This window comes from Campylobacter sp. BCW_6873 (assembly GCF_001762365.1).
GTDB lineage: Bacteria > Campylobacterota > Campylobacteria > Campylobacterales > Campylobacteraceae > Campylobacter_D > Campylobacter_D jejuni.
In genome coordinates, this window is record NZ_MJWS01000044.1 from 1 (window position 1) to 45373 (window position 45373).

Consider the following 45373-nt stretch of genomic DNA (forward strand, 5'->3'; position numbering starts at 1 on the left):
TATTTTAGAGTATAAATAGAGTTTTTAAATTCACTTGATATATCATAATTAGGAGAACTTGTCTTACTACTTATACTAAAATTAGTATTATTGCTAGTATTTGTTGTATTAGTAGAATTTAATATTTCACTTCTTGCTAGAGTTTGTGAATTTTTACTTTCTATATCACTTAACTTGCTGGCATTTTGTTTTAAAAAAGCATTAGCAAAACTTATTTTAGAATTTTCTTTACTTTCTTTATTAGCTTTACTTTGTGAAAGTATAGAATTATAGTTCGAGTTATCATTGATGCTAAAGATACTCATATTAATTCCTTAATTTAGATTTTTCTGCCTTCAACCTAAATATATTAAAATAATATAAGCAAGATCTGTTCCACTTTGGAGTGAAAAGAAAATATTTATCACACCAAAGGTAAGGTAAAATAAAAATTCTTAGGATCGCTTTGAAAACTTAACTCTCCCTTATGAGCGTTTATGATTTCTTTAGAAAGAGACAAGCCAAGCCCATTGCCTTTAAGTTTTGTTGTTTTAAAAGCTTCAAAAACCAATTTCTCATCTTTTATTTCACAACCATTATCATACACTCTGATGCATATTTTTTCATTATCACAACTTGCTAAAATTTTAATCATAGGCTTTTCACATTCGCTTTCTTCTATTGCATCAATAGCATTATAAATCAAATTTTGCAAAACCAAACCAAGAAGAGCTTTATCAGCACAAATCTGCTTATTCAAAAAAGATATTTCAAAGTCTATTTGAGAAGTAAAATTATAAGAGTTAATGGCGCTTTCACACTCTTCTTTTAACTCTAAAAGATTAAAATTTAAAGCATTGATGTGCACACCCTTAGTAAAAAGTAAAGTTGAATTTACGATACGCTCTACTCTGGCAATAGCCTTTTGGATTTCAAGAACTATATGCTTATTTTTAAGCTCACTACGAGCAAAAAGGGTTGAAGCAAGTAAAGATATAGATCCAATAGGATTTCTTATCTCATGTGCCAAATGAGCCGCTACACTACCCATGCTTGCAAGCCTTTCATTGCGTTTTTCATCGCTAATATCTGTAGCTGAAACTATAGTTTTTTCATTATGTGCTATGATTTTTACCGCATAAAACCTACCTTCAAATTCAAGCTCATCACGAATTTTATCAAGACTAATGATACTAAGTAATTTTGGATTTTTCAAGGCTTCTTGATTTTGTAAAATAATATTTTTTTCTTTATCTAAAATCCAAAGCGCACTAGGCAATACCTCTATAATCTCATCAACCATTGCACGTAAGGAATTATAGTTTTCATTTAAAGTTTTGTATTCATTTTCTATTACATAAGTTTGTTCTATAAGACTTTCTAAGCCTTTTTGTAGGGTTTCTTTTTCATTTGAGTCTAAACTTTTTAAAATACTTTCATTCATTTATCATTCCTCTAATAAAATCTTAAAATCATTCAAATCAAATAAAAGCAAATTCTGTTCGCATATTTTATCAAATTCCTTGCTAAAACCATTTTTTGAGATTATAATATAATAATTTGGAGCCAAATTTAAAGACTTTGCTTTTGATTTTAAAAGATTTAAAATATTTTTACAAATTTTTTTATTTTTAAATTTAACTTCTCCGACAAAACACAAATTTTCATCTTGATAATAAAGATCAAGTTCTAAATTCTTATCCCAGTAACTTTGCACTCCATTGATATTGAATTTTTTCTCAAGCAATTCTCTAGAAAGCTGTTCAAAACAAAAACTTTGATAAAGTTCAAATTTTTCTTTAATGCATTCTAAAACTTCTTTATAACGATTTTGTAAAATAAGCTTTTCATTGGGCTTTAAAAAATAAAAAAAGAAACGAGTAAAATGATTGCTAAATATAATCTTATCTTGGACAACATAAGATCTTAGTTCTTTTTTGATTTTTTGTCTTTTATCTTTTATTTTTTTAGCTTCCTTACTATACTCAAGTTTTATTATACCTGTTTCTAAAAGATATTTAAGTGTAGATAAAGCTTTAAAATGCTGAATTTTTCTATTGATAGAAAAACGCTTGCGATTGTTTTTAGCTAGTAAAGTAAGAGCGTAAGAACTTGTTTCATCCAAGGCAAAATAACTTTTGATTTTTAGATAATCATCAAGCAAAATTCGCTCTATATTTACAAATACATCGTCTTCAAAATTTAAAATGTTTAATTTTTCAAAACCTTCAAACACACTATAAAAATCAAAAAGCTTACTTAAAGATAAATTCTTATGCAAATCTACAAAGTTCTTAAATTTTATATTTTTCCTTTTATAAAGCATTTTTATAGTATAATTTTAGCAAATTTTTATAAGGATTGTATTTGCAAATTTCAGATTTAAAAAAAGAATTGATCTTAAAAAAAGGTATTTTGCATTTTGACTTCACAGCAAGTGCTTTAGCTCTAAAATGTGTAGAAAAAGAAATTTCAAAAATTCTCCCAACCTATGCAAACACACATTCTGATAGCTCTTTAAATTCTTTTAAAACTCAACAAATTTACGAACAAGCAAGAAAAGATATAAAAAAAAGTTTATCATTAGATGAAAATTTTGCCCTTATAGCCTGCGGAACAGGATCAAGCAGTGCTATTAAAAAATTTCAAGAATTGATCGGCATTTACATTCCCCCTCTTGTAAAAGAAAGATATTTTACGCAAATTGATAAAAATACTTTACCTTTAGTTATCGTAGGGCCTTATGAGCATCATTCTAATGAACTTTCATTTCGAGAAGGCTTGTGCGAATGTATTAGAATTCCCTTGGATAAAAATGGAGAAATTGGTTTTGATTTTCTAGAAAAAACTTTACAAAAAAACAAAAAAAGGAAAATAATCGCTAGCTTTTCTTTAGCTTCAAATGTTACTGGGATATTAAGTGATTACAAACGCATTTCTGAAATGGTTCGTAAATTTAAAGGGATAGTTGCTTTTGATGCATCTAGTTTCATTCCTTATAAAAACATATCTTGTCAATACTATGATGCGTTGTTTATAAGTTCTCATAAATTAATCGGTGGTATTGGCGGTTCTGGACTTTTAGCCATCAAAAAAGATCTTTGCGGAAACAAGCCTAGCTTTGCAGCAGGTGGAACTGTGGGCTATGTTTCTCGCACTTCACAATGCTACCTTTGCAATGAAGAAGCTTTAGAAGAAGGAGGAACACCTGGAATTTTACAACTCATTCGCGCTAGCTTAGCTTTTAAAATCAAAGATTCTATAGGGGTTAAAAATATAGAAAAAAAAGAAGAAATTTTAAAAGATTATTTTTTTGAACAACTAAAAACTATACCTAATTTAATTTTATATGCAAAGAATTTAAAAACTCGATTGCCTATTTTTGCTTTCAATATCAAAGGAATTTCTCCTTTTGATATCGCTTACGAACTTAGTAAAAAATACCACATAGAAACACGCGCTGGATGTGCTTGTGCTGGGCCTTATGGTCATGATTTGCTAGGCTTAAAAGATAATCAAAAACTTAAAACAAAACCAGGTTGGTTAAGAATAAGCTTGCATTATACGCATGAAAAAGAGGATATTGATTATTTTTTTAATGCTTTAAATAAAACTATAGTAAAATTATCGCATTAAAATATTATAGTTTTATTATTATGTATAAAAATTCTATCTTCAAAAACCAAATCAAGTGCTTTTGAAAGAACATCTTTTTCTATATTTCTACCTGCTTGCTGCATATCTTGCCAAGTAAATTCATGGTTTACAGGTAAAACAGCTTGAGTGATAATAGGACCTTCATCAAGATTATTATTTACAAAATGTGCCGTAGCTCCAATTATTTTAACCCCTCTTTCAAAGGCTTGTTTATAAGGATTTGCTCCTATAAATGCAGGTAAGAAAGAATGGTGAATATTTATAATCTTACCTTCAAAATGCTCAACAAAATCAGGAGATAAAATTCGCATATATTTTGCCAAAACCAAATAATCAAATTTATATTGTTCAAGACATTTTAAAATGTGATTTTCTTGCTCTTTACGATCTAAATTTTCAGCGCTGATAAAATGATAAGGAATTTCAAATTTCTCAACTAAATCCTTTAAAGAGTTGTGATTTGAAATCACAGCTTTGATATTTGCTTCAAGTTCGTTACTATAATGCTTTATTAGCAAATCTCCCAAACAATGACTTTCTTTAGTAGCAAAAACAACAATATCTTTTTTTCTCTTCTCGCAAAGCTCTATCAAGGCTTCTTGTCCAAGCATAGCCTCAAGCGTTCCTATAAAAGCTTCTTTATCAAATTCACCTTCTAAAAGAGCACGAAAAAAAAACATTCCTTCGCCTACAAATTCATCGTTTTTTACTATATTGATATGATATTTAAAAATAACATCAGAAATTCTATAGATTAAACCTTTTTGATCTTTGGTGCAAATTTTTAATACAGAAATCATTTAGCTAAACCTTTTATATATTCTTTTAATTCATTCTCTCTTGCTTCTTGAATCTTTAAACCAAGAATTTTACCACAAAATCCAGCATTTATGAAATCTTTTGCTAAAATTTTACTTTCAAACTTATTCTCATAAAGTCTTAATCTTTTAGCTTGCTCAATACGCTTTTTACTCCAAAGTCCAAGCCATTCCTTCAAAGGCATTTCAAAAGCAATTTTTGCTAGTTCAAAATCACTTATATCATCAAGATAAAAAGCTTGATTTGCGTATTTTAGGTATTCTTTTTTAAGTTTGGTTCTTTTAAAAAATATATCTTTTTCTAAATTAAAAAAATTCAAATACAAATACAAGAATAAAGCATCGCTTTTTACAAATTCTCTACTTTGTCTGAGTAAATTTTGAAATTCCAAACTCTTAAAAACACTCTCAAAGCCAAAAATCTGTTTTTCTAAGTCAAGTTCTTGCAAATATCTATAGCCAACATCAAGTCTAGGGCTTTTAAAGAATTTATAAAGCTCCGCATTGATCCTATCTTTGCTAAGATCAGTTATATCCATACTTTGCATCAATTTCAAGCTTTCACTAGTTATCTTAAAGTTAAACCTTGAAGCAAATACTACCGCTCTTAATACTCTTAAACTATCCTCTTGAAAGCTTTGTTTGTCAATATGCCTTAAAAAGCCTGTTCCTAGATCTTTTAATCCTCCATAAAAATCTAAAAACTCATCGTTAAAAAGATTAATCATCATAGAATTTATGGTAAAATCGCGTCTTTTGGCGCCAAGTTTTTCATCATTACAAATTTGAACTTCAAAACCTTTATGTCCATAGCTTATTTTATTTTCGGTTCTAGCAAGAGCTAAATCATAATTTTTAAACTTATGCACAAAAAAACTTTTTCCAAGGCCTTGTGCGCCCAATTTTTGCATAATCTTTTCAAAATCTTTAGGTTTTATATCATAAAGCTCTATATCATAATCACAAATTTTTAAGCCTAAAAACAAATCCCTAACGCTACCTCCAACCAAATACGCTCGTTTAGTATAAGGCTTTAAAAACTCAGCGATAAACTGTAAATCGGGATTATTTTTTAAGCTTATCTTCGATATTTGCAAGCAAAAACTCTAAAAAATTTATGGTCAAGTTTAACCTATTTTCAAGATTATCTTTTTTTATGCTATTTAAACCTTCAAAAAGAACTAAAATTCTCTCTCTAAGATGTTTTAAAAAAATATCCTCATTAAGCGTTTGAACCTCTGTCATAACACTGGGATTTAAAATTTCACTTTGTAAAAAAGGCTCTTCTTTTTTAAACTCTTTATTTTCCTGAGTAGAAATTTCAATATTATTTTGTATTTTTTGCTCTTCTTCAAATTTTGCCATAGAAATTTTATCTTCTAAGTCTTGCGGAGTATCAAATTCTTCGCATACAAACTCCATAGGTGGTAATTCATCTTTTATTTCAGTTTTTCTGCTTAATTCTTGTTCTTTTAAAATTTCATTTTGTCTTCTTTGCTCTTCCATGATAGAGCTAACTTCGCTAATGGTTTTTTTAGCCAAATCTTCCAAATTCATATTTTTATCAACCACCTTTTAAATTCATTAATTTCTTCATCGCTTTTCATATTAATAAAAAAATCCAACATTTGAGTGTTTAAGTCTTTATGCTTGGATCTAAAACCACTAAGACGACGAACCGCATCGATAGCGTTTTGATTATCTGGATCTTCTTTTAAGATATTTTTATAAATTTCTAAAGCTTCGTCTTTTAACCCTTGAGCCTCATAGATAGAAGCTTCAGTGACTGTATTTTTCATCACTGTTTCCTAAAATTTTTCTTTAATTCTAGCAAAAAGCTTTTTAATTTATCTTTAAGAAAATAAGATGTTTTTTAATGTCTATTTTGTTTTAAACAATTTTTCTATATATTCTTTTTTTTCCTTCTCTAAACTAGAATTTAATTCTTTTTGTTCTTTTTTAACTTGCACTTTTAAATCTTGATTTTTAAAATACACATAATCAATTCCAAAAATAACACCAATTATAATAAGCAATGGGATTAAAAATACCATCTTTACACTTTAAGAAAATTGATTAAATACACTACCATAGTAGCGAACATTCTCAGCATTTTCATTTTTTTCTATCGTTTCTATTGCGCCGCTATTGATTGCTTTTTGGATATCATCATTTAAATCTTGATAAGAAAAAACCATATTAATACTGATAATATTTGGCAATTTCTCAAGCATTTTATAAGAGTTTAACTCATCTTCTAAATTTTCACTTTCAATCACAACTATAATCTTTTCATTTTCACAAAGTTCTACAGAACAAAAAGGAATTTCAGATATAGCCTTTTTTAAATCATTTATATATTCTTCTTTTGCTAAAATCAAAACACTAGAAAGATTATTCATCAATACTCCTAAACATTATACTATCACCAAAGCCTGAAACGATAAAATCTTTATTGTTTAAAAAAATAATAAACTCACTCATCAAATTTTCATTATTAAAAGTTTTAACAGGCTTAAAATCACTTGTGCTAAAAACTTCACTAACTCCAGCTTCGTTATCACTATAAACAGCCAATTCTCCATTAGGACTTAAAGCGCAAGTATATATCAAAAAATCTTTTTGCAAAAAATTTTGCTCTTCATTTTTTACAACTCCTATACGCCTATCCGTTCCACAACTTAAAATAATATTATTTTTAAAATCTACTTGATAGATATTATCTTTATGCATTTTATCATAGTTTTTTAACATCTTCCAATTTTTCAAATCAAAAAGTTCTACTTCACCACTCTCAAAACCTGCAACCAGCATACTCTTATCTTCATTTAAAACTGCATCATTAAGACTAGAATGAGAAAAATTAAATTTTTTTATATTTTTTAAACTTTTATCAATCAATTCTATTTCAGAACCAATAGAAATCAAAAGATAAGTGTTTTCATTGATAAAAAATGCTTTTATTATGCTATTTTCTTCGAGCTTTTTGATTTGTAAATTTTCCTTATAAAAACTTAAATTTTTAGCACCAAAATCACCCTCGCTAAGTATTAAAAGTGTATGTTTAAAAATATCAATGTTGTAAATTTTAGCAAAATCATCACCATAATAATTTTTAATCTTTGGCAAAGATAAAAGTTCTTTTAAACTTTTATCTTTAATGTTATATTGTAAAATTTCACCTTTATCAGTGCCTATATATAAGTTTTGCTTATCTAGTTTTAAAGCTGTTATATTGGCATTTAATTTCAGCTCATAAGCATAAGATAAAACACAAAAAAGACTCAAAATAAAAAGAAATTTTTTCATTTATTTACTTTACACCCTCATTAATCACATCAATTAAATTTGAACGACTTTTTAATTGTTCATTTTTAAATTCAGGTTTAAAGCTATTTCCCACTAAAGGTTTTGCATCGCTTTGTGGAACATGACACTGAGTACAATTAAAACGACTATCGCTAATCATATCTCCTGTGGTTTTGTTGTGTCTAAAATCATAATAATGACTAGCAGGAAGTGGAGTTGCACCAGCATCTGCTGCTATAGCCTTATCATGGCAGCTTAAGCACATATTGTTATCTTTAGTTATAGGTAACAAATCTTCAATAGCATGCGGAATTAATGGTGGTGCATTTTCATAAGAACGCTCAAAACGAATAGATTCCCCAGGCTGTAAAGTTGTGAAATTTGCCTCCACTAAATTTACTTTATTTTCATTTTCTAAACTTGCTTTTCTAAGTCCAATGTGTTCTGAACTTACCCCACTATTCATTGCGCAAGCGGCAAAAAATACCACTGCAGCACTTCCTAATAAAACCAATTTCTTCTTCATTATTTATTCCTTAAATCAAAAATATTAAAATTCAAAGCATCATCATTGCAAACTTCTATACATCTTGCACACCTTATACACTCTCCTGATTTCACGCTAGCACTTTCTTTTCCAACCATCCACAAAACCTGTTTTTCAGGACAAATACGGATACATTCATAACATTTAGTGCATTTATCACTATCATGCTTTATTTTAAGCAAAGCAAAACGAGAAATAAAAGCATAAAAAGCTCCTAGTGGACAAAAATGTGAACAAATTGCCCTAGGGCTTAAAAAAGTATCGATACAAAAAAGTATAAAGGCTACAAAAATCCAAGAACTTGTAGCAAAAATAATCCCTCTATGTATCATTCCTATATAAGAAAAACTTTCAAACACAGGTAATGAAAATACAAAAGAAAGGATTAAAACCAAGACTAATACAAAATAGCGTAAATTTTTAGGCAAAATTAAAAATTTATTATTAAGGGTTAATTTATTTCGCACAAAAGCAGCAAAATCTGTGATTAAATTAACAGGACAAACCCAAGAGCAAAAAACCCTTCCTAAAAGCAAACCATAGATAAAAAATATAATCAAAGCTCCTATTAAAGCCATTAAATCTATACTCCAGCTTGCTAAAATGATTTGCAAAACCGCAAAAGGATCGCTTAAAGGTATGGTATTAAAAAGTCTAGAAGAACTTAAATTTCCCTGCAAGATAAAATCTGTAGCTTTAAAACTAAAAAGCGCTAAAATTCCAAGCTGAACGATGCGTCTAGCAATTAAATACTTCATCACAGTTCTCCATCATTTAAATAATTGGTTGCTTTTTTAGCATTAAAATGTTTTGAAGTATCTGCATTTTTTATACGACCTTCATCTTTTTCATCCCAGCCTTTTACATAATGAGATCCTGCTTTTCCCAATACATACTCCCTTGGTAAAACACGAATAGCCGGTTTTTCAGTAATACAAGCAAGTTCACAAAGCCCACAACCTACACACACTTCATGATCCACACTAGGTAGTAAAAAAGCATGTTTGGCGGTGCGTTCATTGCGTTTAAGCTCAAGTTTTAAAGCCCTATCTATCAAAGGACAAGCTCTATAACAAGCATCGCATTGAATTCCCCAGTGTGCCACACAAGAAGCACTATCAACAATAGCAATACCCATTTTCAAGGATTCTATACCCTGCTCTAAATGCTTTTTATCTAAAGCATCAGTTGGACATTCTCTAATGCAAGGAATATCCTTACAAAGATAACAAGGAATTTCTCTTGCTCTAAAAAAAGGCGTGCCATTTTTTGGACTATCTAACAAGCTAGCGAGCTTTAAAGTATTATAAGGACAGGCTTTTACACAAAGCCCACAACGAATACATTTGCTTAAAAATCTAGCTTCATCTTCAGCCCCAGGAGGACGCAAGGCATAATTATCATCGGCTTTTAAAGTCAAATTAACCAAAAATCCACCTCCTGTACATAAACATGCAGCCTTAAAGGCGCTAACGAAAAATTCTCTTCTACCTTTCATTTAATCAAAACCCTAAATTAAGCCTTATAAATTTTTACAGCACATTTTTTAAAGTCAGTTTGTTTTGAAAGCGGACAAGTCGCATCCAAAGTAACTTTATTGATATATACATTCTCATCAAACCACGGCACATACACAAGTCCTACAGGCGGTTTGTTTCTTCCACGCATATCTACTCTTGCTTTTACTTTACCACGACGAGATTCCACCCAAACCAAATCACCTTGATTTAAGCCTAATTTCTCTCCATCTTTCTCACTCATATAGCAAAGCGCTTCAGGGACAGCACGGTAAAGCTCAGGCACACGCATAGTCATAGTTCCACTATGCCAATGCTCTAAAACCCTTCCTGTTGCAAGCCAGAATGGATACTCTTTACTTGGTCTTTCAGGTGCTTTCATAAATGGCCTAAAGAAAATTTTAGCCTTATTTTTAATACTGTGCTCTTTTTCATCTTTAGGAGCTATTAAATCTCCATTTGTAAGCATTTTGTTAAAATCACCATAAAAAGCAAAATCTGAATTTGGAGCCGCTTTTTTAGCATAATAATCAAATTTAGTATTAAATCTCCACTGTGTTTCCTTGCCATTAACCACAGGCCATCTTAAACCCCTTACTTTATGATAGGTATCAAAATCCGCTAAATCATGGCCGTGTCCTAAGCCAAATTTACGATATTCTTCCCAAAGGTATTTTTGAACGAAAAAGCCATAGCCTGTAAATTCTTTTCCATCACTGCCTTGAATTTTTCTCTCATCGCCTTTAACATCAGTATTATCAAAGCCTTTTGCGATAGCATCGTTTGGATTAAAGCTTTTTGCTTCTTTATTGGCAAATAGTACATCAAAAAGTGTATCATCTTCACTATAACCCATAGCTTTTGCCTCTTCTAAAACACTTGGCAAGGTAAGCTTATTATCCACTTTTTGCTCTTTCCAAACTTCTTTAAGCTTAAAGCGTTTTGCAAATTCTAAAATTTGCCAAGTATCACTCATGGCAGCACCTACAGGTAAGACTTGTTGTTTCCAATGTTGAGTTCTTCTTTCAGCATTACCATAAGCACCCCATTTTTCATAAATCATAGCACTTGGTAAAATAAGATCAGCTACTTTTGCTGAAATTCCAGGATAACAATCACTTACAACAATAAAATTATCCATTTCTCTTGCTGCTGCGATCCAGTGATTTGCATTTGCAGTGTTTTGCCATGGATTATTCACTTGCACCCATGCAAATTTAATTTTTCCATCTTCTAAATCTCTCATGATATTAAGATAAGGAGAACCTGGTTTTGGGTTGATGGTCTTTGCAGGAACTTTCCAAATTTTTTCAGAAATTTCTCTGTGTTTTGGATTTGCCACAACCATATCCGCAGGCAAACGATGGGAGAAAGTCCCTACTTCCCTAGCCGTTCCGCAAGCACTTGGCTGTCCTGTTAAAGAAAAGGCTCCACTACCTGGTTTAGCTTGCTTTCCTAGTAAAAAATGCACCATATAAGCTTGTTCATTTACCCAAGAACCTCTTGTATGTTGATTAAAGCCCATAGTCCAAAAACTTACGACTTTGCGATTTTTCTCTATGTAAAGATTAGCTAATTCTTGAAGTTTTTTCTTAAAATCTTCCAAAGACTCATTATCATCACCTTTGGCTACCTTTGCAGTGTATTCCAAAGTATAAGGGGCTAAACCTTTTTTAAATTCTTCAAAAGAAATTTCCCAGTTTTTATCAGCCACACCTTGATGTTTCATTTCAAATTTATCACCCGCTTTAACGCCAAGATAAGATAAAGAAGTAGCCTCTTCATCGTCTAAAGTGATTACATTTTCTTTTTCAACTGTATCTTTTTCACTTTCTTTAAATTTTGGATGATTTGGATTATTTCTCATACCATAACCAATATCAGCATAACCAGTTGCAAATACGCAGTGTTCTTTGATAAATTTCGTATCCATAGCCTCTGGATGATTATAAACAATCTCTCTTGCTATGTAGTTCCAAATAGCCAAATCTGTATTTGGTTTAAAAATAATTTCAATATCAGCAATATTTGAAGTACGGTTAGAAAAAGTGCTTAGATTAACAACTTTGACCTTATCAAGATTACTTAGTTTTCTATCACTTACTCTTGACCAAAGGATTGGGTGCATTTCAGCCATATTAGCTCCCCAAGTGATGATAGTATCTGTAAGTTCTATATCATCATAACAGCCTGATGGCTCATCTACACCAAAAGTTTGCATAAAACCAACCACTGCAGAGGCCATACAATGTCTTGCATTTGGATCGATATTGTTTGTTCTAAAACCCGCTTTTGCAAGTTTTAAAGCAGCATAACCTTCTTGGATAGTGTATTGCCCACTACCAAAAATCCCTATACCTGTAACGCCGAGTTCATTGTAGGCTTTTTTAAATTGTTTTTCCATTTCATCAAAAGCTCTTTGCCAAGAAACCTGTTGAAATTTGCCTTTTTTATCAAATTCGCCTTTTTCATTCATGCGAAGCAAAGGCATAACAAGGCGATCTTCACCATACATGATTTTAGCATTAAAATAACCTTTGATACAATTAAGTCCGCGATTTACGGGTGCTGCAGGATCACCTTTTGTTGCTACGATTTTGCCATCTTTTCTGGCTATCATAATTCCACAGCCAGTTCCACAAAATCTACAAACAGCCTTATCCCATTTCCAATCTTCTTCTTGCGCGCCAAGCATAGAGCTTGGAACACTGAGTCCTGCAACACTAGCAGCACTTGCAATAGCGGTATTTTTAATAAAATCCCTTCTATTCATCCTTATTCCTCCAAAATAAAAAAATCATCTTATTATAAAAAATGGAGTATAAAAATCTCTTGAAATTTTAATAAAAATAATAATTTTAAAGCTCTATTTTATAGGAGTTTTATTGTCCTTTTTATATTATTCTTACACAAAATAAATATTAAAAATAATCAACTTAAAATAATAAAAAAATGAAGATGTAAAAATTAAGCCCTAAGAATGGGCTTAATCAAAATTAATGGCAACCACAACCACCGCAGCAGCTAGAACCACCAAAAAATGCATCAAGTTTTGCAATATCTGGCATTTCTGTGATTTCATTTACAAGTTCTTTATATGCCACTTTACCCTCTTTAATCACAAATACGGCACGAGCTAAAAGCCCTTCTAAAGCACCTTCATTTATCAAAACACCATATTTTTCACCAAATTCTTTTGCCACAAAATCACTTGCAACACTTAAATTTTCAATACCTTCTGTACTGCAAAATCTTCCCATAGCAAAAGGCAAGTCCATACTTACTATAATCACTTCAGCACCATTGTAGCTGGCTACTTTTTTATTAAATTCTCTAGCTTCTGTAGCACAAACTGGTGTATCTAAGCTTGGAACACTTAAAATGATTTGAGTTTTACCCGCTGCACCGATTTCAATCACGCTTAAATCTTTAGCTTTAAGATTTACCTTAGGAGCATCTGCTCCAACTTCTACTGAATTTCCTTTAAGTTTTACAGAATTTCCTTTAAAATTTACTGTACTCATTTAATTTCCTTTTTTGATATTTTAAACATTATTGCAATTAATGTTTTAGGAGCGATTATATCCTATAAACATTAATTATTTTTAATTTCACTGAAAATTATTTTACTTCTTTCCAAGTATATTTTTTCCACACTTTTTGAGCTTCTTTACTCTTAATAAAATCGACAAATTCTAAAGCTTTTTTATTTTCTAAACCTTTTTTTGTAGGAGCTATTTCAGCTGCACGATAAATCACTGCATTTTTATCTTTGATAAATAAAGCTTTATCATCGCCTAAAGCCTTTGCCCAATGAGACCAAATGATTAAAGCATCAATATTTGGATTGTTATTCCACTCATCTACAGCAGCTTTGGAATTTTTAGCATAAATTTTTATATTTTTACGTAATTTTACCAAATTTTCTCTTTTTACACTTTTTAAAGCCATATCTTCATAAAGTCCAACTTGTCCTGCACCATCAACCACCATAACATTTACGCCATCTTTTAAAATGTCTTCAAAATTTTTAATATTTTTTGGATTATTTGGACGCACGATAATGCCTGATGGACGCATATTTAAAACGCTTAAATTTTCTAAACTTAAACTTGGAATTTTTTAGCAAAATCATCCATCATTGAAGTATTGCCTGAAAAAATCAAATCTGCATTTTCTTTTGCTTTATCTATCCAAGCTGGAGTTGGACCTGCGGTTACAATCACCTTTTCTTTTGTTTTTTCTTCAAATTTTAAAGCAAGCTCTTTTAGTACAGGAGCAGGACCACCTGGACCATAAACTAAAATTTCAGCATTTAAAAAACTTGCTGCTACTAAACTTAAAAAATTAATATTTTTTTCATAAAATAAACCTTTCTTTAATAATATAACTTACTTGAAAGAAAATTCTATCAATCTATAGTTAACTCTCCCTTGCAAAGCCCTGCTTCTATAAGAAAACGAGAAGGAGTAAAAGAAGTTTTTTTGTTTTTATCATATTTAGCATAACTTAAATAAAGTATATTTTTTGCCCTAGTTACCGCAACATAAAAAAGTCTTCTTTCTTCTTCTAAGCTTCCACCCATTCCCATAAGCTTTTGATTAGGAAAGCGACCTTGCGCAAGATCAATCACAAAAACAAGATCAAATTCCAAGCCCTTACTTGCATGCACGCTAAGCAAATTAACTCCTTTGCCACTACTCATTTCGCTTGCACCTAAAGTTAGAAAATTATAATACTTGTAAATATCGCTATAATTTTTTGTAAGCTCTTTTAAAACATTGAATTTTGTTTCTATTTTTTCTAAATTTTCACTCTTTCTTAATAAATCCACCTGCCCTGCTTTATTTGTCGCTCTTTTGGTTGCAAGTTCTTCGCAAATTTCTCTATAAAAAGAATTTTCACAAATTAAATTTACCAAAGTCAAAGAATGTTTTATTTCCATAGCTTTTTTTAAAAAAAGATAGATTTTTTCCAAATTTCTAGCGCACAAATCATTGATTTTTGAAAGTCTTAAAATAGGATGTGCATCAAATTCACTCTCAAATTTAAAACGAGTTTCGCTGGCTAATTCTTCCAAATCTGCAAAAAGCCCAAGTTGATAATTTCTTTTTTGATGATTTTGCAAATTTACATTTTTATCAGGATCTAAAAAACCTTTTATTAAATTTCCATGCCCTAATTTTAAAAGTGCGTCAAAAATTTCTTTTGCTAAAACTCCACCCACACCTTTGGTATATTGAACCAAATGAATAAAAGCCATGATATCTTTAGGATTTACCACAAGCGCAAGCATGGAGCTAAAAGCTTTAACTTCCAAACTTTCAAAAAAACTTCCACTTCCCTTTCTCACACTTGCAATGCCCTGCTCCCTTAAAGCTACTTCAACCCCATCAGCACTTGAGTTGTTGCGAAAAATCACGGCAATTTCTTCCAAACTTACTCCGCTTGTAAGTATCATTTTGGCTATATTTTGATACTGATCAAATAATTCTTCAAAAGTAAGCAAAGATGGGGCTTTAAACTCATCATTTCTTGTAACAATAAGTTCTTTTGGATATAATCTTTCGTTATTTAAAATCACTTTATTAGCCAAAGCTAAAATACTTCTTGATGAACGGTAGTTTTTATTTAAAGAAAAAATTTTTGCATCTTTAAAACGATCTTTAAACCCACCTATGATATTAATATCCGCTCCATTAAAAGCATAAATACTTTGATCATAATCCCCTACGCAAAACAAACTTTTACTATGAAAAGCCTCTATTAAGGAACTTTGCAAAGTATTTGTGTCTTGATATTCATCCACTAAAATTTCATCAAATTCATATTTTTCTTCTTTTAAAAGCTCTTTTAGATTGATAAGTAAGTCATTAAAATCTACATAATTAAAACGCTTTTTTTCATTATCATATTCTTTTAAAATATCTTCATAAATTTCAGCATAAATACTTTGTTCTTCATAGTTTTGACAAAACCAAGTATAAAAATCTTGATTGTGTGCTTTGTTTTGAAACAAAGAATAAAGATCATATAAATAACTTGATTGATAAGGTTTTATATCACTTAAATGTCTAAAGGTTCTTTTTTCATAGACACTTTTAAGTAGAGTTTTTAACTCGCTTGCTTGCTTTAAAATTATATTTTTATCCGCATTTCTAAGTAAGGTATAAGCCGTACTATGAAAAGTTCCTGCAAGTATTTTACTGGTAATATTTTTATCAAAAAATTTCCCTAAACGCCCTATCATTTCTTTACTGGCTTTATTTGTGAAAGTCAAAAGCATAATTTTTTGAGGTGCCACTCCCTTGCTTAAAAGATAAGAAATTCTTGCAACAATAGTAGAAGTTTTTCCCGTCCCTGCACTTGCAATAACAAGATTGTGTCCAAAATCAGCAGTAGCAGCAAGATATTGTTCATTATTTAATTTTGAAAGTGGCATTATTTTCCTTATAAAAGTTAAAATTATAAAAAAAAATTACTTAAAAATATAAAAATTTAAAATTACTTTATATTAGATTATAGTACAATGCTAAAATTATTTAACTTTCTGTTTTTAAGGGATAGCAAATGAATTTGAAAATTTTTTCTATTATTGTTGGCATATTAATTGCTATTATTGTGATATTAGGTGGAACCTATTATTATCTTTTTGAATATTCAAAACCAAAGAATTACACCTTAAACACCAACACTTACACCGAGCAAAAATCGTATACTAATAACTACGATAATTCCTATTCGCCCTCGATCCAAACCAACAATAGTTCATCAGATATAAATATTAATAACAATACTATCCAAAAGCAAGAAACAAACCCATTAGATGAAAATCAAAGCTTAAATAACAATACATTTAATACGCCAATAAGCGAAAACAATCAAAGCTTAAATAATGACACCAATACAAGTAATAATATTAATACAAATGAAAATAAGCAAATTTTAGATACGGATAAAGAAAAATTAAAACAAGAAAATAAACAAGCCAAAATAGAAGCTCTTAAAAAAGAAATCAGCAAACAACAAAAGATCTTAGAAAGAGAGAGAGCCGTAAAAAAAGAACTTCAATCAAACAAGTCAAACAAAAATAAATATCTAAATACCGCTAGAGAGTATCTAAGCATAGGAAAAAACAGTCGTTTAGAACCTGAACTTAGTACAGAAAATATGAAAGTTTATATTTTAGATGGAAAATTTTTAAGCCAATATAGAATCAATCTGTTAAAAGATATGCTAAGCGTTATACAAGATAATGCAAAAGATTATTATCTAAGTATTTTTGTTAAAATGCTACCAAAAGGGGAAATGAAATTAACTATCTATAACAAAGAAATTATCTTTTCAGATATGAAAAAAGCTTATAAATATATTAGCTTAGATAGATTAAGCCCATATTTAAACAATCCAAAAGAATTAAATGAACATGTAGCACGTGAAGAAATTTTAGAAAGACTTAAACTTCAAATTAAAAAAGATGGCAAAGGAAGTGATTTTTCTAAACATATCAAAAGTTTGAAAACTGGACTTAATACAGCACAATATTTCTTCCCGTTTTGTGAAATTATAGAAATTAGCTCTATTAAATAAGCTAAAACAATAAAGGCAAATAATGTATGATAAAAATTTAGAAAAAGAGTATTATCAAATTTGCGAAGAACGCGGATATTTTGAGATCGATGGCAATAAAACCATACAAGAAAAAGATAAAAATTTCTGCATTATGATGCCTCCTCCTAATGTCACTGGAGTTTTACACATAGGACATGCTTTAACTTTTACTCTACAAGACATTATGACGCGTTACAAAAGAATGGATGGCTATAAGGTTCTTTATCAACCAGGGCTTGATCACGCAGGTATTGCTACTCAAAATGTTGTAGAAAAACAACTTCTTGCTCAAGGCATTAAAAAAGAAGAACTAGGTAGAGAAAAATTTATAGAAAAAGTCTGGGAGTGGAAAGAGCAAAGCGGTGGAAAAATTTTAGACCAAATGAGAACACTAGGCATCACTCCTGCATGGAGTCGCTTGCGTTTTACTATGGATGAAGGTTTGGTTAATGCCGTAAAAAAAGCCTTTGTAGAACTTTATGATAAAAGACTTATTGTACGTGGAAACTACATGATAAATTGGTGTACTCACGATGGCGCTTTAAGTGATATAGAAGTTGAATACAAAGAAAACAAAGGAAAACTTTATCATATTAAATACTTTTTAAAAGATAGCGATGAATTTTTAGTAGTAGCCACAACGCGTCCTGAAACTTTTTTTGGCGATACTGCAGTTATGGTACATCCTGACGATGAACGCTATACTAAATTTGTGGGCAAAGAAGTGATTTTGCCTATAAGTAAAAAAGCCATTAAAATTATAGCTGATGAGCATGTAGAAAAAGAATTTGGAACAGGAGTTGTAAAAGTTACTCCCGCTCATGACATGAACGATTATGAAGTAGGACTTAGACATAATTTAGAATTTATAAGCGTTTTTAATGAAAAAGGAATTTTAAACGAACATTGTTTAGAGTTTCAAGGTTTAGAACGCTTAGAAGCAAGAGAAAAAATCGTAGCCAAACTTGAAAGTCTTGGCTTTATAGAAAAAATAGAAGAACATAATAATCAGGTAGGATATTGTTATCGTTGCAACAATGTAGTTGAACCTTATATCTCCAAGCAATGGTTTGTAAAAAAAGAAATCGCCCAAGAAAGTATAGAAAAAGTTGCACTTGGCGAAAGCAAATTTTATCCAAATCACTGGATAAATAGCTTTAATGCTTGGATGAAAGATTTAAGAGATTGGTGTATTTCAAGACAACTTTGGTGGGGGCATCAAATTCCTGTGTATTATTGCGAATGCTCTCATGAATGGGCAAGCCAACATACGCCTAAAACTTGTCCAAAATGTCAAAGTCAAAATTTCAAACAAGATGAAGATGTACTTGATACTTGGTTTTCTTCAGGACTTTGGGCTATGAGTACTCTAGGCTGGGGGAATGAAAATTGGGGTAAAGATAAAATTTGGTCTGAAAAGGATTTAAAAGATTTTTATCCCAATTCTTTACTCATTACAGGTTTTGATATTTTATTTTTCTGGGTGGCTAGAATGATGTTTCAAAGCACTAATGCCTTACATCAACTTCCTTTTAAAGATATTTATTTACACGCTCTTGTGAAAGATGAGCAAGGTAGAAAAATGAGTAAAAGTCTTGGAAATGTCATCGATCCAAATGAAAGTATTAAAGAATATAGTGCCGATATTTTACGCTTTACTTTAGCACTTCTTGCTATACAAGGACGCGATATTAAACTTAGCAATGATAAACTTTTACAAGTTAGAAATTTTACAAATAAAATTTATAATGCTACAAATTATCTGCTTTTAAATGAAAGTAAATTTGAAGATTTGGAAAATATCACACTTCATTCAGAATTAGCAAAATATATTTATGCCAAATTTCAAACTTGTGTTAAGGATGTAAGAGAAAATTTAGACAATTATCGCTTTAATGATGCAGCCAATACTCTATATAAATTCTTTTGGGATGATTTTTGCGATTGGGGTATAGAGCTTAGCAAAGCAGAAAAATCGAGTGTTAAAGAACTTGGTAGTATTTTCAAAGAAGCTTTAAAGCTCTTAAATCCTTTTATGCCTTTTATCAGTGAATATTTATATCATAAACTAAGCGATACAGAACTTAAAACAAGCCCTTCTATTATGATAAGCAAATATCCAAAATTTAAAGAACAAGATAAAAATATAGAAAAAATCTTTTCTTTACTCATAGAAAGCATAGTTGGTATCCGCCGTGCTAAAAGTTTAATCGATCTTGGAAATTCTAAAATAGAAAAAGCTTATATCAAATTTAACGATAAAAAAATCAAAGATGAAATCAAAGCTTATATGAATTTTATCATGATGCTCGCAAAGTGCGAGCAAATAGAATTTAGTGAAGAAAAATTACCAAAGGCAATATGTGATGTCAGCGAGAATTTAGAAATTTTTATTACGCTTGAAAATGTTGATTTAAGCGGTATTTTAACAAGACTTGAAAATCAAAAAAATAAGCTTGAAAAAGAAAGTGCTAAGCTTAATTCTATGCTCTGTAATGAAAAATTCATCGCTAACGCACCTAAAGAGGTAGTTGAGCAAAATAAAGAAGCTCTAGAAAATTTAAAAATTCAACTTGAAAAAATATCAGTTGAACTTCAAAATCTAAGAGGTTAAAAATTTGATAAAAATAAAAAATTTAAAAAAATATTATGGCAAGGAACTCGTGATAAACGATGTTTCTTTGGAGATTAAAAAGGGTGAAATTTACGCCATAGTAGGTCATAGTGGAGCTGGAAAATCCACTCTTTTAAGATGTATCAATGGACTTGAGAATTATCAAGAAGGAAGCTTAAAAGTCTTTGATCAAGAAATTAAAGATTTAAGTCAAAAAAAATCAAAAGAGCTGAGAGTGCTTAGAAAAAATATAGGGATGATTTTTCAAAATTTTGCCCTAATGGAGCGCAAAAATGTATTTGAAAATGTTGCTATGCCTTTAAGAACACACTATACTCAGTGTAAATTTCATGCCAAGCTTTTTAATAAAGAATACATGAGCGAAAAAGAAATTGCCCAAAAAGTCAATTCTTTGCTTGAAATCGTAGGACTTGATCATAAAAACAAATCCTATCCAAGAGAACTGAGCGGGGGGCAAAAACAACGCGTTGCTATTGCTAGAGCCTTAGCTTTAAATCCAAAAATTTTACTTAGTGACGAAGCTACTTCGGCTCTTGATCCAAACACTACAAAAAATATTTTAGAGCTTATATCTAAAATCAATGCTGAATTTGGGATTACTGTTGTTTTAGTAACTCACGAAATGGATGTGGTAAAAGACATAGCTCAAAAAGCTTTATTACTTGAACATGGGCAAATCATAGGAAGTGGAGCAATTGATGAGCTTTTTTTAAGGCCTAATGCTAAAATGAAAGAATTTTTAGGAGAAAGTGATTTCTTACCTGAGCACGGACTTAATATCAAACTTTACTTTCCAAAAGAAGTTGCCCAAAATAGCGTCATCACTCATATGGCAAGAACTCTAAATATAGACTTTAACATAGTTTGGGGTAAAATAGAAAAACTTAATGGAAAGGCCTTGGGAAATTTAGTTATAAATATAAATGAAAAGGATAAAGACAAGGTTCTTGATTACATAGAAAAAAGTGGAGTATTATGGGAGGTGGCATCATGAATGAAGAAAACATCTCTATCATCAGTGCTTTTTTTAGTAGAATTTCTCAATTTTTTAATGAATTTTCTTGGCAGGATATTAAAGAAGTTAGTTTAAGTTCTATTACAAGTTTCAGTGAAAATTATGAAAACATTTTAAAACCTGCGCTTAATGAAACAATTTATATGAGTTTAATGGCTGTACTATTCGGATTTTTATTGGCTATCATTCCTGGAATTTTACTTGCTATTTGGGATAAAAACGGAATTAAAGAAAATAAAATCGCTTATAGTATTTTAGATTTTATTACAAATATACTGCGTGCCTTTCCATTTTTAATTCTTATAGTTGTTCTTTTACCGCTTTCTAAAATCATAGTAGGCACAAGCATAGGCACAAATGCTGCCATAGTTCCTTTAGCTATCGGAATAGCTCCTTATTTGGCAAAGATGCTTGAAAGCGCTTTTAAAGAAATAGACAAAGGAATCATAGAAGCAGCAAAAAGTTATGGTGCTAGCAATATTCAAATTATATTCAAGGTTATCTTTAGTGAAGCTCTTCCTGCTATAATTAGCGGAATTACCCTAACTTTAATCTTTACCATTGGTTTTTCTGCTCTTGCTGGAACTGTCGGTGGTGGAGGTTTGGGAGATGTCGCTATTCGCTATGGTTATGAAAGATTTAACAAAGAAGTTATGATTCAAACTGTAGTTATTTTACTTATATTAGTTCAGTTAGTTCAAATTCTAGGTAATTTATTTTATACTTGGGCTAAAAATAGTAAAACTACATATATCATTGCCACTCTATTGATTTTACTTGGAGTTAGCATAGTTATCAATATAAACAATGATGAAAATTTCTTTTGGCAAGTAATTGTTTTTATCTTATTTTTAGGAAGTTTGCTTTATAAAGGTTTCAAAAAATAAGGAGATTATATCTCCTTTTAAGATAAATATAAGTTTTTTTAAGTAAAATTTAAACAAAAAATTAAAGGAATTAAAATGATGTATCAGATGCGTTAATCTGACTATCAACAAGTTTTTATATGCTTCTTCCTGATAGTCAGAGTGAATTTATTAAGATTAAAGCAAGCACAAAATGACTAAAAAGGAAAAAAATGAAAATCAAATCTTTATTTATAGCAAGTATTTTAACATTAAGTCTTAATGCAAATGCATTAGAAACCATCACAGTTGCAGCAACCCCTGTCCCTCATGCTGAAATCCTAGAACAAGCAAAACCTGATCTAGAAAAACAAGGCTATAAACTTGAAATCAAAGAATTTACGGATTATGTTTTGCCTAATCTAGCTGTTGATAATGGAGAAGCCGATGCAAATTTTTTCCAACATACTCCTTATTTGGAAGAATTTAATAAAAACAAAGGTACCAAACTTATCAAAGTAGCTGCCATACACATAGAACCTATGGCTGTTTACTCCAAGAAATATAAAAGTCTAGATGATATTAAAGAAGGGGTTAAAATCGCCATTCCAAATGATCCAACCAATGAAAGTAGAGCTTTAGATATTATTGCAAAAAAAGGTTTGGTAAAATTTAAAGACAAGGCTTTAAAAACACCTCTTGATATTATAGACAATCCTAAAAAAATTAAATTTGTAGAATTAAAGCCCGCACAACTTCCAAGAGCTTTAGATGATGTTGATTTTGCTGTAATTAATTCCAACTACGCTCTCTCTGCAAATCTAAATCCTGCAAAAGATAGCGTATTTATCGAAGATAAAGAAAGTCCATATGCAAACATTCTTGTTGTAAGAGTGGAACATCAAAACGATCCAAAAATCAAAGCCTTAATTCAAGCTCTACAAAGTGATAAAATCAAACAATTTATCATAGAAAAATACAACGGATCTGTTTTACCTGCTTTTTAATTTTGTCCCTTACCTAGGGACTTTTTTCTTAAATGCAAAGGAGTTTTTATGAATTTATTTAAAATTATTATACTCGCTTGCATTCTAAATTTATCTAGCCTATTTGCACAAAACATTACTATAGGAGCCACTCAAAATCCTTTTGGTAGCTTACTAGAACTAATGAAAGATGATTTTAAAAACAAAGGGTATGAGCTTAAAATAGTAGAATTTTCAGACTATATTTTGCCCAATCGTGCATTAGAGGAAAAAGAACTTGATGCAAATTTATATCAACACAAACCTTTTTTAGAAGAATACAACCTAAAAAAAGGTTCAAATTTAATTGCAACAACGCCTGTACTTATAGCTCCAGTAGGAGTTTATAGTAAAAAAATCAAAAATTTAGAAAATCTTAAAGAAGGTGCTAGAGTTGCTATACCTAATGATGCGACCAATGAAAGCAGAGCTTTAGAGCTTTTAGAGAAAGCAAAATTAATAGAGCTTAACAAAAATACTCTAAAAACCCCATTGGACATAAACAAAAATCCAAAAAAACTTAAATTTATAGAACTTAAAGCCGCACAACTTCCAAGAGCTTTAGATGATGTTGATATTGCTATAATTAATTCTAATTTCGCACTTGGAGCCGGTCTGAATCCAAGTAAAGATACTATTTTTAGGGAAGATAAAAATAGCCCTTATGTAAATTATGTTGCGGTACGCTCAGAAGATAAAAATAGCGAAAAAACCAAAGTAATTGATGAAATTTTAAGAAGCGATAAATTTAAAGCCATCATTAATAAACATTATAAAGATATATTAATCCCAGCTTTTTAGGAGTATAGCATGAATATTAAAAAAATATTTTTAAGTGTTTTATTTACAATTAGCCTTAGTTTTGGGGCAGATAAAACCATAATCATAGGTGCAACACCAACGCCTTATGCTGAAATTTTAAATTTCTCTAAACCCTTATTTCAAGAAAAAGGTTGGAAGTTAATAGTTAAGGAATTTAATGACTATAATATACCTAATATCGCTTTAAATGAGAAAGTTTTAGATGCAAATTTATATCAGCATAAACCTTTTTTAGATGATTTTAATACCCACAAAGGAACAAATTTAAGTTCTTTAGGTGCTATTGTTTTAGTTCCTATGGCTATATATTCTAACTCCATAAAAGATATAAAAGACATTCCTAATGGTGCTAAAATCGCTATACCTAATGATGCTACCAATGAAAGCAGAGCCCTTGATTTACTAGCTAAAGCAAATTTAATAGAATTTAAAAGTCAAAACACCCTTAAAACCCCTATTGACATAAGTAAAAATCCAAAAAAACTTAAATTTATAGAGCTTAAAGCCGCACAACTTCCAAGAGCCCTAAATGATACTGATTTGGCTGTTATTACCACAAACTATGCTCTTGGAGCAGGTTTAAACCCTTTAAAAGATGGTATTTTTATAGAAGATAAAGATAGTTTATATGCTATTGTTTTAGCTGCAAGAAAAGGTGAAGAAACAAGTCAAAAAAGTCTTGTTATTAAAGAAATTTTAACAAGCGATAAAATTAAAAATTTTATCATAGAAAAATACAAAGGCTCTGTTATCCCTACTTTTTAACTCTATACAAAGCCTTCTAAAGGCTTTGTTAAACTTATAAAAGCTAAAATACTATTTATTGCATTATAATTCTTAGGATAAAAATGAAAATTATTTTTTTAACTTTTTTTATTGTGATAAATTATATCCAAGCAACTAGTTTAGAAGAAATCAAAACAGCACTAGCTAAAGAATTTAGAAATAATTTTCCTAAAATTATAATTTCTCAAATTGATTTAAAAATAACATCATTGCCTAAAGATTTTGATCAATATGAATTTCTAAGAATCGCTAATGGGCGTTTTAATCAAGCACAAGGCTTTTTAAGGGCTGAATTTAAAACTCCGCAAAATATACAAAAAAATGTATTTTTTAGATATTTCATTCAAGCAAATTTAGAAGTTTTAAAAAGCGAACGCGCTATAAAAAGAGGAGATAAACTTGGAGCTTTTGACTATAAAAGCGTATTGATTGATTTTGATAAAGTTCCTTTAAATGCCTTAACCTTAGATGATGTAGATAATCTTGTAGCTAAAAGCAATATTAACAAAAACGCCATTTTAAGAGCAAATATGTTTAAAACCACAGCTTTAATACGCCGAAATGATCCTATAATCGGAGTTTTAAGTGAAGCAAATGTTGATGTTTTAATCGAACTTGTGGCTTTGCAAAGTGCAAATATGGGCGAAAGGATTCGTGCAAAAAACAAAGAAGGTAAAGTTATGCAAGGCATCGTAGTGGGTAAAAATAGGATGATTATACAATGAAGGTTTTATTAGGAATTTCTGGTTCAAGCAGTGTCAATTTAGGCTTAAAATTATTAAAAAATTTAGAAAATCAATGCGAACTTTATTGTATTTTAACTCAAGGTGCAAAACTTAGTTTCAAAGCTGAAAATGAAGCAAATTTAGAAGAAATTTGTCAAGAAAATTTTAAATACACTCATTTTTTAGATGATAAAAATTTAAGTCTAAGTGTAGCAAGTGGATCTTTTGGAATAGAAAAAACTATCATTGCTCCTTGTTCGATTTCAAGTTTAGCAAAAATTCACGCTGGTTTTGCAGACACTCTTTTAATGCGTGCTGCAGCAGTGGCCTTAAAAGAAAGAAAAAAACTCATCTTAGGCGTACGTGAAATGCCTTTTTCTACTTTAAATTTAGAACATATGTTAAAACTTAGCCAAATGGGAGTTATTATCGCACCTCCTATTATCGCAAGTTATTCTAAAGCAAACAATCTAGAACAAATGGAAAATTTTATCGTAGGTAAATGGCTAGATCTTTTAGAAATAAAACACAATTTATATGAAAAATGGCAAAATTTTTAGTTTAAATTTGTTATATTTTTAAAAAAAATTGGAGCAAAAATGACTTGTTTATATCCTGGGACTTTTGATCCTATTACCAACGGACATTTAGATGTTATCAAACGAGCTTTAAAAATTTTTGATGAAGTCATCGTTGCCATAGCAAAAAGTGAACATAAAAAACCTTGCTATGATTTAGAAAAACGCAAAGAACTAGCCCTGCTTGCAACACAAAATTTAAAAAATGTTAAAATCATTGCTTTTGATAATTTACTTGTAGATTTAGCCAAAGAATTAAAAGTTAATACTATAATCCGTGGACTTAGAGCGGTGAGTGATTTTGAATACGAATTGCAAATTGGCTATGCAAATCACGCACTTTGGGAAGATATGGAAACCATTTATCTTATGCCGAGTCTAAAACATGCTTTTATTTCAAGTTCTATTGTTCGCTCTATAGTAGCACATGGGGGCGATGTAAGTTCTCTTGTTCCAAAAGAAATTCTACCTTTTTTAAAGGATCAATCTTGTATGTAGTTTTTGAAGGTATTGACTGCGTAGGAAAAAGTACGCAAATTTCACTTTTAAAAGAAATTTACAAAGACGCCATTTTTACACTCGAACCTGGCGGAACAGAACTTGGAAAACATTTAAGAGAAATTTTACTTAATAAAACTCATCCTATTAGTAAAAGAGCTGAACTCTTGCTTTTTTTAGCTGATCGTGCTCAACATTTTGAAGAAATCTTAAAAACCAATCAAAACAAACTCATTATTAGCGATAGAAGTTTTATTTCAGGCATGGCTTATGCCAAAGATTTTAAAAACGATTTGCTTTTTGCTTTAAATAGTTTTGCTTTAGAAAATTTTTTTCCACAAAAAATTATCTTTTTAAAAGGAGATGCAAACCTTATTCAAGAACGCCTCAATCAAAAAGAACTAGATAGCATAGAAAAACGTGGCATTGAGTATTTTTTAAGCGTGCAAGATAAACTCGAAAAAGTGCTTCATTTTTTAAAAGAAAAAATTTCTGTAGAAATTTTAACACTTGAGGCAAAAGAAAGTAAAGAAAAATTACACCAACAAATAAAGGAATTTTTAAATGATTAACGCTTTAAAAGGAATGAAAGATTTATTAGATAAAGATGCATATTATTATGAAAAAGTGATTAAAACCTGTGAAGAAGTAGCTAAAAACTATGACTTTACTTTTATCAATACACCGCATTTAGAACTTTGCACCCTTTTTAAAAGAAGCGTAGGAGAAAGTTCTGATATAGTAGGCAAAGAAATGTATGAATTTATTGATAAAGGCGAAAATCATGTTTGCATGCGTCCTGAAGGAACTGCTGGGGTGGTGCGTGCCTATATAGAAAAAAAACTCGATAAAAACACTAGCGTGAAAAGATGGTTTTATCATGGCTCCATGTTTCGCTATGAAAGACCCCAAAAGGGACGCTTAAGAGAATTTCATCAATTTGGTGTTGAAAGTTTTGGAAACGCAAGCGTTTATGAAGATGCAAGTATTATTTTAATGTTAGTAGAAATTTTTTCACGCTTAGATATTAAATTTAAACTACTGATTAACTCTTTAGGTTGTTTAGAATGTATGCCAAAATATCGTGAAAATTTGATACATTTTTTAGATAGCAAAAAAGGTTTTTGCGAGGATTGCTTGCGTAGAAAAAACTTAAATCCCATTCGTGTTTTAGACTGTAAAAATGAGCATTGTCAAAGCTTACTTAATGATGTTCCGCTTTTAAATCAAAATTTATGCTCATCTTGCCAAAAAGACTTTGAAATTTTACAAAGCGTTTTAAAAGAAAACGGAGTGGATTTTGAAGTGGATTCTAAACTTGTTAGAGGGCTTGATTACTACTCTAAAACGGCTTTTGAATTCATTAGCGATGAAATTGGTGCAAAAGCTGCTATTGCTGGGGGCGGAAGATATGATAGACTTATTGAATACCTTGATGGAAAAAGTGGTTTTGGTGTAGGTTTTGCCATGGGTATAGAAAGAATTATAGCTATTTTAGAACAAAAAGAAGAAAAGGTTCAAAGAGAAGGAATTTATCTTTGTGCTATGGATGAAATTTATATCCAAAAACTTTTGCATATCGCTACAAATTTAAGAAAAGAACATAAAGTGCTTTTAAGCTATGAAGCAAGAAAACTAGCTAAACATCTTGAAAACGCGGATAAAAATAATGCTGAAATTTTTCTTTGTATGGGAGAAAATGAAGCACAAAATGAAAGTTTGTTTTATAAAAATTTAGCAAAAAAAGAAGAAAAAATGATTAAAATTTCAGACTTAAAGAAGGTTTTATGATGGATTATGGTATTGATATTTGGGGAAATGAAAATTTTATTATCAAAAATGGTAAAGTTTGTATCAATCACGAGAAAAAACCTGCCATCATTGATATAGTTAAAGAATTAAGAGATGATGGATATAAGGGGCCTTTACTTTTAAGATTTCCTCATCTTATCCAAAAACAAATTGAAAATATTTACGGAAATTTCAATAAAGCAAGAAAGGAATTCGGCTATAAAGGAGGATTTAACGCTGTTTATCCTTTAAAGGTAAATCAATACCCTGGTTTTGTAAAAAATCTTGTAAAGCTTGGAAAAGACTATAACTACGGACTTGAAGCAGGTTCTAAAGCAGAGCTTTTACTCGCTATGGCTTATAATAACGAAGGTGCGCCTATTACAGTAAATGGTTTTAAAGATAGAGAACTTATCAATATAGGCTTTATCGCAGCTGAAATGGGACATAATATCACTTTAACCATAGAAGGACTTAATGAACTTGAAGCTATCATAGACATAGCCAAAGAACGCTTTAAACCTAAACCAAATATAGGCTTACGCGTGCGTTTGCATTCTGCTGGAGTTGGAATTTGGGCAAAAAGTGGTGGGATTAATTCTAAATTTGGACTTACATCCACTGAACTCATAGAAGCGGTAAATTTACTCAAAGAAAACAAACTTTTAGAACAATTTACCATGATTCACTTTCATCTAGGCTCACAAATTACCGAAATTCATCCTTTAAAAAAAGCCTTAAACGAAGCAGGAAATATTTACACAGAACTTAGAAAAATGGGAGCTAAAAATCTAAAAGCTATCAATCTTGGTGGCGGTTTAGCTGTGGAATACTCACAATTTAAAAATGAAAAAAGTAGAAATTATACCTTAAGGGAGTACGCTAACGATGTAGTTTTTATCCTAAAAAACATAGCCGAACAAAAAAAAGATTTAGAACCTGATATTTTCATAGAAAGTGGGCGTTTTGTAGCAGCTAATCATGCTGTTTTAATCGCTCCTGTATTGGAACTTTTTTCTCAAGAATATGCAGAAAACAAACTCATACTTAAAAAACAAAATCCAAAACTTATCGATGAGCTTTATGATCTTTATAAAAGCATAAAACCTTCCAATGCTTTAGAATACTTGCACGATAGTATAGATCATTTAGAGAGTATTCTAACTCTTTTTGATTTGGGCTATGTGGATTTACAAGATCGTTCCAATGCTGAAATTTTAACTCATTTGATTACGAAAAAAGCCATCTTGCTTTTAGGCGATAAACAAAATCCTGCGGATTTACTTGCCATACAAGATGAAGTGCAAGAAAGGTATTTGGTAAATTTTTCACTCTTTCAAAGCATACCCGATTTTTGGGGCTTAGAACAGAATTTCCCCATCATGCCCCTTGATCGCTTAGATGAAGAACCGACTCGAAGTGCAAGTATTTGGGATATAACCTGCGATAGCGATGGAGAAATTTCATATTCTAAAGATAAACCTTTATTTTTACACGATGTAGATGTAGAAAAAGAAAATTATTTTCTAGGGTTTTTTCTTGTAGGTGCCTATCAAGAAGTACTTGGAATGAAACACAATCTTTTTACTCATCCCACTGAAGCTATTATAAGTATCAATGAAAAAGGCTATGAAGTTGAGGGGATTATAGAAGCACAATCCATACTTGATGCCTTAGAAGATTTAGACTATGATATACACGCTATCATGGATATACTTAATGAACGCATAAGTAATTCTAAGCTTGTCAATGACAAGCAAAAAAAGCATATTTTAGGTGAACTTTATCTTTTCTTAAATGATAATGGTTATTTAAAAAGCATAGGAGTTTAGATGAATTTTTGGGGTATTATAAAAGAAGATTTTTCTCAACCAAAGGTGCAAGATCCAGCTTTTAATTCTTCTATAGAACTTTTTTTTAATTACCCTGGAGTATGGGCTGTAGTAAATTACCGCTTTGCACATTTTTTTTACATAAGAAATTTTAAACGCATTGCTAGAATGATTAGCGGAATTTCCCAATTTTTAACTGGAGTAGATTTACACCCTGGTGCAGAACTTGGAAGGCGTGTTTTTATAGATCATGCCAATGGAGTGGTTATAGGCCAAACAGCAATCATAGAAGATGATGTTTTGATTTATCAAGGCGTTACTTTAGGCGGAACAAGTCTTGAAAAAGGCACTAAACGTCATCCAACCATAAAAAAAGGAGTGATCATAGGTTCAGGCGCAAAAATACTTGGCAATATCACCATAGGAGAAAATGCCAAAATAGGCTCAAATGCTGTAGTGGTTAAAGATGTAGGTGCAAATTTAACTGCCGTTGGAATTCCTGCTTATATTATCGAAGAGCGTAAAAATAAAAACATTAGAGCCATAGATGCAAATTGCGATGATAAATTAGAAAAGCTAGAAAATAAAATTTTAGAACTTGAAAATCTTATATTAAAACGACCTGAATCACAAAAATAATAATTTTTATAATACATAAAATTATATGTATTATTATGCGTATTAATTTTTCCTAAAAATTAATACAAATTTTCACATTTATTGAATTTTATAACTCATTTTTAAATTAAATTTATTACAAAAATGCAATTTTCTGCTAAAATTAAACAAAAATTATTAAGGATTGAAAAATGCTTACAAAAAGATCTCAAGTTTTAGAAGAATCTATCACTTTAGCTATCACCGCACTTGCCAATGAACTTAAAGCTAAAGGCGAGGATATCATTAGTTTTTCAGCAGGCGAACCTGATTTTGACACACCGCAAACCATCAAAAATGCCGCTATAAGTGCTATTGAAAAAGGATGTGGAAAATACACTGCTGTTGCGGGAATTCCTGAAGTATTAAAAGCTATTCAAATCAAATTTAAAAAAGATAATAATCTTGATTACGAAACAAATGAAATCATCACCAATGTAGGTGCAAAACACTCTCTTTTTGAATGTATAGAATGTTTAGTAGAAAAAGATGATGAAGTCATTATCCCTAGTCCTTACTGGGTAAGCTATCCCGAAATGGTAAAATTTTCAGGTGGAAAACCTGTATTTATAGAAGGCTTGGAAGAAAATGGCTTTAAAATTACCGCTGAACAACTAAAAAAAGCTATCACAGCTAAAACCAAGGTTTTGATGCTAAATTCTCCTTCAAATCCTGTAGGATCGATTTATTCTAAAGAAGAATTAACTCAAATTGCTAAAGTTTTAGAAGGAACTCAAATTACTGTTTTGAGTGATGAAATGTATGAAAAACTTCGCTATGATAGTTTTGATTTTGTAGCTTTTGCAAGTGTAAGCGAAGATGCTTTAAAACGCACTGTGACTATTAACGGACTTAGCAAATGTGGAGCTATGCCAGGATGGCGTTTTGGCTATATGGCAAGCAAAAATAAAGCCCTAATTTCAGCCGTTAAAAGACTTCAAGGACAAAGCACTTCGAATATTTGCTCCATCACTCAACATGCAGCCATTCCTGCTTTAAATGGAGAATGTGATGAAGATATAGAAAAAATGCGTCAAGCCTTTGAAAAACGCCGTAACTTAGCCTTAGATATGCTTAAACAAATCCCAAATATCCGTGTTTATAAACCAGAAGGTGCTTTTTATCTTTTTGTAAATATACAAAAAATAGAAAAAGATTCTATGAAATTTTGCCAAAAATTACTTGAACAAGAAAAAGTTGCCGTTGTTCCAGGTATAGGTTTTGGCATGGACGGATACTTTAGACTTTCTTATGCCACAAGCGATGAGCTTATCCAAAAAGGCCTAGAAAGAATAAGTCATTTTATTGCAAATTATAAGTAGTTTCCATGAAAAGACCTTTACCTTTTATACTTGCAGCTACAAATAATGGCTCTATGATTATTAATCATCTTGATAGACATGATACATCTCAAGGAAGTTATGGAGTTGGTTTTCAGTTTTTAAATTACGGCAGTTTTGATCCAGAGGAAATTGATCTTTGTATTAATCTTTTAAAATTACGCAGAGAATACTACAAAGATAATGTCTTTGCGATAGATTGCGGTGCAAATATTGGAGCTCACACTATTAAGTGGGCTATAGAAATGCATAACTGGGGGGGGGTATTAGCCTTTGAAGCACAAGAAAGACTTTTTTATGCTTTAGCAGGAAATATAGCAATTAATAATTGTTTTAATGCTAAGGCAATACATGCAGCCATTGGAAACCCTGAAAAAAATCAAAATGAACTTGAAATTTTAACTCCTGATTATACTCAAAAAGCTTCTTTTGGAAGCTTAGAATTAAAATCTCAAAACAATAATGAATTTATAGGACAAATACCTCAAAAAAAAGAAAAAGTTCCTTATTTAAAACTTGATAATTTAAATTTTAAAAGATTAGATCTTATTAAAATAGACGTAGAAGGCATGGAACAAGAAGTTATATTAGGATGTTTAAATCATATTAAAACTTTTAAACCTATTTTACAAATTGAAATTATTAAATCAAACACTCAAGATATTATCAATATATTAGAAAATTTAGAATATGAAATTTTTCAATCCGGAATTAATATCTTGGCTATTTATAAGGCAGATCCTGTAATTAACCATTTAAGATCCTCAAACCCATAAACCTTAAAATAAAAGGCTTATGGCTAAGGTTTTTTAAGCACAGTATTTACCCTTTGAATACTATCTGATTTATTTAAACTCAATCTTATTATAGAATTTTCCAATCCACCTAAAGAATGTGCTACATTTGCCTCTAGGCTTATCATATCTAAAGCATTTAATTCAAATTTTTCCTTTTCCACTTCAAACCAAATTTTACCGCTTAAAACTTGAATATGTATAGCAAAAGGAGCTTTATGCTCTTTCATAACACTATCTTTAGCTAATAAAATTTGAATTTCTTTACCTTTTTCATTGTCAATTAAAACATTGATTTTCACTTCTTTTGGGCTAAATTCCGCCCTATTCCATTGAATGATTTTCACAAAATCTCCTTTTTTAGTTTTATAAAACTATAGCAAAAACCAAAATATAGATTATAAACTTGTGTTAATTTATCCTTCTTTCCACCAAAAATCCTATTTAAATTTAGCCCCTATTTCATAAGCCTCACCCATTTTTGGTGTGATAAGGGGTAAATCTAAATTTTCATAAAAAAATTTTACTACCTCATTCCATGCATGAGTTCCCGCTAAAAATCTCCCCCAATGTATAGGCATGACAGCCTTTGCATTAAGATCTTTCGCTTCTTTTAAAATTTGACCAGGAAAAGAGTGTGAATATGACCAAGCGATATTAAACTGTCCGCTTTCAAGACAAGCTAGATCAAAACTTCCAAAATATTCACCTATTTTTTAAAATGTGTAAAATATCCTCCATCTGCACTAAAAAACACTCTCTTATCTACACTTAAAAATTCCATCACAAAAGAAGCCCAAAGGGTTTTGTTTTTACCATCTCCTCTACTTGAACTGTGCTGTGCAGGTGTTGCAATGATTTTTAAATCATCAAATTCTATTCCACTCCACCAATCAAGCTCTATGATTTTTTTCTCACTCACCCCATAGCTTTTTAGATAATTTCCCATTTTTAAAGGTGTAATAAAAAATTTAGCCTTATCTTTTAAAGCTTTTACACTCTTAGCATCTAAATGATCAAAATGCGAATGCGTGATAATCACAGCAAAAATTTCATTAAAATCATTTACATTATAAACAGGAGCATTTTTAAAAGCCTTATTGATAAAAGAAATAGGCGAAGCATGAGTGTTAAAAACAGGATCAATCAAAATTTTATATTCTTTAAAACTTATAAAAAGCGAAGAATGTCCAAGCCAAGTAATATGCGGGATGCTAAAACCACTCAAATTAGGCTTGAAAAAAGGTAATTTAAAAGAAGGAATGGCATTTTTTGGATAAAGATAATAATACCTCAAAATTTCTTTAAAAGACACTTTAGGAGTTATAAGACTTTGCTCATTTTCATTAAGAAAAATTTCATATTTTTTACCCTGTATTTTTTTAGCTTTTAATCTTTCATTATTTGAAATATCAAAGGTTTTAAATGATAAATTCAAATTTTTCCTTTTATGTTTATCAAGATTATATCTAAAAAGTTTTTAGACTAATTTTATTTTATTGCTAAGTTTTTAGTTTGCTACACTAAAATGACTTGGATGAAATTAAATTTTCTTTAGAAGATTTTACAAAAATTTCACCTACATTATTCAAACCATTTTAGCAAAAGAAATACAAGAAAATGAATTGTCTGATTTTAAACTAGAACTTCAAAAAGAATTGCTTAAAAAATCAATGAAAAATTAGGTAGTAAGCTAATAAAAGGATTATATTTTAAAGATTTTGTCATTTTCTAAAAATTTTTAAAAAATTTTCAAGCCTTTTAAAAAGGCTTGAATGAAGATTTTGAAAGATTACTCAACTTCAGCGTCGATTACATCGTCATCTTTTTTCTTTTTATCGTTCGCTGCATTTGGCTCATCTTTTTTATACATATTTTCAGCTAACTTATGAGAAACTTCACTTAAAGCTTTCATTTTGCTTTCAATCTCTTCTTTGCTTGCATTTTGATTTTTCAAAGTCTCGCGCAAATCATCAAGAGCCTTTTGGATATTTTCTTTATCAGCAGTGGCAACTTTTTCACCCAACTCACTTAAAGATTTTTCTACTTGATGAGCCAAGCTATCAGCTGCATTTCTAGCATCTACAGCTTCTTTGCGTTTTTTATCTTCTTCTTTGTGAAGTTCAGCATCTTTTACCATGTTGTTAATTTCTTCTTCGCTAAGTCCGCTTGAACCTGTGATTTTGATCTCTTGAGCCTTACCTGTTGCTTTATCTTTTGCACTAACAGTTAAAATACCATTTGCATCGATATCAAAAGTAACTTCGATTTGTGGCATACCGCGTGGTGCTGGTGGAATTCCTTCAAGATTAAAATTTCCTAAAGATTTATTATCACGACTAAATTCTCTTTCCCCTTGTAAAACATTGATAGTTACAGCACTTTGATTATCTTCAGCGGTTGAGAAAACTTGCTCTTTTTTAGTTGGAATAGTTGTACCTTTTTCGATAATCTTAGTCATTACCCCGCCTAGAGTTTCTATACCCAAAGAGAGCGGAGTAACATCAAGTAAAAGCACATCTTTAACATCGCCTTTTATAACCGCACCTTGAATCGCCGCACCAATAGCTACAACTTCATCAGGATTTACAGACTTGTTAAGATCTTTATTAAAGGCTTTTTTCACTTCTTCTTGCACTAAAGGAACACGAGTAGAGCCTCCTACCATAACAATTTCTTTAATCTCATCTTTTTTAAGCCCTGCGTCACTTACTACTTCATTGATTTTAGTGATGGTTTCAGCCACTAAAGAATCAATCATACCTTCAAATTTAGCTCTAGTAAGTTTTTTAACCAAATGTTTTGGCCCACTTGCATCTGCTGTGATAAATGGTAAATTAATTTCAGTTTCATTAGCTGAGCTTAATTCTTTTTTAGCATTTTCCGCTGCTTCTTTCAAGCGTTGTAAAGCCATAACATCATTTTTAAGATCTATGCCTGTTTCATCTTTAAATTCATTAGCTAGAAAATCTATAAGTTTATTATCAAAATCATCGCCACCTAAGAAAGCATTACCACCCGTTGCTAAAACTTCTACTACATTATCGCCAGTTTCAAGCACGGTAACGTCAAAAGTTCCCCCACCTAGATCATAAACCACGATTTTTTCACTATCTTTTTTATCAAGTCCATAAGCTAGAGCTGCTGAAGTAGGCTCGTTGATAATTCTTAATACATTAAGTCCTGCTATTGTTCCTGCTTCTTTTGTCGCTTTTCTTTGCGCATCGTTAAAATATGCAGGCACAGTAATAACCGCATCTACAACACTCTCGCCTAAGAAAGCTTCAGCATCTTCTTTTAGTTTCATTAAAACTTTTGCTGAAATTTCTTGCGGAGTATAAATTTTACCTGCGATCTCAATCGCACAAGCACCATTTCTTTCAGTGATATGATAAGGAAGTCTTGTTTTAGCTTCTTTAGCCGCGTCTTCATTGATCATCAAACCCATAATTCTTTTAATAGAATAAATAGTTTTTTCAGGGTTAGTCACCGCTTGGCGTTTTGCACTATCTCCTACTAAAACCTCGCCTTTATCTGTAAAAGCTACCACAGAAGGAGTTGTATTTTTACCTTCTTTATTTGGGATTACTTTACTCTCACCACGTTCATACACAGCAACACAAGAATTGGTTGTTCCTAAATCTATACCTATAACTTTACTCATTTTTTATCCTTTTTATTAAAATTTATTTTGCTACACTAACTTTAGTTGGGCGGATTACGCGATCGGCTATTTTATAGCCTTTTTGAAGCACGGTAACCACTTCACCACTTTGATGATTTTCACTATCTACATGAAACATTGCCTCATGTAAATTTGGATCGAACTCTTTTTCTTCTTTAATAAGAGCCACTCCATGCTTTTCAAGTTTTTTAAGAAACAAATCTAAAGTGTTTTGCACTCCTTCTTTGATTTTTAAGCTAATTTCATCATGGCATTCGACATTGATAGCTGCTTCTAAAGCATCTAAAACATCAAGCAAATCCTTTGCAAAACTTTCATTTGCATAAGCCATAGCGCTTAGCTTTTCTTTTTCCATTCTTTTTTTAATATTTTCAAATTCAGCGTTTGCACGCATATATTTGTCTTTTAATTCATCATAGTCTTTTTGCAATTTGTTTTGCTCAACATCTTCGATATTTTGCAAATTCTCATCTTGCAAATGTTCAGAATTTTCTGCGTTTTCGTTTTCAAATTCTTGCTTTTGCTCGCTCACGCCGCCTCCTTTATGTATTGTAATATTTTTTTATAATCCGTATAAACACTACCTGCTAAGATAATATTTACATCTTCGCCCAAAAACTGCGCATCCACCTTAAGCCCCATAAAACCTTCTTTAAATAAAGGTTCAAATTCAAGACTTTCTTTAAAATAACGATGAACTCCGCAATCTAAGAGCTTAACAAATTCATCATTTTGATAAATTTGATAAGCTCTTTCTTCATTACTTCTATAGCAAATCAAATTTTGTCTTAAGCTAGCTATTTTTTCTACAAGATCCATAAAATGAACTCTCAAAGCTATTTTTTCTATACTAAAAAGATCTAATCCTATAAGACTTTGTAAAAAATTCCATGCTTCTTTTTCATATTTTAAAACGAGCTCTTCTTCTTTAAAATCAAGCACTATAAACTTAGCATTTAGATCAAGCGCTTCTTTAAGTACTAAGCTTCTACCACCATAAACAAGACAATAAATTTCAAATTCTTTACTCAACTCTTTTAAAAAATTCTCACTTTTGATATTGATATCTTGATCTTGTTCTTTTTTCCAAAAACTTTGCCAATAATTTTGCATTGTCAAAATAGTAGGAATTCTACCGCTACTTATATGAAGCTGAGTGATCAACCCTTCGTCGCTAAGTCTTTTAAGATAGACGCGTATAGTTGAAGCAGGGATACAAAGATTTAAATTTAATTCATTTGAACCAATAGGAACATTATCCAAAAGATAAGTTTGGATGATAGAATCTAAAATCAAATCCTTTTTATCTCGGCTTTTCATAGCTCTTTCCTTAAATTTTTAGCACTCTATTTTTTGATTGCTAGAAGTATTATACAACATTGAGTGTTATTTTGTCAAGTATAAATATAAAAAAATATACTTAATTTTATTTAGTCTATATGACTAAACTTTTATTAGTTATTTTTTATAAAAATACAATATATCAAAATAAAAAATAACAATACACTTTACAAGATAATTATAAAAACTAAGCCCAAATTTTAATTAAATCAGCTATTTTTCCATAACTTGTAGAATTTGTATCAAAATAAGTTTGCTTCATTTCGTTGACAATTTCACTAAGATTGTTATAATTAAGTTTAGTTGCATCTTCAGGTTTTAAACCTAGCATTTTTGCACTTCTTTGTTTGAATAAATCAACAAAACCTTCATAGAAAATTTTAAATTTATCCAGATTAAAAACAAGTTTTTTATTACCAGTTTCTTTATCTTCAACTTCATCAAAAATTTTATCAGATAATTGCATTTTAAGTAGAGATTTTTCATCTTCACTTAAATCATCATATTTTACACCTTTACCTAATTTATCCAAGATATCTTTAATTTCTATTGTATTAGTTTGATTAAATTTAGTTAAAGTTAACATACCTACACTTTCAGTCCATCCAGAATTTGGAGCTTTGGTTTTTACTGCTTGCATGCCAGTTTCGCTAAAACTAAGCTTCCCATTAAAATCTCCATCTTTTCTTATCATTTTATCAAGCTCTAAACCTATAGTTCTACCAGCATAATCTGTATCCTTGGTATCATCTGGGCGCATTTCTCTAAAATCTTTTTCAAAACCAAATAGAGTATCCACGCTACCATTTAATTGTGTATAAGATTGCACAAAAAGTCCTAAATTTGTTTCCTGTGCTACAAAACCACTTTTCGTATCTTCAAGTTCATAATCTTCTAAATATCCATCATTATTTCTATCACTAGCCACATAAGCTCTAGTATATGCTATATCAGCATACCATCCAGACACGAAATTTTCAGCTTTTCCACTTAATATATATGATCCATCAAGTCTTTTAGTCATATCTTCTTTGTCAAATTCAATCCCCATTTTATTAATAGCTGTTGAACTTAAAGCACTACGAACGAGTTTATTTGTAATAGGATCTCTAAAATATATAGTAGTCATACCTCTTTCAGCTTTTTTTACTTTATCACTTACCTTTTGATTGAAAACTTTTTCATCTTCTAATCTTTGAAGCATAGTTTGAGCTACATCTGTTTTTTGCTCTTGAAATGAAGAGGAATTTTCGTCTTTTTCATTAAGAATATTTGGTTTTAAATTCAACTTAAAAGATTTGTATACACTAGCTTGCTGAGAAGATTTAGATATGGGTTGAAAATGATTAAGAAATTTTATAAAATCCATTTTGATGCCTTCAAATTTTCGACATCTTTTCAAAAATATTGCTAATATATTTTATTTAATTTTAACTTATAAAATTTTAAATTTTATCCTCTATTATTTTCCAAACCCCTAAAAACACCCTATTCTCTTAAAAACCTTAACCAGCAACAAACTCTTTTTTAAACACGATTCTAAGCACCATCTAAAACAACAATAAAAATAAACATAGGATTTATATATAAAGTAAGCAATAAAGACATTTAACAAGTCCGCAATGAGCTACTTTCCCCCTGCCAGTAAGGCGTAGTATCATCACCCACGATGTGCTTAGCTTCTTGGTTCGGGATGGAGCAAGGCGTTTCCACATCTGTATAATCACGGACATTGTTATTTAAATATTCTTTGAAAGATTGAATTTAAAAAATAAAGATTAATCTTTTATTTCTTTACTTTTTTCTTTATTCTCTTTCTTCTTTTGTTTTTCTTTCTTCTTTACTTATCTTTTATCTTTGATAAGTTTTTATATAGAATACTTAAAAAACAATGTTAAGAGCAAGTTCTAATATAAACTCTACTTGAAAGATTTCTATGAAACTCTAAATATTATCTATATTCAAAGCTTTCTTAAAAACCTTAACAAGGAAGTGATGCTTTATTAAAGATAAGCCAAACGCTCTATTAGTACTGGTCAGCTAAAGGACTTTCATCCATTACACACCCAGCCTATCAAACTAGTAGTCTTCTAGAGAGCTTAGAGAAGATTCATCTTAGAGTTGGCTTCACGCTTAGATGCTTTCAGCGTTTATCCTTTCCAAACTTAGCTACGCTGCGATGCTCTTGGCAGAACAACAGCTACACCAGTGGTTTGTTCAACCCGGTCCTCTCGTACTAGGGTCAAATCTCTTCAATCTTCTTACGCCCACGGCAGATAGGGACCGAACTGTCTCACGACGTTCTGAACCCAGCTCGCGTACCGCTTTAAATGGCGAACAGCCATACCCTTGGGACCTGCTCCAGCCCCAGGATGCGATGAGCCGACATCGAGGTGCCAAACCTCCCCGTCGATGTGAGCTCTTGGGGGAGATCAGCCTGTTATCCCCGGGGTACCTTTTATCCTTTGAGCGATGGCCCTTCCACACAGAACCACCGGATCACTAAGACCGACTTTCGTCTCTGCTTGACTTGTATGTCTTGCAGTTAAGCTGGCTTATACCTTTATACTCTACGAACGATTTCCAACCGTTCTGAGCCAACCTTTGTAAGCCTCCGTTATTATTTGGGAGGCGACCGCCCCAGTCAAACTACCCACCAGACATTGTCCCACTTGAGGATAACTCAAGCTGGTTAGCTACCCAAATAAGAAAGAGTGGTATCTCAACAACGGCTCATATACAACTGGCGTCATATACTCAAAGCCTCCCACCTATCCTGCACATTCTTATCCAAGTAGCAGTGTCAAGCTGTAGTAAAGGTCCACGGGGTCTTTCCGTCTTGCCGCGGGTAGGAGGAATTTTCACCTCCACTACAATTTCACTGGATCCCTCTTTGAGACAGCTCCCATCTCGTTACGCCATTCATGCAGGTCGGTATTTAACCGACAAGGAATTTCGCTACCTTAGGACCGTTATAGTTACGGCCGCCGTTTACTCGGGCTTCGATCAAGAGCTTCGCTAATGCTAACCCCATCAATTAACCTTCGAGCACCGGGCAGGCGTCACACCCTATACATCCTCTTACGAGTTAGCAGAGTGCTGTGTTTTTGGTAAACAGTCGGGAGGGACTCTTTGTTGTAAGTTTCTTCGCTTTCGGAGTAAATCCTAGTACGAAGCTAACCACACCTTATACCGAAGATACGGTGCTATTTTGCAGAGTTCCTTAAAGAGAGTTCTTCCACGCGCCTTAGAATACTCATCCCACCCACCTGTGTCGGTTTACGGTACGGGCAACATTAGCTAAACTTAGAAACTTTTCTTGGCTCGACGGCATCAGGGGTTCTTCTATCCATCCGAAGACTTCAAAAAGCCTTTCAGTTCTCGGAGTGTTCTTATACGGATTTGCCTGTATAAGCTCCTACAACCTTAGACTAGCACTTCCATCCGCTAGCCCCCTTAGCCCTAAGCGTCCTTCCATCGCACACTAATGTTGGTATTGGAATATTAACCAATTTGCCATCGTCTACCCCTTTCGGACTCGACTTAGGACCCGACTAACCCTACGATGACGAGCATCGCGTAGGAAACCTTGGGTTTACGGCGTTAATGATTCTCACATTAATTATCGCTACTCATGCCTGCATGCTCACTTCTATTCGCTCCAGCACTCCTTACCGGTATACCTTCGACGCAAATAGAACGCTCTCCTACCACTTGCACACAACTTAAACTACTTAAACTTTAAACCAAGAATATTTTTACTGATTTTACTAAGTTTTATTTCTATCTTTACTCTATAAAAATCAGTAAAAATATAACTTAAAACATATAACTTAGTTTTTTATATTCTAAACTTAAATAATCTAAGTTGTGTGCAAGTCTACAGCTTCGGTACTTACTTTAGCCCCGTTATATTTTCCGCGCAAAATCACTAGACCAGTGAGCTATTACGCTTTCTTTAAAGGATGGCTGCTTCTAAGCCAACCTCCTGGTTGTTTAAGTAACTTCACATCGTTTTCCACTTAAGTAAGATTTAGGGACCTTAGCTGGTAGTCTGGGTTGTTTCCCTCTTGACGACGGATTTTATCACTCGCCGCCTGACTGCTGTGATTACATATAAGGTATTCGGAGTTTGATAGGGTTTGGTACATTGGTGTATGCCCTAGCCCATTCAGTGCTCTACCCCCTTATATTACGACACAACGCTATACCTAAATATATTTCGGAGAGAACCAGCTATCACGAAGTTTGATTGGCCTTTCACCCCTATCCACAAGTCATCCCGGGGCTTTTCAACGCCTATGGGTTCAGTCCTCCACTAGTTCTTACACTAGCTTCAACTTGCTCATGGATAGATCACTTCGTTTCGGGTCTGCAGCATCTGACTAAGCGCCCTATTCAGACTCGCTTTCGCTACGGCTTCGCGTTTGCTTAACCTTGCCAGACACCACAACTCGCAGGCTCATTATGCAAAAGGCAGTCCATCACACTGTATTGCTACATAGTGCTCTGAATGATTGTAAGCAAATGGTTTCAGGTTCTATTTCACTCTGATCACCTCAGTTCTTTTCACCTTTCCCTCACGGTACTTGTGCACTATCGATCTGGTATTAGTATTTAGGGTTGGATCGTGGTCGACCCGGATTCAGACAGGATTCCTCGTGTCCCGCCCTACTCAGGATACTGCTAGCTAAGCTTTGTTTTTCGCATACGGGACTATCACCCTCTATGGCTATACTTTCCAGAATGTTCTGCTAAACTCAGCTCTTGCACATTGCAGTCCTACAACCCCCAGTGCAAGCACTGGGTTTGCCCTCTTGCGCTTTCGCTCGCCGCTACTGACGCAATCTCTATTGATTTCTTTTCCTGAGGGTACTAAGATGTTTCAATTCCCCTCGTTCGCTCCTATATAGGTAATGTATATCTCTATACATTGGGTTGCCCCATTCGGAAATCTACGGATCAAAGCTTCTTGACAGCTCCCCGTAGCTTATCGCAGTCTAGTACGTCCTTCATCGCCTTTACCAGTCAAGGCATCCACCATTCGCTCTTAGTAGCTTACCTTTTGATGTTCTTTTAGCAGATGAGCAAAGCTCATCCTAAAGAACCAAAGCTAAAGACCTACCCCGCCAACCTAAAAGATATTAGGCTTAAAACGAAATAAACTAAACATTCATTAAAAAATTAATGTAGATAAAGCTTCAATTCTTAATCGCTAAAAAAACAATTTGCATAAAAGTTAGATATAACCTAACTTCTACCTTTTTTATTGATTCTAAAACGCATCACTTCCTTGTTAAAGTTTTTATGATAAGACTTCTTTATCTTAAGACGGAAAGCATTCAAACACTTAATATAGAACTAAATGATTTAGTCTTAACTAAGCTGTGAGTTTGAAACTTGTCTTTAATTTACAAATCTTAAATCTAATATTCTCTTTATTATAGAAATAAAGATAATTAAAAGATATAAGTTAAACCAAAGAAAAGATAAATAGGTTTTATCCTTTAACAAGTCCTGTAAAATTGTTTTTATTAAAACTTGCTTGTGACTCTTAACAATGATAATTAAAAAGAACATTTAGGTTTAAAACCTAAAGGAAGTATATATATATTAATATAATCATTATAAATATAAATACATAATGTATATGCTACTTATATCTATTTAAAGTATATTCTTTTATAGCTAAAGATAAAAATAAATCTAAGTATAGAGTTTATATTTTATATTTAATCTACTTTATATACTTGCTTTAGATTTTAAAGCTTTTTTATTCAAATCTTTTTTATGGTGGGCCTAACAAGACTTGAACTTGTGACCTCACCCTTATCAGGGGTGCACTCTAACCAGCTGAGCTATAGGCCCTTAATAAATGGTGGAGAATAGCGGGATCGAACCGCTGACCTCCTGCGTGCAAAGCAGGCGCTCTCCCAGCTGAGCTAATTCCCCATAAACAATTAGCTTTATCATCAATCTTTGAAATCTAAACAAGAATCAATTGAGTTTATATATTGAAGTAATAGTGGTGAGACTTATTACTTTGTACTCTAGAAAGGAGGTGATCCAACCGCAGGTTCTCCTACGGTTACCTTGTTACGACTTCACCCCAGTCGCTGATTCCACTGTGGACGGTAACTAGTTTAGTATTCCGGCTTCGAGTGAAATCAACTCCCATGGTGTGACGGGCGGTGAGTACAAGACCCGGGAACGTATTCACCGTAGCATGGCTGATCTACGATTACTAGCGATTCCGGCTTCATGCTCTCGAGTTGCAGAGAACAATCCGAACTGGGACATATTTTATAGATTTGCTCCACCTCGCGGTATTGCGTCTCATTGTATATGCCATTGTAGCACGTGTGTCGCCCTGGGCATAAGGGCCATGATGACTTGACGTCGTCCACACCTTCCTCCTCCTTACGAAGGCAGTCTATTTAGAGTGCTCGGCCGAACCGTTAGCAACTAAATACGTGGGTTGCGCTCGTTGCGGGACTTAACCCAACATCTCACGACACGAGCTGACGACAGCCGTGCAGCACCTGTCTCTAAGTTCTAGCAAGCTAGCACCCTCATATCTCTATAAGGTTCTTAGGATATCAAGCCCAGGTAAGGTTCTTCGCGTATCTTCGAATTAAACCACATGCTCCACCGCTTGTGCGGGTCCCCGTCTATTCCTTTGAGTTTTAATCTTGCGACCGTACTCCCCAGGCGGTACACTTAATGCGTTAGCTGCATTACTGAGATGACTAGCATCCCAACAACTAGTGTACATCGTTTAGGGCGTGGACTACCAGGGTATCTAATCCTGTTTGCTCCCCACGCTTTCGCGCCTTAGCGTCAGTTGAGTTCCAGCAGATCGCCTTCGCAATGGGTATTCTTGGTGATATCTACGGATTTTACCCCTACACCACCAATTCCATCTGCCTCTCCCTCACTCTAGACTATCAGTTTCCCAAGCAGTTTAATGGTTAAGCCATTAGATTTCACAAGAGACTTGATAATCCGCCTACGCGCCCTTTACGCCCAGTGATTCCGAGTAACGCTTGCACCCTCCGTATTACCGCGGCTGCTGGCACGGAGTTAGCCGGTGCTTATTCCTTAGGTACCGTCAGAATTCTTCCCTAAGAAAAGGAGTTTACGCTCCGAAAAGTGTCATCCTCCACGCGGCGTTGCTGCGTCAGGGTTTCCCCCATTGCGCAATATTCCCTACTGCTGCCTCCCGTAGGAGTCTGGACCGTGTCTCAGTTCCAGTGTGACTGATCATCCTCTCAGACCAGTTAAGCGTCATAGCCTTGGTAAGCCATTACCTTACCAACTAGCTGATACTATATAGTCTCATCCTACACCGAAAAACTTTCCCTACTCAACTTATGTTAAGCAGGAGTATAGAGTATTAGCAGTCGTTTCCAACTGTTGTCCTCTTGTGTAGGGCAGATTAACTATACCTTACTCACCCGTGCGCCACTAATCCACTTCTAGCAAGCTAAAAGCTTCATCGTTCGACTTGCATGTATTAGGCACGCCGCCAGCGTTCACTCTGAGCCAGGATCAAACTCTCCATAA

The 45373-nt window shown here is 32.1% G+C and carries 37 protein-coding genes, 2 tRNA genes, 3 rRNA genes and 3 pseudogenes; 17 read left to right on the top strand and 28 right to left on the bottom strand.

Translation table 11 applies throughout. From position 1 onward, the window contains the following. From AJ932_RS02050 to AJ932_RS02060, 3 genes and pseudogenes are all read right to left on the bottom strand, one after another. A pseudogene (locus AJ932_RS02050) lies at positions 1 to 305 on the bottom strand (hypothetical protein); the annotation flags it as partial. Between the two features lie 98 nt (positions 306 to 403). After that, complete coding sequence (gene flgS, locus AJ932_RS02055) at positions 404 to 1423, bottom strand: fla regulon two-component system sensor histidine kinase FlgS (RefSeq protein ID WP_032582703.1); 1020 nt, start codon at positions 1421 to 1423, stop codon at positions 404 to 406. A 3-nt stretch (positions 1424 to 1426) separates the two neighbouring features. Further along, entirely contained in the window at positions 1427 to 2305 is an 879-nt protein-coding gene (locus AJ932_RS02060) for a DUF234 domain-containing protein (protein WP_044794322.1), read from the bottom strand. A gap of 35 nt (positions 2306 to 2340) precedes the next feature. Here AJ932_RS02060 and AJ932_RS02065 point away from each other — a divergent pair, with 35 nt between their 5' ends. Beyond that, the gene (locus AJ932_RS02065; protein ID WP_074469910.1) at positions 2341 to 3615 is read left to right on the top strand and encodes an aminotransferase class V-fold PLP-dependent enzyme; all 1275 of its coding nucleotides are present in this window, start codon (positions 2341 to 2343) and stop codon (positions 3613 to 3615) included. Here the strand turns inward: AJ932_RS02065 and purU are convergent. From purU to AJ932_RS02135, 14 genes and pseudogenes are all read right to left on the bottom strand, one after another. After that, on the bottom strand, positions 3612 to 4436 hold the full coding sequence (gene purU, locus AJ932_RS02070; protein WP_044794319.1) for a formyltetrahydrofolate deformylase: 825 nt from the start codon (positions 4434 to 4436) through the stop codon (positions 3612 to 3614). The genes AJ932_RS02065 and purU overlap by 4 nt on opposite strands. Further along, positions 4433 to 5551, bottom strand: coding sequence for a CCA tRNA nucleotidyltransferase (locus AJ932_RS02075; protein ID WP_032599965.1), 1119 nt, complete (start codon positions 5549 to 5551; stop codon positions 4433 to 4435). Before AJ932_RS02075 ends, purU begins: the two co-directional genes overlap by 4 nt. Continuing rightward, positions 5520 to 6011 carry a CiaD-like domain-containing protein gene (locus AJ932_RS02080; protein WP_002861429.1) on the bottom strand — a complete coding sequence of 164 codons (492 nt, stop codon included), beginning with the start codon at positions 6009 to 6011 and terminating at the stop codon, positions 5520 to 5522. Before AJ932_RS02080 ends, AJ932_RS02075 begins: the two co-directional genes overlap by 32 nt. Beyond that, entirely contained in the window at positions 6008 to 6256 is a 249-nt protein-coding gene (locus AJ932_RS02085; protein WP_002859818.1) for a tetratricopeptide repeat protein, read from the bottom strand. The genes AJ932_RS02080 and AJ932_RS02085 overlap by 4 nt, the downstream gene beginning before the upstream one ends. 78 nt (positions 6257 to 6334) lie before the next feature. Next, positions 6335 to 6508, bottom strand: coding sequence for a Sec-independent protein translocase subunit TatA2 (gene tatA2 / locus AJ932_RS02090; RefSeq protein ID WP_002852615.1), 174 nt, complete (start codon positions 6506 to 6508; stop codon positions 6335 to 6337). A gap of 9 nt (positions 6509 to 6517) precedes the next feature. Next, a complete protein-coding gene (locus AJ932_RS02095; RefSeq protein WP_002852435.1) occupies positions 6518 to 6856 on the bottom strand; it encodes a chaperone NapD in 339 nt (112 codons plus the stop codon). Further along, entirely contained in the window at positions 6849 to 7763 is a 915-nt protein-coding gene (locus AJ932_RS02100; RefSeq protein WP_070278364.1) for a WD40 repeat domain-containing protein, read from the bottom strand. The genes AJ932_RS02095 and AJ932_RS02100 overlap by 8 nt, the downstream gene beginning before the upstream one ends. Positions 7764 to 7767: 4 nt before the next feature. Further along, the gene (locus AJ932_RS02105; RefSeq protein ID WP_083261773.1) at positions 7768 to 8292 is read right to left on the bottom strand and encodes a nitrate reductase cytochrome c-type subunit; all 525 of its coding nucleotides are present in this window, start codon (positions 8290 to 8292) and stop codon (positions 7768 to 7770) included. Further along, positions 8289 to 9071 carry a quinol dehydrogenase ferredoxin subunit NapH gene (napH, locus tag AJ932_RS02110; protein WP_074469907.1) on the bottom strand — a complete coding sequence of 261 codons (783 nt, stop codon included), beginning with the start codon at positions 9069 to 9071 and terminating at the stop codon, positions 8289 to 8291. The genes AJ932_RS02105 and napH overlap by 4 nt, the downstream gene beginning before the upstream one ends. Next, positions 9068 to 9808, bottom strand: a complete 741-nt coding sequence (gene napG / locus AJ932_RS02115; RefSeq protein ID WP_070275162.1) for a ferredoxin-type protein NapG — start codon at positions 9806 to 9808, stop codon at positions 9068 to 9070. Before napG ends, napH begins: the two co-directional genes overlap by 4 nt. A gap of 17 nt (positions 9809 to 9825) precedes the next feature. Then, positions 9826 to 12600: a periplasmic nitrate reductase subunit alpha gene (gene napA, locus AJ932_RS02120; protein WP_070275163.1), complete on the bottom strand. Its 2775-nt coding sequence runs from the start codon at positions 12598 to 12600 to the stop codon at positions 9826 to 9828. 223 nt (positions 12601 to 12823) lie between these two features. Beyond that, entirely contained in the window at positions 12824 to 13351 is a 528-nt protein-coding gene (tpx, locus tag AJ932_RS02125; protein WP_070276072.1) for a thiol peroxidase, read from the bottom strand. A 97-nt stretch (positions 13352 to 13448) separates the two neighbouring features. After that, positions 13449 to 14215, bottom strand: a pseudogene (gene peb2, locus AJ932_RS02130) (AcfC family adhesin PEB2). 23 nt (positions 14216 to 14238) lie between these two features. Beyond that, on the bottom strand, positions 14239 to 16269 hold the full coding sequence (locus tag AJ932_RS02135; protein WP_070275165.1) for an ATP-dependent helicase: 2031 nt from the start codon (positions 16267 to 16269) through the stop codon (positions 14239 to 14241). Positions 16270 to 16397: 128 nt separating this feature from the next. Between AJ932_RS02135 and AJ932_RS02140 the strand changes: the two genes are divergently transcribed. The 16 genes from AJ932_RS02140 to AJ932_RS02215 all read left to right on the top strand — a co-directional run bounded on the left by AJ932_RS02140 (position 16398) and on the right by AJ932_RS02215 (position 32763). Next, complete coding sequence (locus AJ932_RS02140; RefSeq protein WP_002861422.1) at positions 16398 to 17417, top strand: hypothetical protein; 1020 nt, start codon at positions 16398 to 16400, stop codon at positions 17415 to 17417. A 22-nt stretch (positions 17418 to 17439) separates the two neighbouring features. Then, positions 17440 to 20052, top strand: coding sequence for a valine--tRNA ligase (locus AJ932_RS02145; protein ID WP_070276074.1), 2613 nt, complete (start codon positions 17440 to 17442; stop codon positions 20050 to 20052). 4 nt (positions 20053 to 20056) lie between these two features. After that, positions 20057 to 21067: a methionine ABC transporter ATP-binding protein gene (locus tag AJ932_RS02150; protein ID WP_052777768.1), complete on the top strand. Its 1011-nt coding sequence runs from the start codon at positions 20057 to 20059 to the stop codon at positions 21065 to 21067. Continuing rightward, complete coding sequence (locus AJ932_RS02155; RefSeq protein ID WP_002861419.1) at positions 21064 to 21975, top strand: methionine ABC transporter permease; 912 nt, start codon at positions 21064 to 21066, stop codon at positions 21973 to 21975. Before AJ932_RS02150 ends, AJ932_RS02155 begins: the two co-directional genes overlap by 4 nt. Positions 21976 to 22166: 191 nt before the next feature. Continuing rightward, complete coding sequence (locus AJ932_RS02160; protein WP_070276075.1) at positions 22167 to 22940, top strand: MetQ/NlpA family ABC transporter substrate-binding protein; 774 nt, start codon at positions 22167 to 22169, stop codon at positions 22938 to 22940. Positions 22941 to 22988: 48 nt separating this feature from the next. Then, complete coding sequence (locus AJ932_RS02165) at positions 22989 to 23759, top strand: MetQ/NlpA family ABC transporter substrate-binding protein (RefSeq protein ID WP_070278368.1); 771 nt, start codon at positions 22989 to 22991, stop codon at positions 23757 to 23759. Positions 23760 to 23768: 9 nt separating this feature from the next. Next, positions 23769 to 24545 carry a MetQ/NlpA family ABC transporter substrate-binding protein gene (locus AJ932_RS02170; RefSeq protein ID WP_070278369.1) on the top strand — a complete coding sequence of 259 codons (777 nt, stop codon included), beginning with the start codon at positions 23769 to 23771 and terminating at the stop codon, positions 24543 to 24545. 83 nt (positions 24546 to 24628) lie between these two features. Next, on the top strand, positions 24629 to 25291 hold the full coding sequence (flgA, locus tag AJ932_RS02175; RefSeq protein WP_044794552.1) for a flagellar basal body P-ring formation chaperone FlgA: 663 nt from the start codon (positions 24629 to 24631) through the stop codon (positions 25289 to 25291). Continuing rightward, a complete protein-coding gene (locus AJ932_RS02180) occupies positions 25288 to 25851 on the top strand; it encodes a UbiX family flavin prenyltransferase (RefSeq protein ID WP_002871446.1) in 564 nt (187 codons plus the stop codon). Before flgA ends, AJ932_RS02180 begins: the two co-directional genes overlap by 4 nt. Before the next feature lie 39 nt (positions 25852 to 25890). Continuing rightward, the gene (gene coaD / locus AJ932_RS02185; protein WP_002852633.1) at positions 25891 to 26367 is read left to right on the top strand and encodes a pantetheine-phosphate adenylyltransferase; all 477 of its coding nucleotides are present in this window, start codon (positions 25891 to 25893) and stop codon (positions 26365 to 26367) included. Continuing rightward, entirely contained in the window at positions 26358 to 26939 is a 582-nt protein-coding gene (gene tmk, locus AJ932_RS02190) for a dTMP kinase (RefSeq protein ID WP_044794547.1), read from the top strand. Before coaD ends, tmk begins: the two co-directional genes overlap by 10 nt. Continuing rightward, the gene (gene hisS, locus AJ932_RS02195) at positions 26932 to 28158 is read left to right on the top strand and encodes a histidine--tRNA ligase (protein ID WP_070278371.1); all 1227 of its coding nucleotides are present in this window, start codon (positions 26932 to 26934) and stop codon (positions 28156 to 28158) included. Before tmk ends, hisS begins: the two co-directional genes overlap by 8 nt. After that, positions 28155 to 29990 (top strand): biosynthetic arginine decarboxylase, encoded by a 1836-nt coding sequence (speA, locus tag AJ932_RS02200; RefSeq protein ID WP_032595244.1) that lies wholly within the window; start codon positions 28155 to 28157, stop codon positions 29988 to 29990. Before hisS ends, speA begins: the two co-directional genes overlap by 4 nt. Beyond that, the gene (gene cysE, locus AJ932_RS02205; protein ID WP_070233306.1) at positions 29991 to 30629 is read left to right on the top strand and encodes a serine O-acetyltransferase; all 639 of its coding nucleotides are present in this window, start codon (positions 29991 to 29993) and stop codon (positions 30627 to 30629) included. It begins immediately after the preceding gene. 170 nt (positions 30630 to 30799) lie between these two features. Further along, positions 30800 to 31969: a pyridoxal phosphate-dependent aminotransferase gene (locus tag AJ932_RS02210; protein ID WP_070278373.1), complete on the top strand. Its 1170-nt coding sequence runs from the start codon at positions 30800 to 30802 to the stop codon at positions 31967 to 31969. A 5-nt stretch (positions 31970 to 31974) separates the two neighbouring features. Further along, positions 31975 to 32763, top strand: coding sequence for an FkbM family methyltransferase (locus AJ932_RS02215; protein WP_070278375.1), 789 nt, complete (start codon positions 31975 to 31977; stop codon positions 32761 to 32763). A gap of 23 nt (positions 32764 to 32786) precedes the next feature. On the opposite strand, the gene AJ932_RS02220 is transcribed toward AJ932_RS02215, so the two are convergent. The 11 genes and pseudogenes from AJ932_RS02220 to AJ932_RS02270 form a co-directional block, all read right to left on the bottom strand. Beyond that, a complete protein-coding gene (locus AJ932_RS02220) occupies positions 32787 to 33128 on the bottom strand; it encodes a cupin domain-containing protein (protein ID WP_070278377.1) in 342 nt (113 codons plus the stop codon). A gap of 93 nt (positions 33129 to 33221) precedes the next feature. Then, positions 33222 to 34219 (bottom strand): annotated as a pseudogene (locus AJ932_RS02225) (MBL fold metallo-hydrolase). A gap of 354 nt (positions 34220 to 34573) precedes the next feature. Then, the gene (gene dnaK, locus AJ932_RS02230; RefSeq protein WP_002861408.1) at positions 34574 to 36445 is read right to left on the bottom strand and encodes a molecular chaperone DnaK; all 1872 of its coding nucleotides are present in this window, start codon (positions 36443 to 36445) and stop codon (positions 34574 to 34576) included. 22 nt (positions 36446 to 36467) lie between these two features. Next, positions 36468 to 36998 (bottom strand): nucleotide exchange factor GrpE, encoded by a 531-nt coding sequence (gene grpE, locus AJ932_RS02235; protein ID WP_002790452.1) that lies wholly within the window; start codon positions 36996 to 36998, stop codon positions 36468 to 36470. Then, complete coding sequence (locus AJ932_RS02240; protein WP_070275172.1) at positions 36995 to 37786, bottom strand: HrcA family transcriptional regulator; 792 nt, start codon at positions 37784 to 37786, stop codon at positions 36995 to 36997. Before AJ932_RS02240 ends, grpE begins: the two co-directional genes overlap by 4 nt. Positions 37787 to 37994: 208 nt before the next feature. Then, entirely contained in the window at positions 37995 to 39176 is a 1182-nt protein-coding gene (locus tag AJ932_RS02245) for a hypothetical protein (protein ID WP_070233301.1), read from the bottom strand. Between the two features lie 245 nt (positions 39177 to 39421). After that, a 5S ribosomal RNA gene (gene rrf / locus AJ932_RS02250) occupies positions 39422 to 39538 on the bottom strand. Between the two features lie 274 nt (positions 39539 to 39812). Next, positions 39813 to 42871: ribosomal RNA gene (locus AJ932_RS02255) — 23S ribosomal RNA — on the bottom strand. Between the two features lie 727 nt (positions 42872 to 43598). Beyond that, positions 43599 to 43675: transfer RNA gene (locus tag AJ932_RS02260), tRNA-Ile, on the bottom strand. 8 nt (positions 43676 to 43683) lie between these two features. Further along, positions 43684 to 43759: transfer RNA gene (locus AJ932_RS02265), tRNA-Ala, on the bottom strand. Positions 43760 to 43861: 102 nt separating this feature from the next. Continuing rightward, positions 43862 to 45373 (bottom strand): 16S ribosomal RNA (locus AJ932_RS02270). The 16S, 23S and 5S rRNA genes sit together here with 2 tRNA genes alongside, the layout of an rRNA operon.

What these genes read in the sequence shown, in the direction of transcription:
- flgS (WP_032582703.1), bottom strand. Translation starts at nt 1,423, where the DNA reads ATGAATGAAAGTATTTTAAAAAGTTTAGACTCAAATGAAAAAGAAACC.
- AJ932_RS02060 (WP_044794322.1), bottom strand. Translation starts at nt 2,305, where the DNA reads ATGCTTTATAAAAGGAAAAATATAAAATTTAAGAACTTTGTAGATTTG.
- purU (WP_044794319.1), bottom strand. Translation starts at nt 4,436, where the DNA reads ATGATTTCTGTATTAAAAATTTGCACCAAAGATCAAAAAGGTTTAATC.
- AJ932_RS02080 (WP_002861429.1), bottom strand. Translation starts at nt 6,011, where the DNA reads ATGAATTTGGAAGATTTGGCTAAAAAAACCATTAGCGAAGTTAGCTCT.
- tatA2 (WP_002852615.1), bottom strand. Translation starts at nt 6,508, where the DNA reads ATGGTATTTTTAATCCCATTGCTTATTATAATTGGTGTTATTTTTGGA.
- AJ932_RS02095 (WP_002852435.1), bottom strand. Translation starts at nt 6,856, where the DNA reads ATGAATAATCTTTCTAGTGTTTTGATTTTAGCAAAAGAAGAATATATA.
- AJ932_RS02100 (WP_070278364.1), bottom strand. Translation starts at nt 7,763, where the DNA reads ATGAAAAAATTTCTTTTTATTTTGAGTCTTTTTTGTGTTTTATCTTAT.
- napG (WP_070275162.1), bottom strand. Translation starts at nt 9,808, where the DNA reads ATGAAAGGTAGAAGAGAATTTTTCGTTAGCGCCTTTAAGGCTGCATGT.
- napA (WP_070275163.1), bottom strand. Translation starts at nt 12,600, where the DNA reads ATGAATAGAAGGGATTTTATTAAAAATACCGCTATTGCAAGTGCTGCT.
- tpx (WP_070276072.1), bottom strand. Translation starts at nt 13,351, where the DNA reads ATGAGTACAGTAAATTTTAAAGGAAATTCTGTAAAACTTAAAGGAAAT.
- AJ932_RS02135 (WP_070275165.1), bottom strand. Translation starts at nt 16,269, where the DNA reads ATGCCACTTTCAAAATTAAATAATGAACAATATCTTGCTGCTACTGCT.
- AJ932_RS02140 (WP_002861422.1), top strand. Translation starts at nt 16,398, where the DNA reads ATGAATTTGAAAATTTTTTCTATTATTGTTGGCATATTAATTGCTATT.
- AJ932_RS02145 (WP_070276074.1), top strand. Translation starts at nt 17,440, where the DNA reads ATGTATGATAAAAATTTAGAAAAAGAGTATTATCAAATTTGCGAAGAA.
- AJ932_RS02155 (WP_002861419.1), top strand. Translation starts at nt 21,064, where the DNA reads ATGAATGAAGAAAACATCTCTATCATCAGTGCTTTTTTTAGTAGAATT.
- AJ932_RS02160 (WP_070276075.1), top strand. Translation starts at nt 22,167, where the DNA reads ATGAAAATCAAATCTTTATTTATAGCAAGTATTTTAACATTAAGTCTT.
- AJ932_RS02165 (WP_070278368.1), top strand. Translation starts at nt 22,989, where the DNA reads ATGAATTTATTTAAAATTATTATACTCGCTTGCATTCTAAATTTATCT.
- AJ932_RS02170 (WP_070278369.1), top strand. Translation starts at nt 23,769, where the DNA reads ATGAATATTAAAAAAATATTTTTAAGTGTTTTATTTACAATTAGCCTT.
- flgA (WP_044794552.1), top strand. Translation starts at nt 24,629, where the DNA reads ATGAAAATTATTTTTTTAACTTTTTTTATTGTGATAAATTATATCCAA.
- AJ932_RS02180 (WP_002871446.1), top strand. Translation starts at nt 25,288, where the DNA reads ATGAAGGTTTTATTAGGAATTTCTGGTTCAAGCAGTGTCAATTTAGGC.
- coaD (WP_002852633.1), top strand. Translation starts at nt 25,891, where the DNA reads ATGACTTGTTTATATCCTGGGACTTTTGATCCTATTACCAACGGACAT.
- hisS (WP_070278371.1), top strand. Translation starts at nt 26,932, where the DNA reads ATGATTAACGCTTTAAAAGGAATGAAAGATTTATTAGATAAAGATGCA.
- speA (WP_032595244.1), top strand. Translation starts at nt 28,155, where the DNA reads ATGATGGATTATGGTATTGATATTTGGGGAAATGAAAATTTTATTATC.
- cysE (WP_070233306.1), top strand. Translation starts at nt 29,991, where the DNA reads ATGAATTTTTGGGGTATTATAAAAGAAGATTTTTCTCAACCAAAGGTG.
- AJ932_RS02210 (WP_070278373.1), top strand. Translation starts at nt 30,800, where the DNA reads ATGCTTACAAAAAGATCTCAAGTTTTAGAAGAATCTATCACTTTAGCT.
- AJ932_RS02215 (WP_070278375.1), top strand. Translation starts at nt 31,975, where the DNA reads ATGAAAAGACCTTTACCTTTTATACTTGCAGCTACAAATAATGGCTCT.
- dnaK (WP_002861408.1), bottom strand. Translation starts at nt 36,445, where the DNA reads ATGAGTAAAGTTATAGGTATAGATTTAGGAACAACCAATTCTTGTGTT.
- AJ932_RS02240 (WP_070275172.1), bottom strand. Translation starts at nt 37,786, where the DNA reads ATGAAAAGCCGAGATAAAAAGGATTTGATTTTAGATTCTATCATCCAA.
- AJ932_RS02245 (WP_070233301.1), bottom strand. Translation starts at nt 39,176, where the DNA reads ATGGATTTTATAAAATTTCTTAATCATTTTCAACCCATATCTAAATCT.